Origin of the sequence: uncultured Veillonella sp. (assembly GCF_934230905.1) — a bacterium.
Classification (GTDB): Bacteria; Bacillota; Negativicutes; order Veillonellales; family Veillonellaceae; genus Veillonella.
The window spans coordinates 1-57,671 of record NZ_CAKQFJ010000004.1; the positions used below are offsets into that span (position 1 = coordinate 1).

Below are 57,671 nucleotides of genomic sequence, written 5' to 3' on the forward strand. Positions count from 1 at the left end.
AAGCTATTGGTTGATCATATAAAATCAACTAATAGCTTTTCTAGTGTAAGGGGCTGTTTTGTTACAGCCCCTTTATTTAAACAACTAAAGGAGTAATTTTGCATCTAAAAAATATGCTTTTTCCTTTTGTATCAACAGAAACAATCTGTATATGACAATATTTCATTTTTTGTTGCACAGTGTTAAACCAAGATAAAAAAGACTGACTTGATCCAACTATAGTAATATCTAATATATTATCATGTCGTGAACTACTATTAATAATAAGTGGTTCGTTATTTATACTTTCATATATATCATCTTCCCAATATTCATGAACAAGCAAAGATGATATTAACTTATAGGTATCAGAAGATAAAAATTGTTCTTGAACGGTTGTTTCTAGCTGATAATATTCAATATTTTCTGATACTATTTTACATTGCTCAATATAATATCTATGTATCCATAAAGAAAAAATAGCCACTATAATACTTATACTAGACGTCAGAATTACTTTCTTTAGTTGGGGCGTCATGCTGCTTTGTATGTCCTTCCAAATGGAATGAACAAATTCCCTCTGCTTTTTCCACTTGTTGTTTTCCATCAAATGTCACCTTTTTCATATGAGATTGAACATATTGAATATAAGAGTGGTATACATTTTCATTTGTTGCACTACCATCAACAGAAAATCCCTCATCAGAAAACTCTATATGCCGTATGCTTAAATTTCCTTTTGTAATCATCGCTCCATCTAATAATATGACCAGAGTAGACTGCTCATTAAATTCTTCATGAGATTTTAATAACTGCGATATTTTCTCTTGAATAGTATGATATTGCTGACGTACATCATTTGATCTTTCATCATCTTGTATTTGTTTATATCGTGCCACCTGTTCAATATAAGTTTTATAGGAATAACAGGCTGTACCAAGACAAAAAGCCCCCAATAGTATAAGCATCCCTGCACTAATATAAATATACAACTTATATTTACATAACCAAATATACCACCGTAATGAACGAGGCATAAAATTTAATAACGCATCATTACCATCCTTGTCCAATCCAGTGTAACCCCCGTGTAGCCATACCAATTGCCATATCCCAATCTAGATTACCTAATATGCAACGCGTACGACCTCTACCAAGAAACATCAACGGTATATATTCGGTATTTCCATATACCTCTTGTAAGGCACTAATGTCAATGCGCTGCTCTTCATTCAAATCATGAATATTATAAAAATGAACCCCCTGAATTTCCTCTACCCCAAAACGTTGTAATACTTCTTCCATTTCAATCAATGCAGCACTAATATCTGCGCCATTTACCTTTATAACACATTCCTTTACACAAGTATCTTTCCACCAAGCCCATAAATGCATACCATCTGGTTCTACAATACCAGTAACAGTTCCGCTTCTATGAAGCAACCCGTAAGTAACAGGCAATGGCCAACAATCAATTGTATCAACAGATGCACATGTATCACGTATCCCCTGACGTAGTAATTCAAGTTGATGACGGTCTACAGCAGCCAAAAATAAATAATAATTATGACGTGGGTATTCTCTACGACATGCGTCTAACTCAAACTCGTGTTCTCCAAAAGTAAATGTATCTTCTATATTCCATTTTATAAATTCTTTCACGTCAAAATTATGAGGATCAAAACTAGCCATCTTCATTTCTGTAGGTATGCAAGCAACAATACTATAAGCTCCTTCTTGTAAATCATAAGTTCTAATAAATTCTACGATATCCTCATCAATCGTACTAGTTCGCTTCATTTCCATTGCATCCGTGACAATCATGGTCTTATTTTCTATATGAGCTGTAACAGCAACAATATGATTCTCCGTGATAGAAAGTCCAGTATGAACCTGTTCTTTTTCTTTCATAGAAGTTCCTCCTTAATAAGGTTTTACATTAACAATTTCTAATGTATTATTATTCTTTTCTTTTACGTATATATGAACACGACTTGTTACACCATTAGAAACGGCATAACTCATCAAATGCTTCGGATTTGTAGACATTGAATCTGCCTTAATATACATATGGAGATTATCTTTATTTTCAATATCAAAATCTGATCCAAAATTCCATCGATTGCCACTATTACAATAAGCATAAAACCATCGAGCCCCGCTTTCGGCAGCATAATGAGACACAATAAGACGCATTTCATCCTTTGTATTACTCAACGATAAATCTGCTAACCTATTAATCCCTAATATAAGCATCAAAAGTATAAGCATTATATATATAGCAACATAAGTAACCATCCCAGAGGAATAACTAGAGCTCTTTCTTTTTCTTAAACCAATCAGAATGTGTTGATACTGCCGTCGCAACCTCATAGTTTGCTATACCTCCATAGCCTTTTGCATATTCCGTTCTACTATTAAATCGATTATTAACAACCCATTTAAGACTAAGAAGTTTATTAGTGTTTATAGAAAAAGGTTGTATTCCATCAACTTTACGCTTATCATCAGTACCTATAATACGACTGCCACTAAGTGGTTGTAAGCTACCATCACTTAATTTTCTATATAATGCCCTTCTTACCACTGTAAATGTAGTACGTTTATCATCTTTAATAGATAATATATGTCCATCTTCATTAACAGATGTCATGGCACTATTCCATATAATATGTGCTACAATGGCACGTCTTGTATATCGTCCATCCTCTAACATAGCCAAACTGTCATCTATGCGTTCAGTCAATATAAAACACGTCATGCATATCATGACTAGCATAAGAATAACAAAGGAACTAATTGTAACACTAATGAGCAATGATGGTAATATAAAACCATTTTTCTTTACTATATTTCGTTGTTCAATACCGAGGTGGTCCAAGAAATGTAGATAATTCATAAACAATAGCTCCATTATCAATAGCTTGTACTGTATATTTTAATAAGGTAATTCCTTTTACATTTTCCTCTTCAACATACTTTTTAAATACTATGTTCGATAAATTATGCCCATTAGAAGGTGGAATATCAGTATTACTTGGTATACTACCGGAATCATATTGAGCTTTCCCCTCTTCTATACAGGCCACTGTATCCTGTAATATATAATCATTAATATACGCCGTTTGTACTATTGTTAAGGTATTATTTAATACATAAAGAATTGTTGGCAGAAAAAGTAACACTAACGTTACTGCCATTAGTGCATCTCCATATAAAAACCCTCGTTTACTTTTTAATGATTTAATTTTGTCTATAACTACAGTATTATATGAACACAAATCACGATTATAACGATTCCCAACGAACACGTCCTGTCTGTACAGAAATCCATATGCGATTCGTCGCACCAGTTTGAGTGTCTTGTAATATAAATTCTGTCCCATCATAAGGTAATCCATAAGCAGAGAAATAAACTCTTTTCATTGTATATATACTTTCTATATGCTCCGGTAATTCAATCTCTATGGGATTTTGCATAAAACCTTCTCGTATAGAATACGTATGCTTCTTTAATATAAATTCTCCTTGTGCCATTTGATCATTTCGATGACCTAACATAGACCATAATTGAACCTTTTTAATAGCTAATACAACTTCTTCGGTACTTCTATTCAATTCATGTCGTTGTGGCATGGTAATAATACTACTAGTACCTATACTAATTAACAGCAGTAGTATAGTAATAGCAACAATCCATTCCACTAATATAGAGCCATTACAAAGATTTGTATTTTCTGTACTATTAACCAATATAACGCCTCCCACATAGTAGCAAAATGTAAACTATTCCATGCACCAATACATAAAAAAGGGCCAAAAGGAATATATCGTCTACAAGTATTATGAATACAATATAAGCTAGCGAGATAGAGGATACTAACAAAACAAGCAACATATACCATAATTATAATTTGAATACTTGTTAACCATATAGATATAGCACTTATCCATTTAATATCTCCCCAACCTAGGCCGCCTCGACTCAATTCTCTTAGCATTATACTTATGCATAAAACAACAAGAACATGTAAACAGGTGTCGATAACTGTATACTGTTCACCAATACTATATATAATACCTATAATAGTCAGAGCGATAGCACCTTCATCAGGTAATACATAATATAACTTATCAATGGTAGCACCTATTATGAGAAATAGTGAAAAGAAGCTATAACATATAATTTCAAATATTGTATAATCCCTAAAAATTAAAGGGATCATACTTGCCAATATCCATATAATTAGACCTATATATACCTTTTTCCCTTTCATATTAGAATCCTTATGTTTCCGGTGCTGTAACAACTACAGATTTACCGGTATTACCAGCAACTTGTTCATAAGTAATAACATATTCCTTCCCTTTTGTAGTTTTAACATGTTCCGTTAAATAACCTTCTTTATACAAGGTATCTACTGTAGGAGGCGTATCTAGATTTTTATCAATCATATAAAGCTGTGTTGCATTGCGTATAATCTGCATATCTGCAACTTGTTTTGCATTCTTTGCCTTATCCGCAGCGGACATAAATTGAGGCATTGCAATAGCCGCTAGAATAGCAATAACTGCTACAACCACCATAAGTTCTACCAGTGTAAAACCACCTTGTTTAGAACTCCGTAATCGACAATGACTAATATATCTAAAGATAGATTGTGATAATTTAGTTATATATTCTCTACAATAGATAATCATTTTGTAAGTCTCCTTTTATTGACCACTTAAAGATGAGATAGATGTAAATAAAGGGTACATAACTGATATAACAAGTATCGCGATACCAACCCCCATAATTGTAAGAAGAATTGGTTCCATGAGTCGCTCCATTCTCGCTATATATTGTGTTAATAAAGATTCATAATAATTACTACAATGATTAAGCATAGCCACTAATTCACCACTCTCTTCCCCAACAGAAATCATTTGCCATATAAAAGGATTTCCTATAGAGGCAGTTTTTAAACTTTCACTAAAAGAATGCCCTTTACAAAGCATGTCATACACATGACAACTACAAGTTTCACCATATTGATTTCTCCATATATGCTTTGTTATATGTATCGTATTAATAATCGAAATACCTGAGTCTAACAATAATGCCCAAATATGTAAGATATTTGTATAATATAGGGATGTTAAAAACATATTATGTTGAGCCAATAACCATAATTGTCTATCAAACCTATACTTAATTGCGGATTGTCTACAAGCATATATCAATATTCCAATAATACCTGTATGTATCCCTATATATATAAATGGATGTTCTCGAAGGGAATTTCCTAATACAAATAAACCTTTTGTCATCCAAGGCAATTCTATATGCATAGTTACAAACACACGGGAAAAAGATGGAATAATGAATAATATGGTAACTAAAAAAAATATATTCATTAAGATTAATAGAAATAAAGGATATGAAATAGCACTTAGAATCTTTTGTTGATATTTTCGTTCACGTTCATAATATGAGGCTATATATTGCAAAGATTCACCTACATTGCCTGACATTTCCCCACTTTCAAGTAGTGCTAATGCTATAGGTGGAAATGACTTTTGTCGAAGTACCTCTGATAGAGATTGGCCTCGTTGAATTCCCTCATATAAAGAACGATATAGCATAGTATTAGAACCTTCCATTAAAAGTTCCAATGACCGCCGAAGTGAAATACCCGATTGCAAAAGCAACCCAAGCTGATACGATGTAGCACTTACTTGTTTATGACTCCAGCGTACCGATTTACTAGATGATTTAACTATGCTACAAATAACATATCCTTCTAATTTAAGTTTAGTTCTAACTTCATCTTCTGAATCAGCCCATAATAGGCCCTGTATTTTTTTCTTATCTGTCGTTATTACTGTGTAATCATAAGCATTCATGTATTTCCTCTATGATAACTGTTGTTCCAATAAAGCATGCAGTTGTTGTGCCGATCCATACTGTTTTTTCACATCACGCACAGCCATTTCTAATGTTTTCATAGGTGCCTGTGTTTCCTGAATGGATACAATTTGTGGTTCTTTACGATTTCTAATTAAATTAGCCACGGCATTCGTATTTAACAGTATATCTCGTATTGTTATAAATGATGTCTCCCATCGTAACAATCGTTGGCATATGACAGCACGCAACACTTGTGATACCTGACTGCGGACTTCATCTTGCTGTTCACCTGGAAATAAAGATATCATACGATGCACCGCCATAACAGCACGTTGCGTATGCATAGTAGCTAATACTAAATGTCCTGTCTCAGCAGCATGTAATGCTGCTTCTAAAGTATCTCTATCTCTCAGTTCCCCCACCATAATTACATCAGGATCTTCTCGTAAAGCATCACGTATACCATGAGCCATTGAATCGACATCAATACCGAGCTGACGTTGATGGATAATAGAATGTAATGGTACAAACTCATATTCTACAGGGTCTTCCAGTGTTATTATGTGTTTATTCATAGTTTTATTAATGTATTCTATGCAACAAGCTAAGGTGTATGACTTACCACTTCCTGTAGGTCCTGTAACAAGAACTAATCCATCATGATATTCACATATCGACTTTAATACATCACTATCCTTAGAGGCATCAAGTGATAAATTAGCATGACACAATAGTCTTAACGTACCACAAACTTTATGATTTGCCCTATAAATATGTGCCCGAATACGAATACCATTACTGGTGAAAGCACTATCTACCGATCGCCAACCATCATCTGTAACCTCACACTTTTGTAGTACCTCGCTAAGCATATCTGTACTGCATATACGTGAAATAGATTCTAAGCCTTTTGCTGCACGTATATAAATGGGTTGATCTACTTCAAGATGTATATCGGTAGCACTTAAGTCTAAAGCTAATGAAATTATCTGATCTATAGTTATAGCCTTATCTTTAGTAGTCAACTGTTTACTATTACAATAAGATTCCTGCACGGTGTACCTCCTCTAAGGTTGTGATACCAGATTCTATAGCAACATGAGCAGAATCTTGGAGTGAAAGATACATATATGTATCTACATGATTCCAATCTATATTACTCGGTGGTAATTCTACATATTCAAATAGACCTAATCGCCCTTGATATGAATGCGTAATACTATCAATACGTCTCACTAATCGTTGAGATAACGAACCAATTAAAGTTGCATGTAACAAATAGGGTTCAACCCCCATATCAACAAGTCTACCTATAACACCTAAAGCAGTATTTGTATGAACCGTAGTAATCACTCGATGCCCTGTCAATGCAGCTTTTACAGCAAGCTGTGCGGTTTCATTATCTCGTATTTCACCAATCATAATTGAATCTGGATCTTGCCGTAATACAGTGCGCAAACCTTTAGAGAAAGTAAAGCCTATTTTTTCATTTATACCAATTTGAATGGCTCCATCTATTTTAGCTTCTATAGGATCTTCTAAACATATAAGCTTAGTTTCTTTTAAATTTAGCATGCGAAGCATAGCATATAATGTGGCGGTTTTACCGCTCCCAGTAGGGCCACAAATAGTTATAAGACCATATGGGCGCTTTAATAATGCTATAATTTTCTCTTGTAACTCAACAGACATACCAAGTTCTAGAAGATTTTTGTGCACACCTTCGTTTCCCATCAATCGACAAACTATTGCTTCACCATATAAACTGGGCATACTAGATACTCGCATAACTACAGCATATGATTTTGCATGCCATTCCCAACGACCATCTTGAGGTAACCTCTTTTCACTAATATCCATACCACTAAATACTTTAATACGATTCACAGTCATATCTGCATCTGTAGAATCAATAAGCATATACTCCGTCAATAACCCATCAACTCTTAATCGTACCTGTACACCATTTGGAACTGGATCAAAATGTATATCACTAGCACTAACTGTAATGGCATACGTTATGATTGAATCTAATGCAACATCTACATACAATGTCACCCCCTCCTTTATACTTTGCGGTGTGTTTATACATCACCTTTGCTTATTGCACTATGTAATTCTTCATCTTGATACAAAGTCCTCTTTATTTTAAAAAAATCCACAATGCGTGTATAAGAACAGTAAAAAAAGAGATTCTCTTGAGTTTTTATAACTCAAGAGAATCTCTTTTATAATGTAACAGCGATTTAACTATTCTATTTTTTTAAATTATAAAATACCGCATCACCTTTGTATTGTGCTGTTTCATATAACATTTCTTCGATACGAAGTAATTGATTGTATTTAGCAACACGTTCAGAACGAGCAGGAGCACCTGTTTTGATTTGACCTGCATTAACAGCCACCGCAATATCAGCAATAAATGTATCTTCTGTTTCACCGGAACGATGAGATACTACACAAGTGTAACCAGCGCGTTTTGCTGTTTCCATAGCATCAAAGGCTTCTGTTAATGTGCCAATTTGATTTACTTTTACAAGAATGGAATTAGCTACGCCAAGGCCGATACCCTTTTCAAGACGTTTTGTATTAGTAACGAATAAATCATCACCTACAAGTTGAACGCGCTTGCCAAGACGTTCAGTTAATACTTTCCAACCATCCCAGTCTTCTTCGGCAAGACCATCTTCAATGGATACAATAGGATATTTATTTACCAAATATTCATAGAAATCAACCATTTCATTGGCAGTCAAAACTTTGCCTTCACCAGATAGATGGTATTTACCATCTTCATAGATTTCACTGGAAGCCACATCAAGAGCTAATTTAAAATCTGTACCAAGTTCATAACCTGCACGTTTAATAGCTTCGCAAATTACTTCTAGCGCTTCTTCATTAGAAGCTAAATTCGGTGCAAAACCACCTTCATCACCTACAGCAGTGCTAAGACCTTTATCATGAAGTACAGACTTCAAGGTGTGATATACTTCTGCACAGCTACGCAATGCATCACTGAAAGTTTTTGCACCAACCGGCATAATCATAAATTCTTGAAGGTCTACATTATTATCAGCATGAGCACCACCATTTAGAATGTTCATCATAGGCACTGGGAGCTCTTTAGCATTAAAGCCACCTAAATATAAGAATAAAGGCAAATCTAAAGATTCAGCAGCAGCGCGTGCTACAGCCATAGATACACCTAAAATTGCGTTAGCACCTAAATTAGCTTTGTTATCAGTACCATCAAGTTTTAGCATTAAATTATCAATCGCTACTTGTTCAGTCGCATCATAGCCGATGATAGCAGGACCAATTTTAGCGTTCACATTATCTACAGCTTGTAAAACACCTTTACCACCATAACGTTTTTTATCGCCATCGCGAAGTTCTACAGCTTCAAACATACCTGTAGATGCACCAGATGGAACTGCAGCGGTAGCGATTGTACCATCTTCCAAACAAACTTCTACTTCTACTGTAGGATTACCACGAGAATCCAAAATTTCACGAGCTACAACTTGTTCAATTACTGCCATAATACTACCTCTTATTTATATACTAAATTAATCTAATAATAAACTTTCACCTGTCATATCATTTGGTTTATCAATATGAGCCAAAGCCAACATAGTCGGTGCAATATCACATAATTTACCAGACTTTACATGTTTATAACCATTCTGTGCATCTACTAAAATCAACGGTACCACATTAGTTGTATGAGCAGTATGTGGTTTTCCAGTCTCATGATTAACCATTTGCTCTGCATTACCATGATCCGCTGTAACTAAAAGCTGACCACCAACCTCTAGTATAGCCTTAGTTATTCGTTCTAATCCTGCATCTACAGTTTGAATAGCTTTAACAGCCGCTTTAAAGTCACCTGTATGACCTACCATATCTGGATTGGCATAATTTAAGATAATCATATCGTATTGATGACTATAAATAGCATCAACCACCTTATCTGTCACTTCGGGAGCACTCATCTCAGGTTGTAAATCATATGTAGCAACCGATGGAGATGGGACAAGAATACGGTCTTCACCTTCAAAAGGAACCTCATTACCACCATTAAAGAAATATGTCACATGTGCATATTTCTCTGTTTCAGCAATGCGCAACTGATGATATCCTTTATTAGCCAGAATCTCACCTAATGTGTTACGTAATGTATCCTTTTCATAAACGACATGAACCGGCAATCCATCTTCATACTTAGTCATTGTCGCCATGTAGATAGATATAGGTTCTCGTTTAAAACCATCAAAATCAGATACTGTTAAAGCTTTCGTCAATTCACGGGCTCTATCCGGTCTAAAGTTACAGAAAATAACAGCATCACCATCAGAAATAGTTCCATTTGGATCAATAACTGTAGGTACTACAAATTCATCATTAACACCGTCATTATAAGATTGCGCAACTGCATCACATGAGGAATCAGCCTTATTACCTACACCATTAACGATGGCATTATAAGCTAATTCCTCCCGATCCCATCGATTATCACGATCCATACCATAATATCGACCACTTACAGTAGCAATTTTACCGCAGTCAACATCTACCATAAAGTTTTCGAGATTTTTAAGATAGGTAGTTGCCGATTGTGGCGGTACATCACGACCATCAAGCAGTGCATGAACGTACACTTCTTTAATACCTTCATGTTTAGCACCAGCAATTACAGCCTTAATATGCTCTAACGAACAATGCACATTACCATCAGAAATAAGACCAATAATTTGTAATTTACCATGTTTTGCATGTTTATATAACTCTTGTATTACAGGCTTGTTATAAAACTCGCCACTCTCTACATCCTTTGTGATGCGCGTTAAGTCTTGATATACAATACGTCCTGAACCAAGGTTTAAATGACCGACTTCGGAGTTTCCCATTTGCCCTTTTGGCAAACCAACCGCAAGACCGGAAGCTTCTAATGTTGTATGTGGATACGTTTCCCATAAATAATTAAAATAACTTGGTTTTGCTTGTACTACGGCATTCGTCGTATCTGTTTGATCTCCCATACCAAAACCATCTAAGATAACTAGCATTACGGGAGCCTGTAATTTTGCCATATTTATACCTCTAGTATTTTATTTACTTACATCTTGAGCTGCCATGATGATTTCATTAAATTCATCTACTACCAATGAGGCCCCACCAACAAGGGCACCATCAATATTAGGCTCACTCAAAATTTCAAGAGCATTATTAGCTTTTACACTACCACCATATTGAATTCGTATTGATTCAGCTACAGTAGATGTATATAATTCCGCTATATAATCACGAATTGATTTACACACTTCTTCTGCTTGATCAGCAGTAGCAGTCTTGCCCGTACCAATAGCCCAAATCGGTTCATAAGCGATAATCAACTGTTTCACTTGATTCTCTGGAATATCTTTTAATGCACATTCTAATTGTCTATGAATGAAAGGAATCGTTTCATTTGCCTCTCTCTGAGCAAGACTTTCACCTACACAAACAATAGGTTGTAAATTATGAAGAAAAGCACTCTTAATTTTCTCATTTACCATGCTATCAGTTTCTCCATAATACTCACGACGCTCAGAGTGACCAATAATAACATAGGATACTCCAAGTTCCGTAAGCATAAGAGGCGAAACCTCACCAGTAAATGCACCTGCATCATGATAGTCCATATTTTGAGCTCCTACGCTTACCTGTGTATCTCTCGTTAAAGACACAGCTCTCTCAAGCGCAGTAAAAGGAGGGCATATAACTACCTCACAGTCCAAATCTTTATCACCTAAAAAACTGGTAAATGCTTCGATTAATATGGAACCAGAAGCAATGGTTCCATTCATCTTCCAGTTTCCTGCAATAATTTGTTTTCTCATATTATGCCTCTGTTAAAGCAGCAATACCAGGCAAAACCTTACCTTCCAATAATTCAAGAGATGCACCACCACCCGTTGAAATATGGCTAATTTTATCTGCTAAACCGCTTTTTTCAATAGCAGCTACAGAATCACCACCACCAACAATAGTCATAGCATCAGATTCTGCAACCGCTTTAGCTACAGCATTTGTACCAGCTGCAAATTTTTCCATCTCAAACACACCCATAGGGCCATTCCAAATGATCGTTTTCATATTAGCTAATGCTTCTGTATATAGTTCACGTGTTTTAGGACCAATATCCAAAATCATCCAGCCATCTTCAATTTTATCCACATCAACAATTTTTGTATTAGCATCATTGCTGAAATCATCTGCTACTACAGCATCGATAGGTGTCAATAATCTAGCACCTGCAACGCGTGCTTCCATAACTAAATCTGTAGCGATAGCATCCTGACCTTCTTCATATAAGGAACTGCCAATATTGCAGCCTTGAGCCTTAATGAAAGCATTCGCCATACCGCCACCGATAATCATAACATCTACCTTAGGTAATAAATTGGAAATAACAGAAATTTTATCTGTTACCTTAGCACCACCAATGATAGCTGCCATAGGAGTTTTAGGATGTACAACGGCCGCACTTAATGCATCGATTTCTTTTTTGAGTAAGAAACCTGCCCCCATAGGAATATAGTCAGCAATACCTACTACAGAAGCTGCATTACGATGAGACACCCCAAATGCATCATTAATAGCTACATCCGCAAGAGATGCTAATTGTTTAGCAAACGCTAGATCATTTTTTGTTTCTTCATTGTGATAGCGTAAGTTTTCAAGCATCAATACATCGCCAGGTTGTAATGCCTCAACGGCTTCCTCTACCTTAGGACCAACACAATCATCGACAAATGCAACTGGTTTGTTGATAAGCTCAGATAAACGTTTAGCACAAGGAGCCAATGTCATATCCGGTTTACGTTCCCCTTTTGGACGGCCAAAGTGAGATGCTAATATAACTTTTGCATTATGATCAATTAAGTATTTGATTGTTTCCAAGGCACCACGGATACGGGTGTCATCAGTGATGACACCATCCTTCATAGGCACGTTAAAATCCACACGCACAAAAACGCGTTTATTATCTACATTCATATCTAAAATGGTCAATTTCATCCTAGAATTTCCTCCAATTATAGACCTTTACTAGCTACAAAAGCTGCCATATCAATAAGGCGTTCAGAATAGCCCCATTCGTTATCATACCAAGAAACAACTTTCACCATGTTACCATCCATAACCATTGTCAAATCAGCATCAACAATGGAGCTACGAGGGTCAGAACTAAAATCACAAGATACCAAAGGAACATCAGATACACCAAGGATACCTTTTAATTTACCAGCAGCTGCTTTGCGGAATGCTTCGTTGATTTCTTCTTTAGTAGCAGGTTTTTCAAGTTCGCAAACAAGATCTGTAGCAGATACATCAGGAGTAGGTACACGCAATGCGAAGCCATCAAGTTTACCTTTTAGTTGAGGCAATACTTTTGCTACAGCCTTTGCTGCACCAGTTGTTGTAGGAATAATAGACATTGCAGCTGCACGAGCGCGACGAGGATCTTTATGACGTGCGTCAAGAATTTTTTGGTCATTCGTATAGGAATGGATTGTAGTCATCATACCGCGTTTAATGCCGAATTCATCACACAACACCTTAGCGAATGGAGCCAAACAGTTTGTTGTACAAGATGCATTAGAAATGATGTGATGTTTTGCAGGATCATACATATCTTGGTTAACACCCATAACCATTGTCAAATCTTCATTTTTACCAGGTGCAGAAATCAATACTTTTTTAACAGTAGGTTGATTCAAATGAACCTTTGCTTCCTCTGCATCACGGTATTTACCAGTACATTCCATAACAATTTCAACGCCTTCTTCAGACCAAGGCAATTTAGAAGCATCGCGATCATGGAATACACGAATACGTTTACCATCAACATAAATGTTTTCATCATCAAATGTTACTTCATTAGGGATTGTGCCATGTACGGAATCGTATTTCAATAATAATGCAGTACCTTCATTATCACCAGTTGCATTGATAGCTACTACTTCAACCTCTGGATTGTTAATTGCAGCACGTACTACACATTTACCAATACGACCAAAACCATTAATACCAACTTTAACTGCCATTGTTTTGTCCTCCTCAAAAGAACTATATAAATAAATGAAAACTATAAACTAAATTATAATACAGGAATATCTAGTAATTGGCGCATACCTTCTGCAGCTTGATCATCTATAATAAGGATTCCCTTTTTACAAGACCTCATCACACTGATAATAGCACTAGCTTTATCAAATCCGCCAGCTACAGCCACTACATGCGGTATGTTTACTATATCCCTTAATGAAAGCCCTATGTTGTTCGTTGCGTAGACAATAGAACCATCCATAGAGCAATATTGACCTAATGCCTCACCTACGGCATTACCATCAACTAATTGCCGGCGTACAGCGCCAGGAATATGTCGCACATCAGCCATATGGAGTGCTTGCCCAATACCAAAAACTAATACATCAGTTCTATGAATTAATTCGCTAATCTCCTTAATTTGGGGTTCTAATGTTACAAGCATATCTAGAGAATCTTTAGACAGTCCATCTGGTAAATGAAGCATCTTATACGAGCCATGCCAGCGTTCTGCTAGTACAGAAGCAATCACATTCGCTTGATACTCAACGACTTCACCAACACCACCACGGGCTGGTACAACCACAGGATGCAATACACTACTAGGCATTTCATCAGCCATGGCCGCCATAGTACTACCACCACTAACAGCCACAACAGACTCATTATTTACCATACGTTGAACAACTTTAGCAGCAGTAAAGCCCAAACGTTTTAGCATTAATGAACCTTCACTAGGTGTGATAATAACATCATCAATATGTAATGCTTGTTTCAACTGTTGCTCTAATTCGCCAACACGTTCGTATTCATAAAGAATATCCCTTAATTTAGGAACTAACTCTCGTCCTTCAGCACTTAAACAAATACCAGGTTTAGAAATCTCTACTAGTCCATTACCTCGCAATGCATCAACATGAGATCGCACAGCTCGTTCAGAAATATTTGTAGCTAAGGCTAAACTTCTGCGTCCCAGAGGTTCTTCGTAGGCTAAATGGCTCAATAACTTGTATCGATCCTTTAAGACTGTCATTAATTCCGGGGCTATACGATCGCATACCATTAAAAACTCATTCATAGGGTTCCTCCTTTACCCTGTAACAAGAATAACGATATTCGTCCCACAAAAACGAAATCAGTCCCACCCAGAATAAAAAAATACTTCTACAAGATTATTTTATACCTTATTACAACTTTATTCAAGTAAAAGACGCCCTTTCAGGCGTCTTTTACTTGAATTTATAAAATTATCTCTAAGATATATACGATTATTTAGTACCGAAAATCCGATCCCCTGCATCACCTAAACCAGGCAAGATATATCCATGTTCATTCAATGTTTCATCAAGAGCTGCTACATAAATAGGTACATCAGGATGTTCCTTATTAACAACCTCTACACCTTCAGGAGCTGCAACGAGGCACATCAATTTAATACTCTTAGCACCTTTTTCTTTCAACAACGTAATCGCTGCAGATGCACTACCACCAGTGGCAAGCATTGGATCGGTAACGATGAAATCACGTTCGCCCACATCGCTAGGTAATTTGCAATAATATTCTACTGGTTTTAATGTTTCTGGATCACGATATAAACCGACATGACCAACCTTAGCTGTTGGAATCAAGCTAAGCATGCCATTTACCATGCCAAGACCAGCACGCAAAATTGGAATAATACCTAATTTCTTACCTGCAATACGTTTCCCTGTCATCTTAGTCAATGGTGTTTGCACTTCAACATCTTCTAATGGCAAATTACGTGTAATTTCATAGCCCATCAACAATGTAATTTCATCTAATAATTCGCGGAAATCTTTTGAACCTGTTTGTACATCACGCATCAATGTAACCTTATGATGAATCAATGGATGTGTCATAACATTAACGTTCATGATAATGCCCCCTATAAAAACAATCCGAGTCTGAAGTTACTACTTCAACCTTTTACTTTTCATACCTACTCTATCACATATTTACAATTCTTGCCATATAAATATAACTAGTAAAATACACCAAAAGGGTGAGCAAAAACTCTTGCTCACCCTTAAAAGGTCTTAATATCCCGATAATATCTTATGAATTATAAGTTGGGATATAAAGGATATTTTTCACATAATGCAGCTACACGTTTTGCAGCATCTTGGTGCTTAGCTGTATCTTCTGGATTTTGAAGTACTGTAGCGATGATATCTGCAATTTCTTTCATATCGTCTTCTTTAAGACCACGTGTAGTCAATGCAGGTGTGCCTAAGCGAACACCACTAGTTACAAATGGACTAGCTGGATCGAATGGAATGGTATTTTTATTAGCTGTGATACCAATTTCATCTAAAAGATGTTCTGCTTCTTTACCAGTTAAGCCGGTATTGCGCACATCTACAAGCATAACATGTGTATCGGTACCGCCAGAAACGATAGTCAAACCTTTAGCCATCAATTCAGCAGCCAATACTTTTGCATTTTTAATAACTTGTTCAGCGTATACTTTAAATTCTGGTTGCAATGCTTCACCTAATGCAACAGCTTTTGCAGCGATAACATGCATTAAAGGACCACCTTGAATACCAGGGAATACAGCCTTATCAATAGCTTTTGCATATTCTTCTTTGCACAAAATCATACCGCCACGAGGTCCACGCAATGTTTTATGTGTTGTAGTTGTAACGATATCTGCATATTCTACTGGATTTGGATGTAAACCAGCAGCTACAAGGCCAGCAAAGTGAGCCATATCTACCATGAAAATCGCGCCTACTTCATGAGCTACATCAGCCATTTTCTTAAAGTCGATTTGACGGCTGTAAGCACTCCCCCCAGCAATGATCAATTTAGGTTTTGCTTCTAATACGATTTTGCGGAATTCATCATAGTCGATTTGTTGAGTTTCTGCATTAACACCGTAAGGAACAACATTGAAATATGTACCAGATACGTTTACAGGAGAACCATGTGTTAAGTGACCACCATGAGACAAATTCATACCTACAATGGTGTCACCAGGTTTTAACATAGCAAAATATACAGCAAAATTAGCTTGAGATCCGGAATGTGGTTGTACATTTGCATGTTCTGCACCAAATAAACGTTTAGCACGTTCAATCGCTAATGTTTCTACTACATCCACATGTTCACAGCCACCATAATAACGTTTGCCAGGGTAGCCTTCAGCGTATTTGTTAGTCAATACACTGCCTTGAGCTTCCATAACGGCTTGGGATACGATATTTTCAGAGGCGATCATTTCTAATTTATCGCGTTGACGCATTAATTCTTGATCGATAACTGCTTTAACATTAGGGTCTTGTTTTGCTAAGAAACTCATAGGAATCCTCCTTAAAACATATATAAATAATGTAATAACTAGTTAAGTAAAGATGTATTATTTTTCAAGAGCAGAAATTTTTTCTACACGGCGTGCATGACGACCGCCTTCAAATTCTGTATTAAGCCAAATCGTAACAATATCCTTTGCGAGACCCGGTCCAATAACACGTTCGCCCATTGTAAGAATATTAGCATCATTATGAAGTCGACTATATTTTGCAGAAAAAGAATCATGGCAAAGAGCAGCACGAATACCTTTAATTTTATTAGCACTAATACCAATACCAATACCAGTTCCACAAATCAAAATACCACGATCCGCTTTTCCTTCCGTAACTGCATGCGCTACAGGTTCAGCAATATCTGGATAGTCGCAAGATTCTGTACTATGTGTACCAAAATCTTCTACCTCATGACCTAATGTAGTCACTAATTCTGTAATTTCTTGTTTTAAATGTAATCCACCATGATCACAACCAATAGCAATTTTCATAATTTTCCATCTCCTATCCTTTAGATGATGTCAACCCGGCTTTAACTAATTTATAAATTTGCTTAGCACATTGATTATACACGTCTTGATCTGAACCAAAGGGATCAACCACATCCCCCTCTTCATGGCCCCATTCAGCAAGTGTTTTAATTTTAGATTCCTCAAAAGGGAACTGACGAAATAACACCGATTTATGATCTTGTGTCATACCTATAATTAAATCTGCTGAATTTACAAGCTCCATCGTAAGAGGTCTCGATTCATGACCAGAAATATCAGCGATAGATTGAATCGCAATCACAGCTTGTTCTGTAGGTTTGGCACCATACGCAGCAAATAACCCAGCAGAAACAGTAGTTACATCTAAACCAAGCTCCTTTGCTAAAGTTCGAGTAATTCCCTCTGCCATAGGGCTACGGCAGGTGTTACCAGTACATACATACAAAATATTCATAATTACATCCTTACTGCCACAACATTAGTGGCTATTTATACATTATAGCAAATACATCCAATATGTAAAGACATTTTTCTATTATGAATGGACATAATAAATATTACAAAATTGCTTATAAATGAATAATATTTCCACCACAAGCTTTTTCCATACGATTCATAATGGCTACACCAAGGCCTGAATTTTCAACACCTTCTGCCAAAATATAATCTACACCACATTCATTAAAATAATGTAAGGTTTTATAAAAATCATGGGCTAAAGTAACTGCATCACCACAATGTCCATACACATGAAACTCGCCATGCACATTATTTTTTAACAAATCATACGTTTCTTGACTGACAAGAAATGCACCACGTTTAGTTGTTTGTTTGTCTATAACGTCTGTAAAAGCTTGAGCTACCGCCTTTGGCAATCCAATAAATGCACGCATAGGCGCATCAGGAGCATAATGCTTATACTTCATACCTGGAGCCTTTGGTGCTTCATTTTGAGACGATAAAAATGGATCATAAGATACAGCCTCTACAACTCGTTCTAGCATTTCTTTTGTAATACCACCTGGTCGTAAAATGGTTATACCATCATCCCTAACCTCTACAACAGTTGATTCTACACCAATCGTACAGATTCCAGCATCTACAATATATGGAATACGACCATTCATATCATCATATACGGCTTGCGCTGTAGTCGGACTTGGACGGCCTGAAATATTGGCACTAGGGGCTGCAATTGGCACACCAGCTAAAGCCAATATTTCTCGACAAATAGCATGATCCGGACATCGTAATGCCACTCGATTCAAACCACCTGTAGCACGATTTGGCACTAGGTCAGATTTCGGTAATGTAATCGTTAATGGTCCAGGCCAAAATGCATGAATTAATTTATTGGCCGTTTCAGGAATTTCTTTCACAAGCGGTTTAATGCTTTCCGCATTTGATACGTGTAATATCAATGGGTTATCTGATGGGCGGCCTTTAGCAGCATAAATTTTATCCATTGCTTCCTCATCAAGGCCATTAGCACCAAGACCATATACAGTTTCCGTAGGAATCGCTACCACCTCACCAGAACGCAAAGCATGTGCAACTAATTGAAGATTCTCTTTTGTAAGTTCAGTAATGATTTTAGTATCCACACTCTCACCCCTTCATACGAGCCGTTACAACACGATTAATGCCCGATAAATCAGCTGCAAAGGATATATTTACATAGGAGTCAACAGCCTCCAATAAAGATTTTACAGCTTCAGCCTGATCATATCCTACCTCAAAGGCCACAAGTCCATGAGGTTTAAGATATTTTACGCACTCCATAGCTAACTGACGATAGAAATCAAGGCCATCTTCACCACCAAATAATGCAATATGAGGCTCATTAAGTACATCAGGAGACAGGATTTTCTTATCCTCTAATCGAATATACGGCGGATTAGATACAATCACATCAAACAACTCATTATGATGTTCTAAATAAGAAAACATATCCGATTCGTAAAATTCGCTACGACTTTCTAGATTAAATATTTCCTGATTTCGCACAGCCATAATAAGGGCATCGCGAGAAATATCAAGACCCATCCCCGATGCTGCCGGCAAGTAATGTAAAAGGCTTAGCAAAATAGTACCAGGACCCGTACACATATCAAGAATTCGAATAGAATCTTGTTGATGATACGTATGTAACACATATTCAACTAATGTTTCTGTATCAGGGCGAGGAATGAGAACCTTATCGTTAACAGAAAATGTTAATCCCATAAAATCTTTTGTTCCCGTTAAAGATGCCACAGAATATCCTTTAGCACGTTCAATAACAAGGGGTCTAAATCGATCAAGTTCTTCTTGCTCTAACGGTTGATCATAATTCGTATATAGATATATCCGATTCTTTCCTAAAACGTGATAAAGCAGTACTTCCCCATCAAGTCGAGGTGTATCCATCCCCTTGCTTTGAAAGTACTGCTCTGTCCACTGGAGAATACGACCAATCGTCCAAATCTCCTTATACATTTGTATTAGCCTCCTGCATTTTAGCTGCTTGGTCAGCAGCATTTAAGGCTTGAATGATTTCATCAAGATCGCCATTCAAAATAGCATCTAATTTATACAATGTTAGATTGATACGATGATCTGTTACGCGACCTTGCGGATAGTTATAGGTACGAATACGTTCACTACGATCACCTGTACCAACTTGGCTTTTGCGGTCAGCGGCCATGCTAGCTGTAGCTTCTTGTTCAGCCTTATCTTGCAATTTTGCACGCAATACACGCATCGCTTTTTCTCTGTTTTGTAATTGAGAACGTTGATCTTGACAAGCTACGACAATACCTGTTGGTAAGTGAGTAATACGTACAGCAGATTCTGTTTTATTGATATGCTGACCGCCGGCACCACTAGCGCGATATGTATCGATTTTCAAATCTTTATCATTGATTTCAATATCAACATCTTCCATTTCAGGAAGTACTGCCACAGTAACCGTAGATGTATGTACACGGCCCTGCGTTTCTGTAGCTGGAACCCGTTGTACACGATGTACGCCAGATTCAAATTTCATCTTAGAATATACATTCTCACCATCTACAGAGAATACAACCTCTTTAAAACCCCCTAGTTCAGGTGCATTAGCATCGATAATTTCGCAACGCCAGCCTTGGCTTTCAGCATATTTTGTATACATGCGGAATAAGTCGCCTGCAAATAATGCCGCTTCATCACCACCAGCACCACCACGAATTTCGATGATAATATTTTTATCATCGTTAGGGTCTTTTGGTAATAAGAGGATTTGTAATTTCTCTTCCAATTCCTCTTTTTGAGGTTTTAATTCTTTCAATTCTTCTTGAGCCATTTCACGGAATTCTTCATCCATCGATTTATCTTCAATGACTTCCATAGCTTCATCAATACCAGACAAAACCTTTTTATAGTCTCTAAAGGCCTCTACAGTTTCAGATAATTGCGCATGTTGACGTGTTAATTTACGCCATTCATCTTGACGTGCAATAACTTCAGGGTCACTGATGCGTTGCTCTAAATCCATAAATTTATCTTCAATAACTTGTAATTTATCTACTAACATATGTAACCTCAATCTTAATATGTTTCATCTTCATAAGCATCTTCTTCTGGAGGACGTACCTCTTCTAATGCACGAATCGCAACCTCAATTTGATCCGCTTCTGGTTCACGTGTTGTCATGTATTGCAATGCTAAACCAGGTTTAACAAAAGATTTCACAAAAGAGCTTTCACTACGTCCAGCAAAACGAATACATTCATAAGCAATACCTGCCACAACAGGCATCAATAAAACACGTGAAACAATACGTTCCACTAGGTTAGGCCAACCTAAAAAGGCAAATACAAATATACTAACTACCATTACAATGAGTAAAAAATTTGTTCCACATCTCGGATGTAACCGAGATTGAGCACGTACATTTTCTACTGTTAAAGGTAGATCATTTTCATAAGCATGAATGGTCTTATGCTCTGCTCCATGATATTGGAATACACGTTGTATATCCTTAGTTTGACCAATGCCCCATATGTAAAGCAAAAACAAAGCCAATCGAATAGCACCTTCAACAAGGTTCAAAATAAAATGATTATCTTGAATACCGGGAATAAATTTAACTACAAATGTAGGAAGGGCTACAAATAAAGCAATTGCAAATAGTGTAGAAACAATCATGGTAATCACAATTTCACTATTCGACATTTCTTCCTCTTCATCACCAGCTGCTTTAGCAGAGAAGGACAATGCCTTCATACCGATAACGAGAGATTCATATAAGGCTATACAGCCTCGTAAAAATGGTTTCTTTAATATAGGATAGCGCTCTTGTATGGACGTGGTTGCTTCCTTTTGCACCACGATAGAACCGGAAGGTTCACGTACAGCTGTTGCCGTATATCCTGGTCCACGCATCATAACGCCTTCAATTACAGCTTGTCCACCAACGAACTTCTTAATACGTTCTTTTGCCAAAAGATTTCCTTTCATAAACAAATAGAGGCAGAGCCCAAAGCCCTGCCAATAGTTGTTTCGCTACATAAACTATTATTTACCGTAACGTTTGTTAAATTGTTCGATACGACCACGAGCTTGAGCCGCACGTTGTTGACCAGTGAAGAACGGATGGCATTTGGAGCAAACGTCTACACGAAGGTCTTCTTTTACAGAGCCAGTTTTGAATGTGTTACCACAACCGCAAGTAACTGTAGCTTCTTTATAGTCTGGATGAATACCTTGTTTCATTCTATACACCTCTTTCCAGCAATCAATATTATTCTTATAGATTATAGCACGATAAGACGCACAAATCAAGAAACTACTCTTTGGAAGCCTGTTTTTCTTCAATTGCTTCGGCTAAAATAGTTTCTAAATCGCTTTCATTTAAAAGGTCACGCAAAGCGATCAATTCTTCTAAGGAAAGAGTAATTCCTTTTTTCATGCTTGTATATTCACTATCCCAAGCACGAAGGTCAAATTTTGGATTATATTTTCCCCAGCTTGTGCATGTAAGTTGCTTTTTCCAGCCATCTTTATCTTCCGATAAAGTACCAATAACCTTGAAGATTTCAAAATTAATAACAGCCATATTTTCCTCCCTCCTCATCTAATTATAGCGTTCACTATATGTAAAATATATTTACTTTATTCTAAATGGATACGATATATTGTAAACTAAATTACATATATTGACAATTATTTTTTATAATCGCTGTAATCTTCAATATCAATAGATGTAGTTGGTGGCATCACATCAGCCCCCAACGAATTCATATTTTTCTGCCAAGATTCTCGTGCCGATTTGATAGTTTCTTGATAGGCTTCGTCTATGTTTTTAACAGCATTAACTAGCAACGACTCATCCTTTACATCAAGTACACGACGACGCACACTACTAAGCATATATCCAAAAGACTCTTCCGTTTGAACAAGCATAGAAATCTCTTGTATTAAAGTTTGTCCAATCGTGCTAGAGAAATATGTATACCACATATAAGCCAACTCAGCATCAGGGAACATCCAATATACCCCAGTATTAGGTAATTCTGTTCCCATAGACACATCTACATGATTATTATAACGTATGAAAGTTAAGTAATAAGCACCATTTTCATAAAGTGCATTTCTACCTAATTCTGATACACGACTATCAATGCAATAAATGCCATCTTGACCCAAGGCTACATCAGTTTGACTACCAGGTAACAAAATGGAGCGTAAAGACAATCCATAATTTAGTACAGTAAATACCGGTAATTGAGCAAATACGCCATGAGGTAATGGAATATAATTAATAAATTTCCATTCATCACCTACCTGTTCACGAAGGCCTACACGCATCTTTTTAACATCATATTTGCCATAAATAATTTCATAAGCACCTAATGGAGTCCATTCACGAATAGACTCTACACGTTTTTGATTCAAGAAAAATTGTAATGCCATATTATTCAACCCCAACTGATTTTGTGCCATCGTTGCTGGTAAGAATAATTGAGCCGTCCCTTCCGGAACCAAATTATGTAATCCATTGGCTACCTCTTCTACGATATCCTCAGAAGCTTGAAACATCCCTACTGTACCTGTAAAGATATGATCAAAATAGCTACGATGAGGCCATTGATTAATAATTTGAGCCATTGGATACAATCGAGAAATAATGCTATAACATACAGGCGATGCTGTATAGAGGACAACCTTTTTATCCTCATAAGATTGTAAAATTTCATCTATCATGCCAGCGTATTCTTCTACATACGCATATAAGACGAGCTCTCCTGTTTTACTATGACTTTCTATACTTTCACGAACAGGAGTTTCCCATATAGTTCCTACATCAAGACCATCTAGAATTCCAGTATCACTAATAAAATCAAAGAGTTCTACCGTAAATGAAGGGCCATACAATGCACGAAATGTATTTACATCATATGGAATAGGTCCAAAGGATTCAACTGTAGATTTCTCAGATAATCCATATAGGTCCTCTGGTGTAACACCCCATTCACGAGAATTTGCATTGCTAGAGAGCAATTGATCTAATACTTTAAAACGCATTAATTCGTTAACGATATCAATACCTTCTATGCCATATTGAGCATAAAGGGCAATTAGTTCTTCATTATTCTTTTTCATATTAAACCTTTCCTGCTGACGGACAAAGATGATGTAAAAAACAAGTTTCACATAGAGGCTTACGAGCTTTGCAGACCCGTCGTCCGTGATAAATCAGCCAATGATGAGCTGCAGACCACTTCTCTTTTGGTATAGCCTTTTGTAATTTTTGTTCCATTTCTTCTGGCGTCTTTGCAATACCTAATTTCAATCGGTTTGCTACGCGGAACACATGTGTATCTACCGCAATAGCCGGTGTTCCGAATAATACGGATACCACAACGTTTGCCGTTTTTCGACCTACACCGGGTAATTCGACAAGCTGATCAAATTCACGTGGCACTTCTCCATGATATTGTTCTACCAATATATGACAAGTAGCAATCAAATTCTTTGCCTTTGATTTATACAAACCACAATCCTTAATAAGAGTTTCTAGTTTTGTAACACCAATCTCTAGCATTTTAGCCGGCTGATTTAATGCTGGAAACAATCGTTTTGTAACAATGTTAACCCTTTCATCTGTGCACTGTGCAGATAACACAACAGCCACTAATAATTCAAATTCATTTGTGTATTCAAGAGCAGGTTTAGCATCAATATAATGTTCTTCTAATAATGCCAATTGTTCTGCTTTAATTGCTTTTGTAACACGCACGATAGACTCCTTTCTCACTTGTGAAAGTACAAACTCGTACAATTTATATCTTACCATACGTATTCATTAAGTTCTATGTTATAATAAATCATGTTATTCTGATATAGAATACAGGAGGCAACTATGAGTAATATTAACGATACATTAAAACGGATAAATGAATTGGCTGCGAAGAAAAAATCAGGTCAACAACTAACACCAGAAGAACTGGCCGAAAAAAAAGAATTATATAATATCTACTTAGGGTTTATAAAAGGACAAATCACAGACACCTTAGATCGCGTTGAATTTGTTGATCCTAAAACAGGTGAACGAACAGCACCTAAAAAAGCACTTGAAAACTTAGCCTTAAAGGCAGATAACGATATAAAAGAACATAAAGACATTCACTAATACTAAAAGGCACTTCAAATTTTTGAAGTGCCTTTTTTACGTTTATCAATTTATAATTTTCCTAATCGCTTCATAGCATTATAAATTTTTTCTGCTAATCCCTTCATTTGAAATTTAGGAATACCACATGCAGCAACACGAATTCCATTGCCTAAAGCAATACAATAAATATGCTCTTTCTTTAATTCTTCGCAAATAGCAGTACCAGAATCAGTTGGTATCGTAATAAAGAATCCACCACGATATGGTAACATAGGTAACCCTACTTGTGCAGCTTCTTGTTTAAATATATCTGCACGATCACGAATCAATTGATAATAGCAATTGCGTTCATCCTCATAAGCCTTAAATTTATCAGGATTAGATACGATATTAGCCATAGCACACATTGCAGGACGACAAATATTGGACCATGTTGCACGACTAGTTGATTTATTTACTTCTAAAAATTCATCTGCAATCTCTTCATCTGAAGAAATACCAATCATAGCACCTACACGTTGACCATACATTGTAAAGCCTTTAGATAAGCTATAACATACACAAACTAGAATTTCCTTTGGTAAATGTCCCATCTTTTTAAAGAATGAACGGACTTCTTCTTTCTCACCCGAATAATCTAAATAAGCTACATCAACACCGATGATAACGTTATTACGACCAATAGCAACTAATTCTTTCAAGAAATTAAGAATCGAGTCCCAATCTTTATCCTCCACAGAATAACCAGTAGGATTATTTCCTGGTGTATTAAATAGAATAACAATATTTGTTTGTTTAGCAGCTAATTCTTTAACACGATGTTGAAATGCATCATGATTAAAGTTGTTATGTTCGTCAAATAAAGAATAAGTAACTAATGTGCGACCATTATCACTACAAATAATACGATATGCACCCCAGTACCAATCTGCAGTTAATACTTCATCGCCAGGTTCAGTATAGTTATGCACTAAATGGTGAATACCACCTGTACCACCAGTGGTAGCAATACTTCGGATAAATCCATCAGGACGAGAGTTTCCAAAACATTCTTTTTCAGCACAGTCTAAATATTCTGGAATACCTGCAATAGGAGCATAGCCAATATGTTCTGTATCAGATAAGTTTAAATATTCCTCTTTCACAGTCTTTAAGAATACTAAATTACCATCTTCATCATAAATAGCACCTAGTGTACCATTTATAACATTTTCACGACCAGTTAATTTTGTATCTTCTGCCGCTTGCCCTGCTGTCACAAAGATTACATCTTTTAATTTTTTTCCTCTTGCGTGTTTCGCTGCTACACTTGTCATCGCATACACCATCCTAACTAAAAAGAACTATTACTACATTATCATACCTAAAGTTAAGCATTTAGACAATGAGTATTCATGAAAAATATTGTATACATGAATTTATACAAAAAAACCACTCATCTTAGATGAGTGGTCTCCATTATATGTATAACGATTAGAATGTGTAACCTACACCAGCATGTAAGCCTTTAGAAGTTTTATCATTTTCATTTACGCTATATTTATCGTAACCATAGTAAACATTCAAGTCAATATTAGGTTTTACTTCGTATTGAGCACCCACTTGATATGATTGTTTAATATCATTACCCCAACCAGCTTTTGCATAGCCGTTAACTTTATCAGTCAATGGCACATGGCCAATCACACCAGCTTGAACACCTAAATTAGTATCATGAGTACGGATAGCTGTACCAGCACCATATAGATTAATATTAGGATGTACTTTATAAACATATGCTAATTGATGATCTTTAATATCACCATTTTTAGCATTTACTTTATTATAAGAATATTGAAGAGCAGATTTATTACTTAAATCATGTTCTAAAGATACACCAAAACCATCGTTGTTAGTGCCACCACTATTAGATACACGTTGATTAAACGCATAATCAGCTTGTACTTTTGTGGAATTATCACTGATTTTAGTTACTGGTACAGATGCAGCAAATGCACTACCAGTAATCACTGTTGCAGCTAAAGATAATAATACTAATTTTTTCATTGGTACCTCCTATACACACATATATATGTGTCTTAATAAGTTACTATTTTAACATTATAAGTATATATATATAATATTAGCGTTTCATGAATACAGGAATATCAGGGATACCACTTGTTGGAGCAGATGTACTTGCAGGACGAGCAGCAGTATTTGTTTTACCAAATTCTGGTACATTTTTAGTACTAGAGTTGAAACCAGTTGCAACAACTGTAACTTGAACGCTATCGCCCAAGCTTTCATCAATAACAGAACCAAAGATAATATTTGCATCAGGATCTGCTGCATCAGAAATAATTTCAGCCGCTTCGTTAATTTCAAACAAGCTTAAATTAGTACTACCAGAAATATTGAGCAAAATACCTTTAGCACCATCAATAGAAGTTTCCAACAATGGACTGTTAATAGCCATTTTAGCAGCATCTGCAGCACGGTTTTCACCTGTTGCCAAGCCAATACCCATCAATGCTTCACCTTGTTCAGTCATGATAGTTTTTACGTCTGCAAAGTCAAGATTAATTAAACCAGGAATTTGAATCAAATCAGAAATGCCTTTGATACCTTGGCGAAGAACATCATCAGCTTTGCCAAATGCATCAGATAAGGAACATTTTTTATCAACAACTTGTAACAATTTATCATTAGGGATAACAATAATTGTATCTACTTTTTGAGTTAAAAATTCAATACCTTTTTCTGCAGAAGCACGGCGACGTTTACCTTCAAATGCAAAAGGTTTTGTTACAACACCTACAGTTAATGCACCAACTTCTTTAGCACATTCAGCCACTACAGGAGCAGCACCAGTACCAGTACCACCACCCATACCAGCAGTTACGAATACCATATCAGCACCTTCAAGAGCTTTAATGATATCTTCACGGCTTTCTTGAGCAGCTGCTTCACCAATTTGTGGATTGGCGCCAGCACCTAGACCTTTAGTAACTTTTTCACCGATTTGAATAGTTACATCAGCCTTAGATAATTCAAGCACTTGGCTTTCAGTGTTAACGGCTAAGAACTGAACCCCTTTAAGTTCACTTTCAACCATACGGTTAACAGCGTTGTTACCGCCGCCACCTACACCGATAACTTTAATATTTGCAAAATCAGACATTGAACTTCCTCCTCTTATCGTTATCTATTTTTGTCAATATAAATTCGAATGCGTCTATTTATATACTGAGTTAATTATAACAATTACATTTATTTTACACTAAAAATTAAAAACTTTCCACTACAACTATAATCGAAACATAATAATTAAAATCGTTTAGTCATAATATTTTTTCGAATAGCAGCTAAATTAATAAATACACGTAACCCAAAACCAATTAAGGCAACATAGTACAAATTAATTCCGATTAAATCACCGATATAAACTAATAAGACAGCAAGTATTACATTAGAAAAAAAGCCGGTAATAAAATTACTTAAATCAAAAGTTCTCTCTAATGCGGCACGACTACCACCGAATACAGCATCCAGTGCAGCTAATACAGCTACAGAAGTATAATTAGCATAGCTTGCAGGTATATGTAATGGAGTAACCCAACCTACAACAACACCAACTATGAGTCCCACAACAGCAAAGACATAGATATTCATTCTTTACCTCCTAACTCATTTGATTGTAAATGCTCTTCTCTATACGAACCTGTAAAAGCTGGAATAGCTATTGATTCTTCTTCTTTTATGGTCACCTTAATTCCCCAATGTTTCAAAGAATCTACAATGCCACCACGCATAGTAAGAGCTGAGTTTAATGTTTTAGGATCTCCTATAGCTTTAACTGTAAATGGCGCCCCATACACTTTACCATTAACGGTAATGGTCGGACCAGAACAACGAATTTCAGAAGTGCCTATCAAACGTTGATCATTTATAGCCAAAGCTTCGGCCCCACCAGCACGTAATTCATTAACAATACGTAAAATATCTTCATCATGAATTACATATAAATTAGGATTTTCTCCACCTTGAATCGGTTTAGAACTATCTTCTATCAAAACGGTTACGCCTGGCCCCTTTACATTAGTTAATGCAGCCTTTCGAAGTAATATTTCATCTGCACTTCCTCCTGAACCACTAGCCTTTAATTGCTCAATTTGATTTAGCAAAGCATCTTTTTCATGTTCTGCATCCTTTAATTGAGCTACCAAGTCACCAGTACGTTGTAACCGTATGTTTTCTTCAATATTGTCTTGTGTCATCTTATATTGAGTAATAACCATGAATCCCAATATAAAACTAACAAGACCAATAGCCCATCGCTCATGTTTCACAACATCATCCACCTTTTTTGTGCCTATAATTAATCTTGTTTTGATTTCGACACATTAGTACTTTGTTTTGATGTATCTTTCTTTTCAGATTGGCTAGTGTCTGACTTAGATTTATTAGATTTTGGCTGTATCGTTATCTTATCAGTCTTAATAAAAGGTGATGAAGGATTAACATCTATATATTGAACATTACCTTGACTTTTGGATAAATCTTTTAACATAGATGCTGTTAACTCAGCTTTATTCTTCAAATCTTCGCCATTGCCTAATCGAATCTGTACTCCAGAAACAGTATAGGCCAACATATTATTAGGGTCACCAATATTAATCTCTGCAATTTGCTTAAATGTATCATCATCTAAAGCACGCAAATAATCAAGAGCCTGAACAATCAGCTTATCAGTAACCAAATCACCTAACAGTATATTACCGCCTTTAACACCTGAAATCATCGGTACCGTAGTATCTTCGATAACATTATCAGATGCAATTACTTGCCCATTTTTATCTAGTGTTAAATAACCAAATTGAGCAGGTATGACTGCAATAGCTTTACGCTCAACCACTCGAATAACCATTGTTAATGGCAATTCATAACTTATTTGAGCATCCTCAATTCTAAGATCTTTTGATAATCGATGCCGTAAATTCTCTCTATTAATACGAAGTACATTAACTGGTTCCCCAATATCACCAGCTACCTCTACATCTTGTACCGTGACCTTATCAGAACCCACAATTTTAATAGACCCCAGTGGAATCGGTAGATTAAATAACCCTAACAATACAATGGCTACAACACCACCTATTTTTAGTAACTTTTTTCTAACCTCCGCTTTTTCTCTTTCACGTTTATGAATTAGTTCTCTATTACTATTATGGACTGTATCTTGGTCATCTTTATGAATTACCTCCGATTCATCATGAAGAAATGAAGGCCTAAACTGAGCCGAATCCTTTTTCTTTGAATCGGGTGGATGTTGTTTAAAATCATCCATAACTACACTCCTTACATATTACAGCATTTAAAACTTCCCATAGCCTGCTGTTAATAGAATTTTCTCACATAATTCAGGAAAATCTATGCCCACTTCTCTTGCTGCTTTTGGCACCAAAGATGTAGCTGTCATTCCTGGAATCGTATTATATTCCAATACATACATATTATCTTTATCATCAGTCATAACATCTACACGAATAGCACCACTTGCTTGTACTTCACGGTAAACGAGCTCACCAATAGCTTGCATTTCTTTTGTCATAGTGTCACTAATTGGTGCCGGTACTAAATAATCAGTAGCACCAGCGGTATACTTACTAGTGTAATCATATTCACCAGAATGAGGTCTAATTTCGATAATAGCTAATGCTTTACCATCTAATACAGAAACAGTAAACTCACGACCATTTAAGTATTGTTCAACCACAAGGATTGGGTCATACGTAAGTGCTTCAGTGACAGCCTTAGCCAATTGACCTTGTTCTTTTACGATGGTAACGCCAATACTAGATCCTTGTGTGGCTGGTTTCAAAACAACTGGCAAAGAGAATTTTGCTTCGATATCCTTAATAATATCTTCTTTGGACTGTAAATTCCCATTATATGAAACAGCTTCTGCAGTTGGAATCTGTGCACCTTTAAACACATCTTTACTTACTTTTTTATTCATTCCTACTGAATGTGCCATAATACCAGAACCAGTATATGGAATTTCAGCCATTTCTAACAATCCTTGCAAAGCACCGTCTTCACCATATCGTCCATGAATTGCATTAAATACAACATCACCCTTAAGATTTTCTATATCTTGCAATACAGTTCGAGGATTCAACTCTAATGTAGAAACGTGATATCCTTTAGTAATTAAGGCCTCTGCAATAGCTGCACCAGTTCTACGAGACACTTCAGCCTCAGCAGATGGTCCTCCCATTAATACGATGATATGTTTATCTTTCATTGTAAACCTTCTTCCAATAATGCTAATAATTTTGGACCATACTGATTAATAGACCCCGCTCCCATAGTAATAACCAAATCATTAGGTCGCACTACTTTAGCAAGAACCGCTGGCAAATCATTTACATCTTCTACATAATTTACATGTTGATGAGTTACTTCGCTTATAATATTAGGAATTGTATGTCCATCTATACCGTTAATAGGATCTTCTCCAGAACTATAAATATCTGTCATATAAATTTCATCTGCACTGACGAAAGCAGTGGCAAACTCATCTTTCAACAAAGATGTACGGGAATAACGATGTGGTTGAAATACACAAATAACACGATGTTTTTCAAGTTCTTTAGCAGCTTTTAATGTTGCCTTAATTTCCGTAGGATGATGGGCATAATCATCTACAACCCATACACCAGCTACATGGCCTTTTGTTTCAAAACGACGTTTAGCACCGATAAATTTACCAAGAGCTTTCACAACTGTTGTAGCTGGAACTTGACAACATTCATGCGCCACAATAAAGGATGCTAAAGAATTTAACACATTGTGATTACCTGGCACTCGCAAAGATACACGCCCCAAGTTGGCCCCTTTATGAGTTACATCATACACTAAAGAGCTATCTTCATAATGAATATTCTTCGCTACATAATCATTAGTTTCTTCTAAACCATATGTGATAAATTGACGATTTACTTTACCCATAACATAGCGAATATTGCTATTATCACCACATACAACGGCTTTTCCATCCATTGGTAATGTTTCCACAAATTGGCAAAATGCATTCAATAGATTTTCCATCGTCTTATAGTGATCCATATGATCATCTTCAATATTAGTGATAACAATTGTTTTAGGTCTTAATTTTAAGAAAGAACCATCACTTTCATCAGCTTCTACGACAGAATACTCACCCTTGCCTAAACAACTACTACCTTTTAAGTAATCAACTTCACCACCAATAATAACGGTTGGATCCATTCCTCCCTCTACAAGAATTTGACCAATCATCGATGTAGTAGATGTTTTACCATGAGCACCAGCTACTGCAATACCATTTGTTACATCCAATACGGCTTTTACAATATCAGAACGGTGTAGGATAGTAATACCTTGTTCTTTTGCCGCTACGATTTCTGGATTATCTTCACGAATCGCAGTAGAACGAACTACAGCATCTACACCTTGTACATAATCAGCATTATGCCCTATATGAACAGTAGCTCCCATTTGTCTGAATCGCTCAATCACATCAGATTCTTTTACATCAGAGCCAGATACTTCATATCCTTTTTGAATTAAAATATTCGCAATAGCGCGCATACCAGATCCACCAATACCAATAAGATGGATTTTATGGATACCTTCTAACATAATAACTCTCCTTAACTATTTCGCAATAGACAGTGCTAATTCAGCAATATCATGTGCTGCATTTGGCTTGCCTAAACATAGTGCACTAGCTCCCATTTGAGCCAATAGATCACGATTTGCCATAAACATTTCGATTTCATTAATTAAATCATGACTTGTCAAAACCTTATCCACAATCATATGCGCCGCACCTTCTTGTACAAAAATACGTGCATTATACGTTTGATGATCTTCTGCAGCATATGGATATGGCACCAATATAGACGGGATACCACGTACAGCCAATTCAGCAAGGCCAATAGCCCCCGATCTAAACACAGCTAAATCTGTAGCTGCTAAAGCCTTTGGCATATCATGTAAATACGGCAAAATCAACGATGATTTCCCCAAACCATCTCCATCATCAATACCTAATTGTTGTAATACAGTTTTATATTCACCATTACCAGTAATATGTATAAGTTTAATACCTGGTTTACCCTGAAAGTGTTTATGTACATCAACCATGGCTGTATTAATAGTACGAGCACCGCGCGATCCACCAGCAATAAGAACCGTAAAAATATCATCTGATAATCCAAAATGTTGCCGTCCCTCTTCACGGGAATCTACTAACACATCTGGGCGTACGGGATTTCCCGTATATACAACACGCTTTGCCTTGCCAAATGATTTAGCGGCCTCATTATAACCAACTGCAACAATGTCAACAAAACGACTTAATATCTTGTTCGTAATACCAGCAATAACATTTTGCTCTTGAATTAATGTAGGAATATTCCGTAATGCAGCAGCCATTAAAATAGGCCCACATACATAGCCACCAGTACCAATCACAACATCGGGTTTAAAATCAGAAATGATTGAATTAGCCTTAATAAGTGAAAATGCTGTTTTCCCCATAGTAACCAAAGTTCCTAGAGAAAGTTTTCGTTGTAATCCCTGTACAGGTAATGTCACAAAATCAATATGTTCCTTTGGTACTAAATCAGCTTCTAGCCCATGTTCTGTACCCACATAGAGGACCTGTGCATCAGGTTGCTGCTTCATGATTTCCTTATAAATCGTAATAGCGGGGTAAATATGACCACCCGTGCCACCGCCTGAAATGATGATTCGTTTCACGCCCTTAGCCCCTTTCCTCTAATTCTCTAACACAGTTTTTAAAATCTTCGCCCCGTTCTTCAAAGCAACTATACCAATCAAAGCTAGAACATGCTGGTGAAAGTAATACAATATCTCCAGTCTTTGCTAATTGATACCCTAATGCAACGGCCTCTTTCATAGACTGTGCACGATGAATATTTTGAACGCCCATTTTTACAGCAACAGATTCAAATCGATTTGCTGCTTCCCCCATAAAAATGACCTCTTTAGTATGTGCTTTTACAATATTCATAAAGTCTTCTAAAGGCGTCATCTTATCATGGCCACCAGCCAATAGAATAACGGGTTTATCAAAGGCATCTAAAGCTTTTACTACAGAGTCAGTATTAGTAGCCTTGGAGTCATTATAAAAAGTAACATCATGGAATGTTGTGACCCGTTCCAATCTATGTTCTACACCATGAAACCCTTCAATACTAAGCTTAATATGCTCTACATCTACACCTAAAGCATATGTTAAGGCAATTACAGCCAGTATATTTTCAATATTATGAGAACCCTTAATGTGGATATGTTCTGTATCAATAATAGGAATCGCTTTACCATCTAATACGGCATAGCAAGTATCCCCTTCGAAATAAGCGCCATTTTCTACCTTATGATGCTGACTGATGCTAAGAATTTTACTATGTGCATCATGTTTCATAGCTGCTACAATTGAATCATCATCATTAAGAACAACAAAATTATCACTTTTTTGATTCATAAAAATACGTGCTTTAGCAGCCGCATAATTTTTCATTGTTTTATGCCGTGCCAAATGATCAGGCGTAACATTTAATACAATGGCACCTAATGGACAAAAAGACTTAATCGTTTCCAATTGGTAACTTGATAACTCAGCTACTAAATACCCACCTTTTGGCATATGATAAGCAGCTTCACTTAAAGAATCACCAATGTTTCCACCTACTTTTATAGGAAGGCCAGTAGATTCCATAACTTCAGTTAACAGAGTCGTAGTCGTAGTTTTACCATTGGTACCAGTAACACCTAAAATAGGAGATTTACAAACATCATAAGCAAGTTCCACTTCACTGACTACATCTATCTTACGATGTAATGCCTCTTGTACAATCGGAATAGATAATGCAATGCCCGGAGAAATGATAATACGATCCACACCATCAAGTAAACTATTATCTTGTCGACCCGTAATAATAGTTACACCTGCATCTTCTAATCGTTTACGCGTAGATGGTTCAAGCTCTACTGTTTTATAATCATTTAAAACTACATTTGCATGCAACTGCGCCAATACCCAAGCCGCACCAATTCCACTAGAACCGGCACCAAGAACAAGAATATTTTTCTCTCCATAATCCATTGATATCACCTAAATATACTAAGCACGAAAAATTTTTATCTTATCTTATAAGAATACCATTAAATGCCGTTCAAGTTAAGTATTTTAACGTACTTAACTATTAATTTGTTAAAACAAACAGTTTCAATTAAATAGTTACTGTTGCTAGTATAACGCCTAAAACAGCTAGCACCGCTCCACCAAACCAAAAACGATTAACCACAGTTTGTTCAGTCCAACCAGACAATTCAAAGTGATGATGAATTGGACTCATCTTAAAAACTCGAACACCACGGGTTTTAAAAGAAATTACTTGAATAATAACAGACAAAGCTTCCATTACAAAAATACCACCAATCACAACTAGTAATAATTCTGTTTTAGTCAAAATAGCCATACCTGCAAAAGCACCACCAAGTGCCAAAGAACCTGTATCTCCCATAAAAACTTTTGCCGGATTGATATTGAATACCAAAAATCCCAAACATACAGCAGTTACAATTGCTCCATAGTAAGCTACACTTTCAGCGGCAACAGAGCTTTCAGTAGAATATATCATTAAACCAATTACAGAAAAAGCAATCGATGCTACGGCAGATGTACCAGATGCTAAACCATCAAGGCCATCAGTTAAATTCACGGCATTTGTAGCACCTACAATGATCAAAAACGCCAAAACATAATAAGCAAAACCCAATTGAACATGTGCATCTACAACAGGAATCCATAATGTTGTAGGAATAACCATAATTTCAGTAATAAAATAGCAGAATATCGCAGCTAGGATAAATTGACCCAACAATTTTTGCTTTGCTGTTAAGCCAAGATTACGTTTTTTAACGGCTTTAACAAAGTCATCAAAAAAACCAAGCAAACAATGTCCAAGTGTAAGAAATAATAACATACCTGTAGCCACATTCCATGGTGCAAAAATAGCCACGCCAATTGTAAGTGCGACCATCATAAATGCTCCACCCATTGTTGGTGTTCCAGCCTTAGCTTGATGGCTTTCAGGGCCTTCCTCACGTATACTTTGTTGAGCATGCAACGATTTAAGCATAGGAATACCTATCTTGCCCAATACTAATGTAATTACAAATGTCACTATAAATGCTAATAGAATGTGGTAAATCATATTACTCCCCTATTCTCTAATAACGGCCAATACGGCTAGATGAATCTAGCCGTTATAACCTCATTCACGTTCTTTTAATTCCTCTACTACACGTTCCATTCGAAGACCTCTGGAACCTTTTACCAAAATAACATCACCTTTTTCACGAATATCATTATAGGCATTTGCCATTTCAAGATGACTATTACAACGATGAACTTCTACGCCTGCTAATTTCGCTTCTTTAGCAATAAACCCAGCTGCTTCTCCAAAGGTAAATACAACGCTATAACCTTCTTCAGCTAATAGCCTTCCAACTTGGCGATGACCTTCCTCTGTGAAATCACCTAATTCAAGCATATCGCCGAGCATAGCAATCTTACGTTTACCTTCTAATTGCCCCAATGCTTTGATAGACTCACTCATAGAAGAAGGATTTGCATTATACGCATCATTAAGAATAACAATATCTTCAAAAGCTACAATTTCTTGACGCATAGGTGTACCTGTAAAGTCACTAAGGCCTTTTTTTATTTTACTAGATTTAACACCTAATACTCGCCCTGTAGCGATAGCAGCTAACGCATCATACACATTATGTTCGCCTATCATAGGTAAAAATACATCAAATACTTCATCATAGCATTTACATGTAAACTTAATGCCATCCTTTTTATAGCGTAAATGACTACCTATGACTGTAGCATTGCTATATATACCATAGGTAACAGTTTTTCCTTTTGCAATAGAACTCATAGACTTTACAAAATGGTCGTCTTCATTTAGAATTGCCACACTTTCGGGGCCTAAACATTTAATCAATTCACCCTTTGCTTGTGCAATAGCTTCTTGAGATCCTAGTAATTCAATATGACTAGTTCCTACATTTGTAATAATACCAATAGTTGGTTCTGCAATGAGAGCTAACTCTTCGATTTGACCTAATCCACGCATCCCCATTTCTACGACACAGGCTTCGTGTTCTGGTGAAAGTTGCAATAATGTTTTAGGTAAACCGATTTCATTATTAAAATTCTTTTCTGTTTTTAACACATTAAGCTCTGTGCTAAGAACAGCGGCCACCATTTCTTTTGTTGTTGTCTTCCCTGATGACCCCGTAATAGCTACAACAGGAATTTGAAAACGTCGTCTGTGAAAGTTTGCTAAGTCTTGGTACGCCTTTAGCGTATTCTCCACTTCAATGCAGATGATGCCCTCTACACTGCGTCCTTTTTCAACAATTGCTGCCGTTGCCCCTTTTTCAATGGCCGTCTTAATAAAGTCATGGCCATCAAATGTATCGCCTCGCAAAGCTACAAATACATATCCAGCCTTAATCGTGCGAGTATCAGTAGATATATCTTTAAATTGTAAACTTACATCGCCCTTACATGTGCCACTAGTAGCATCAATTATTTCTTGTAATGTAAATTCTGCCATATTAGATCTCCTTAAGAGCTTTTCGAGCCTCTTCTCGGTCATCAAAATGAATTGTTTCATTTTTTAGTATTTGATAATTTTCATGACCCTTACCAGCAATAATAACAATATCACCGGCTTTTGCATCATGAATTGCATGATTAATTGCCTCTCTACGGTCGACAATCACCTCATAAGAAGTACCATCACGAAGCGCTTCTTTTACCCCTGCTTCAACATCTTTCACGATTTGTATCGGATCTTCGGTACGCGGATTATCAGATGTTACATAAATTTTATCCCCGTACTCTGCAGCAATACGCCCCATAATTGGTCGTTTTGTAGCATCCCGATCACCACCACAACCAAATACAAGTATGATACGGTTTTCTTTAATCGCTTTTGCCGTTTTTAAAATATTTTCTAAACCATCCGGTGTATGGGCATAGTCAACAACAACAGCAAAATCTTGACCTGCCTCAATTAATTCAAAACGTCCAGGAACGGAACTAAAAGTTTTTAATGCCGTATCAATCGCTTTCATGGAGATACCTTCTTGTAAACAAGCTCCAATAGCGGCCAATGTATTATACACATTAAATAAGCCAGTTGTATTCATCGATACAGGATAGCTTTCACCATTATAGGTCACAGTATACTGACTCATTTTAGTAGACATATGAACATCCGATGCATTTAATGTACCCTTACCTAAGGTACTATAGGTAATTGTTGATACCGTAGTTTTTTCTATAACACGGTGACCATAAGTATCATCAATATTGATAACTGCACCCTTATTAGCTTTAACTTGATCAGGTGCACTAACTTGTTCAAATAGTTTACATTTAGCAGCCAAATAGTTTTCAAATGTTTTGTGGAAATCCAAGTGATCTTGAGTCAAATTCGTAAATACTGCCGTATCAAATTCAACACCACTAACACGGCCGAGTGCCAACGCATGAGAAGACACTTCCATCACACAGTATTCCACATTTTCTTGAACCATTTGATGCAAAATATGCTGTAAATCAACAACATCTGGTGTCGTATTATGAATTGGGTAACTAGTATCACCAATCATAATATGGACCGTACCAATTACGCCCACCTTAAAGCCTTGTGCTTTAAGAATATGACGAATCATATGTGTCGTGGTCGTCTTACCATTTGTTCCCGTAACACCAACCATGCGCATGCGATTAGCTGGGTAATCAAAGAAATATGGCACACACGCCATCATAGCTTGACGTGTATCAGTAACGGTAATCACACATACACCATTAGATACAGTTACAGGCTTCGAAACAATTACCGCAACAGCGCCAGCAGCAATCGCTTTATCAATATAATTATGACCATCAACTGTAGCCCCATCAAGAGCAATAAATAAACTATTAGGTTTTACCGTTCTAGAATCAGCTGTAATATCTTGAATAGATACATTTTGATTTCCTTCTATTTTTTGTACATTTATTGTACTAATAATATCTTTTAAGGTTTTCATACCATATTCTCCTCTATATACGCAAATTAAAGCAGCCCATAAGAGCTGCTTTTGCCTGTTAATCTATAATTTGCTGTTTCGATTGTACATTGCGTTCTGAAGTCGTACTTTTAGTGCTATACACAAAAGAATCAGGCAAAACCATCCCCAATTGTTCTTCCGCAATTTTTTGAATGCGTACTGGAGATTTTAAAGATGCCACCTCTACATCAAGTGTATCATTATCCTTTGCTAATTGTACTACAGTTTGTTGTGTTTTAACTACCTCATAGCCTAATTTTGTTGTATATGCATTCATAGCCATTATAATCATCAAAAAACCAGCAAGAATTGCTATCCCTTGAATAATTTGTTTCATTAACGGACTAATATCAAAAACAACACTAGCTTTCGCCTTTTTTGCTTGTACACCTATCAACACATCACGTTTAACTTGGCCCACAACAGCCTTTCTCGCTAACATTAAAATAACCCCTTCCAATACTACAATTTAATCCCTACTCTAAGTTTTGCACTCCTAGAACGAGGATTTGATTCTACTTCCCCTGCACTAGGCTCAATCGCCTTATTTTTAGCCTTAATAATAGCCTTATGATGACACACACAAACTGGTAATTCAGGTGGACATATACAAGATGTACTTAGCTCTTTAAAAGTTTGTTTTGTGATGCGGTCCTCTAAGGAATGGAATGTAATGACACCAATTCTCCCCTTTGGCTTCAACATACTCACAGCATCTACAAAACTATCATGCAAAATAGCAAGTTCTCGATTTACTTCAATGCGTATTGCTTGAAATGTACGTTTTGCAGGATGTGGACCATCTTGTCTCGCTTTTGCCGGTATAGCTTTCTTTATAATTGACACCAATTCACCAGTAGTGGTAATTCTCTTCTCATTACGGGCAGTCACGATAAATTCAACAATACGTTTAGCCCATCGTTCTTCACCGTAATCGCGAATAATTTGTAACAATGTATCAGGTTTATATTCGTTTACGACGATTTCTGCAGTGATAGGTGCCTCTTTATTCATACGCATATCGAGAGGTCCATCATTCATATATGAAAAACCGCGTTCAGGAGTGTCTAATTGGTAGCTAGAAACCCCCAAGTCAAATATAAATCCATCTACTTTATAAATACCATGCTCTTCTAAAGCACATTTTAAATTCGAAAAATTTGTAGGTATTGTCATAACATGACAAGTTAAATCAGATAAACGCTGTCTTGCTACAGCTAACGCATCTTCATCTTGATCTAAACCAATAATCATACCTTTTGAACTCAATCGTTCACCAACGGCATGAGCATGGCCCGCACCCCCTAAGGTGCAATCCACATATATACCATCAGGATTGGTAACAACAGAATCTACCGTTTCATTCAACAGCACACTGACATGATTAAATTCCACGATAGCCTCCTACAATACAATACCCTCTAATCCTTCGGCTAAGGACTCTACACTGTCAGCCACTTCCGCATCATATGCATCAAAGCGTTCGCGACTCCAAATTTCAACCTTATCCCCAGTACCAATAATAACCGCATCTTTTTGTAGCTCAGCATGCTCTCGAAGGGCACTTGGCACCAAAATGCGGCCTTGTTTATCAAATTCAAGTTCTGCAGCACTACCAAAATAAAAGCGTTTAATAGCACGAGCATTTGCTTTATTTGACGGTAATGATTGTAACGTTTTTGAAAGTTGTTCCCAACTTTCAGCAGTATAAATAGCGATGCAATTATCTAAACCTTTTGAAAGTACGCAATGATCACCTAGTTGTTCACGTATTTTAGCTGGTATAATCAACCGCCCTTTTGCATCTATAGTGTGATTATATTCACCCATGAACATCTAAAATCACCGCCTTACAATCCCTATTCACCACTATATGGTAAATTTTACCACAATCCCCCACCTGATACAATAAATAAAACATAAAAAATGACAAAATCATGAATTTTTCTTCATCTTCCACTATTTTTCATCATTTTTCTTTAATTTTCACAAATATATGTTCGTGTTTATATAGTTGTTTTAATAATCCTTCGCCATATATGTACCACTATCCACCACTAGTTATACACATTCACCACCTGATGTAAGTTTCAGAAACAACGAAAAAGAAAACCGCGTAGTATGAATGCACTACGCGGTTATACATACCTTAGGTAAACAGGTATTCGTCGTTTACCTATTGGGAGGTACCCTATTTAGTTGTTTTTTTAGCTGCTTGAGGGTTAGCTGCCAATACTTTTTCAAGCACTTGTTTAATTTCTTTATTTTGTGCTTCTAAGTTAGCAACTTTATCTTCAAGAACTTTTACAGTTGCAGGAGATGCAGGTTTGGAAGGTGCTGTAGGAGCAGAACCGATACCAATAGTTACACCAGCATTTGCCATTACACCATTGTCACCATCATACGCTGCACCAGCATGAATTAACAAATCAGGATTTGCATAATGAGCAACACCCAATGCAGTTGCTGTTTTACCTTTGTATGTACCTACAGCAGCCATGATTTGAGCTTTTTGGCCTTCATGATATTCAATAGGTTTCAATGCTGCCAATGCGGCTGCAGATGCACCTACAGTTTTAACTTCACGTTCTACACTACTAATGCGACGAGAGTTATCTTGAATTTGTGCGGTATGTTGTTCAATAGTTTCATGATCTTGAAGCGTTACTGCACTTGCACGCAAGCTGTAATTTGCAGCTTCAGCTAATGTACTAATATCTTCAGTATTCTTGTTAACTTGTAAGCCCATTACATTGATACGTTCATTGTTTTCCAATGCAATCGCGCCAACAGCTTTAGTTAATTTAGTATTGTCATTAACTTGATTTGTTACAGTAGCAATACTTTGAGTATTTGTATTAACTTGTTTAGATACATCTGTTACACGGTTATTAACAGCATTAATATTAGTAGCATTTGCTTTCACAGATTCAGTAATACCAACAATAGCATTTGCATTAGTTGTTACACGGCTATCAATGTTTTTAATATTTTCTGTATTCACGCTAATATTTTTAGCATTTACATTAATATTATTGATATTCGTATTAACTTGATTGGATACTGTAGCAATGTTAGTAGTATTTGCTGTTACTTGGTTATTTACTTTTGTAATATTGTTTGTATTTTCAATAACGGATGCATTGATAGTCGCAATATTATTAGTATTTTTATTAACTTGAGCAGATACATTATTAATTGCTGTAGTATGTTCATCAACCTTGTTGATTACTTTTTGTACTGTTACGTTAGTATTTTGAATTGCTTGTGCATTTTGTTTGATAGCAGCTTTGTTAATATTGATATTTTCAGTATTATGTTTAATCTTATCAGTATTAACTTCTACTTGGCTTTGAACATTTTTAATGCGTTCTTCGTTAGCATTAGCTTTGATAGTATTTGCACTAACTTGTTCTTTCACCTTGGATACATCAGCACTTACATTTTGCAAGTCTTTAATTGCTTGTGTATTTTTGCCAACTTGATCTTTTAAGCCAGATACATCTGTTTGGATGCCGTTGATAATCTTAATATTATTTTCAACTTTTGCATTCACATTTGTTACATCGGCTTTAATATTTGTTACATCAGATTTAATGTTCGTTACATCATTCTTCACATTAGTTACATCAGACTTGATATTTGTAACTTGTGCATTAATGTTCTTCACATCATTCTTAATATCTGTAACATTGTTATTCACAATATTAATCTTCGCATCAACTTTTGCATTAATGTTTGTAATATCATTCTTCACGATAGTTACATCAGCTTTGATATTGTTAACATTCTTTTCAACGTTTACTACATTAGCTTTAATATTGTTAATGTTAGAAGTGTTGTTTTGAATATTTACAGTATTAGCATTGATTACACTATTTTGAGCTTTAATGTTGTTTGTAATGTTTTCAACTTTCTTTTCAACATTAACAATTGTAGTGTTGCCTTTACCTACTTGACCTTTCAAGGATTCAATAGCTTTCGCATTAGAATCAACTTTGCCATTCAAGTTACCAATAGCTGCTACATTTGCATCGATACGAGTGGAGTTAGCATTTACCTTAGCAGAAACATTTGCAATGTTTGCTGTGTTACCTGCTACTTGTTTAGATACACTAGCAATAGCTGTTGTATTATTAGTTACATCAGTGCGAATTGCTTTAATATCTGCTGCATTCACATCAACTTTACTATTAATATTAGCTACATTATTTTGAATAGCTGTAATAGATTTGCTATTGTTTTCAATAGCTTTTGCATTAGCATCAACTTTTACATTTACATTGTTGATCTTACTATCAATCTTCGTATTGTTTTCTACAATCTTCGCATCGATATTTTTATCAACCTTGTTAATAATAGTTGTGTTGTTGTTATTAATAGCAGTTTCAATGTTCTTGTTGATTACTGTGTTGTTATTAGAAATTGCGGTATTGATATCGTTTCTAATCACAGTGTTGTTTGCTTCAATCTTAGTATTGATTGTATTTTCTACATTTGTGATAGTTGTACCAATTTTACCATTCAATTTCTTGATAGCATCTTCATTAGCAGTAATACGTGTAGAGTTATCTACAATATTATCTTGCAAGTAATCCAAACGTTGATCATGGCGATCTACGCGTGCTTTAAGGCCAGATACATCGCCTTTCACACCATCAATCTTAACATTTACTTCACCAATCTTAGTATTAACTGTGTTGTTGATTTGTTTATTATTTTCATTGATTTTTACATCAATATTCTTATCAACCTTGTTAAGAATTGTGGTATTGTTTGCATCAATCTTAGTATCGATAGACTTATTAATAACTACATTATTTTCATTAATTTTGTTAGTAATAGTATTTTCGATATTTGTAATTTGAGTACCAATATGGCCTTTCAAATCATTGATCGCTTTTGTATTAGCATTAATATCAGTGCGGTTAGCTGCAATGTTTGTAGCATTAACTTTTACACCATCTTCTACAACACTAATGCGTGTAGAGTTATCTGCAATATTATCTTGTAAGTAATCTAAACGTTGGTCATGACGATCTACACGATCTTTAAGACCTGCTACATCACCTTTAACACCATCCACTTTAACATTTACGTTATTAATAGCTGTTGTATTATTTGCAATATTAGTTGTATTAGCATCGACTTTTACATTCGTTGCATCAATACGTTTGCTATTATCTACGATAGCTTGTGCATTAACAGCGATATTCTTAGTATTATTTGCAATGTTAGTAGTATTATTTTCTACCTTACCATTAATATTAGTAATTTGAGTTTTAATATCGTTGATAACTGTAGAGGATTTACCTACTTGACCTTTCAATTCATCAATAGCTTTTTGATTTTTACCAATTAATGTACGATTTTCAATAGCAATTGTGCCTGCTACATTAATATCTTTTGTATTTTGATCAATACGTTTACTATTTTCTGCAATTGCTTTTGTATTGTTTGCAATATTTGTTGTGTTATTAGTAATGTTTGTAGCATTAACTTTTACACTATCTTCTACAACACTAATGCGTGTAGAGTTATCTACAATATTATCTTGTAAGTAATCCAAACGTTGATCATGACGATCTACGCGAGCTTTAAGGCCATCTAAATCACCTTTAACGCCATCTACTTTAATATTTACATTGTTAATAGCTGTTGTATTAGCATCTACTTTAACGTTTGTTTCATTAATACGTTTGCTATTATCTACAATAGCTTGTGCATTAACAGCAATATTCTTAGTATTGTTTACAATGTTAGTAGTATTATTTTCTACCTTAACATTCGTTTCGTTGATACGTTTACTATTATCTACGATAGCTGTTTGGTTTTTACCAATTAATGTACGGTTTTCAATAGCAATTGTACCTGCTACATTAATATCTTTTGTATTTTGGTCTACACGTTTAGTTAAGCCATCCAAATCACCTTTAACACCATCAATTTTAACATTCACTTCACCAATCTTAGTATTGATTGTGTTGTTGATTTGTTTGTTATTTTCATTGATTTTTACATCGATGTTTTTATCAACTTTATTAAGAATCGTTGTATTGTTTTCATTAATTTTTACATCGATATTTTTATCAACCTTATTAAGGATGGTTGTGTTGTTGTTAGTAATAGCAGTCTCAATATTTTTATTGATTACTGTATTGTTATTATTGATAGCAGTTTCAATATTCTTATTAATTACTGTGTTGTTATTAGAAATTGCAGTATTGATATCATTTCTAATCACTGTGTTATTTTCTTCAATCTTAGCATTGATTTTATTTTCTACATTAGTGATTGATGTACCAATTTGGCCTTTCAATTTATTAATAGCATCTTCATTAGCAGTAATACGTGTAGAGTTATCTACAATATTATCTTGTAAGTAATCCAAACGTTGGTCATGACGATCAACACGACCTTTAAGGCCATCTAAATCACCTTTAACACCATCTACGCGTACGTTAACATTATTGATTGCGGTACTGTTAGCATCAATTTTCTTATTAACATTAACAATATTAGCATCAATTTTTTTACTCAAATCAATAACATTATTATCAATCTTAGTATTAATTTCGTTAACCTTATTATCAATGTTCGCATTGATTTCAGTTACTTTATTATCAACTTTTTTGTTAATAGCAATATCATTATTATCAATTTTTGTATTAATAACATTTACATTGTTATCGATTTTCTTGTTAATAATATTTACATTGTTATCAATATTTGCATTAATTTCAGCTACTTTATTATCAATTTTTTGATCAATAGTTGTTACTTTATTATCAATCTTAGTATTGATTTCGTTAACTTTATTGTCAATTTTAGTATTGATTTCATTAACTTTATTATCTACTTTTGTATTGATAGCAATGTCGTTTTTATCAATCTTAGTATTGATGTTTGTAATATCGTTTTTAATACTGTTAATCTCTACTTGAACATTACCAATATTTTGACCAACTTTGCCTTTCAAATCAGCAATGTCTTTAGTATTGATATTTACTTGATTTGTTGTATTGCTCAAATCAGTCTTAATATTCTTAACATCATTTTCTACAGCTTGTAAACGACCTTCATGGTCACCCATAGCTTGAAGAACATAATTGATACGAGTTTTTGTATACTCATGATTGTTATTAACCGTATTCGTCAAGTTTGTAATAGCTGTCGCATTTTTATTAATGTTTGTAGTATTATTCGCAATATTCACTTCATTAACAGCAATGCGTTTACTATTATCTACTATTTTCGTTGTATTACCATCAACCTTAGTATTTACATTGTTAATTGTAGTGTTGATATGATTAATGTCAGTTTTAACATTATTAATCTTAGCATCAACATCTGCATTTACTTTATTGATAATAGTTGTGTTATTAGCATTAATTTCATTTTTGATTGTCTTATTAATTTCAACATTATTTTGTTTAATGCTATTATCGATATTAGCGTTAATAACTGTGTTATTAGCATTAATTTCATTTTTTATAGTCTTATTGATTTCGACATTGTTTTGTTTAATGCTATTATCGATATTAGCGTTAATAACTGTGTTATTAGCGTTAATTTCATTCTTAATAGTCTTATTAATTTCGACATTATTTTGTTTAATGCTATTATCAATGTTAGCGTTAATAACGGTATTATTAGCGTTGATTTTATTATCAATGTTAGTGTTTACTGTATTGATAATATTGGTTTTACTATTATCAATTTTAACGTCTACATCTTTATTGATTTGATTAATAATCTTAGTGTTGTTTTCATTAATCTTATTATCAATTGTTGTGTTGATGTTGTTGATAGTAGTACCAACTTTACCTTTCAACTCTTCGATAGCTTTTTTATTATCATTGATGTCTTTTTTGTTATCGTCGATAAGTTTGCGGTTTTCTATCGCAATGGTATTGTTGAAAGTAATATTTTTAGTGTTTTCGTTAACTTGTTTAGACAAATCAACAATAGATTTGCTGTTGTTATTAACATTAACTGTCAAGTTATTGATTGCTTTATTATTAGCATCAACTTTAACGTCTACCTTGTTAATATTTGCTTGTAATTCATTCTTAACATTAGCAATATTTTGATTAATGTTTACATTGTTTGCATCAATCTTATTAACGATAGTTTTGTTAATCTCAACATTATTAGCCTCAATGCTATTTTTGATATTATTGTTAATAACAGTATTATTAGCATTAATCTCATTTTTAATAGTCTTATTAACTTCTACATTATTAGCATTAATTTCATTTTTGATGTTTTTATTAATGACAGTGTTATTATTTTGGATACTTTCATTAATTGTTTTGTTGACTGTATTAATAATAGCTGTATTATTATTTTCAATTTTAGCGTCAACTTTTGCATCAATGTTTGTATTTATGTTGTTAATAACATTAGTTTCGATATTGCTAACCTTGTTATTGATTTCTGTGAATTTTGCGTTAACAGTGTTAAATTGTTCATTCACTTCATTTTTAAGATTAGTTACAGCAACATTAATTTTTGTACCTACTTGACCTTTAAGATCTTCAATAGCTTTGCTGTTGCTATCAATCTTAATAGTATTTTCGTTAACTTTTTTGTTAACTGCAGTAAGGTCATTAGAAATTCCAGTTACCTTTGTAGTCAAGCTAGCTATATTGGTTTTATTTACATTAATATTAGCCGTATTGTTGTTAATTTTTTTATTATCAGCAACATAAGTAATATATTGATTATTAATAATCGTTTGATTTACAACACCATTTTTTTGACCAGTTTTAACAGGAGGTTTTCTTTTTTGTTCTTGTTGCCCCCATTGTTGTTGATCTTGTTGTTGAGACCATTGTTGTTGGTCTTGTTGTTGCCATTGTTGACCTTGTTGTTGGTCTTGTTGTTGTACATCAATTGGTTGTTGTTCTACCGCTTGACTACCTTGACCTGGTGTTAACCATTTTTGACTACCAGCCAAATCAGTTCTATACCAATCTGCAGGTGTGGATGCAGAAGCAATGCCTCCACCCAAACTGGCACTTAATAAAATTGCAGCTACAACTGTAGTAGCTGTTTTTTGATGCGACTTAGCCAACTCAGATGTAACAACATATGCGTTTTTCGTCGCACTCCATACTACTTTGAATACCTTATTCATATTGTAAGTTCCCTCCCAACTTATGCGGCTCTCACCCCACATAGATGAAATAAATGAAAAATATCGGAATATACTTCACTAAATATTCACAATATCTAACTAAATAGTACCACAAGATATTTTAAATTTAAAGCGTTTTTTTAATAAGTTAAACTTATGCTTCATATTTTACTCATTCTTGCACATGGTATAAATTATGAAAAAGCCTAGCTAATCAACTTTTTCCGATATAGAAATATCATTCTTCATTTTATATTTTTTTAATATTTTTTAGTTCTATTTTTATTTACATAGATAAAAAGGCCTATTAACGTATATGTATACATTAATAGGCCTTATATATTATATATTGTAACTTATATCAATCTAATTAAAATTTAGATTCAATAGCACCTTGTAAGTCACCTTTTGGTAAGAAACCAATTTTACGATCTACTACTTCGCCATCTTTCAAGATAACAAATGTAGGTAATACTTCTACTTGTAAATCACGAGCTAAGCTTGGTTCTTCATCAGCATTAACTTTTACAAAGTTAGCTTTACCTTCTAATTCACCAGCGATTTCTTCGATAACTGGCATCATACGTACACAGTATCCACACCATGGTGCCCAGAAATCAATAACTGTTACGCCACCTTGATTAACAAGATCTTGATATTCTGCTGTTTTTAACTCTTTTAATTCGCTCATTATTTCCTCCTAAGGTAATTGAACTAATACACAATCTTGAATATAATCCACCCCTGCCTCTTTAGCCTTAGCTAAAACTGCTGGCTTATCCGCACCAGGTTGTAACCAGATGGTCTTAATGCCCAATTGTTTACATTCATCAATTGCTGCAAGCCCTGCTGCTTCAGGTACTACAAAATCAACAATGCTAGGAACAACTGGCAATGCAGATAGACTTGGATAACAAGTATCTCCATCGATACTCATTACATTTGGATTAACCGGATAGACTTCATATCCATGTTCTTTCAAACACTTATAAATCTTATACCCAAACTTATCGGTTTTATGAGTGGCACCTATTACAGCCCAAACTTTTTCAGCTAACGCAGTTTTAATAGTCATTCTTACCACCTCTTATATACTATTATATATTAATATCGAAAATTGTCAATATATTATATCGATTTTTTTAAAACAACATGTTCACAACATAAGGCTTTAGTATATGCTGTATGCGTTACTAACGATTTTAAAGATATACTTGGCTTATCGCATTTAGATATAAATCCTGCCAATACGGCCAATTCACCTAAAATACGCTGTGGTGTCCAACCTGTAGCCCTCAGTTCTTTTATAGTTATACTTTTCTGACGTTTTGAAAGTCGATGTCCATCGCTATCAATAAGCAATGGTGCATGGCCATAAGAGGGAGGATTAGCATTTAAAATATAATACAAATAAATCTGTTGAGCCGTAATCTCGAGTAAATCATGGCCTCTAATAACTTCTGTAATCCCCATAGATATATCATCTAATACAACGGCCAAGTTATATGCATACATACCATCACCGCGACGCAACACAAAATCATCAAGCCCTTCTTGTAGTACAAATACCTGTGGCCCTTGATATGTGTCCATAAATTCTACAGTTGAGTCTACAACCTTAATACGTAAAGATGGATTTTTTTCAAACTTCTTCTGTGCTACCGTAACACTATCTAAATTACGACAATGCCCATCATAATGATGAACGACTTCACCACGATGAGGGGCAGAAGCAATTGATTGTAAACGAGTACGATTACAAAAACAAGGATATACAAGATGATCTCGTTCTAGCCGCTGCAAAATAGTGTCATACATCTGCAACCGTTCACTTTGCCAATAAGAGGATTCGGGGCCTCCTACACGAGGGCCTTCATCCCATTCGAATCCTAACCACTCCAAATCATCTAATAAAGATTCACCTAAAGCACGTTTGGATCGTTGTAAATCTATATCTTCCATGCGTACTACATAAGTACCATGCTGATTACGAGTTGATATATATGACAAAAGGGCGATCCACACATTCCCTAAATGGATATCCCCCGTTGGGCTAGGTGCAAATCGTCCTTTCATACTTAAATCTCCTTATAGAATGTACTACTACACAATAAAATTAATACAGCATAATAACACTCTTACATTACAACACGCACATTAACCAAGTGATACGAGACTATCAAATACACCAGCCTCTTTAATTTTTTGTTCATTCCCCATAGAACAAATATGATGATCCTTTAATACAGGTTCTACAACATCTGCAAGAGCTACAATATCTTCTGGCCTACAAGCAATAACTTGCTTCCTAAATGCTATCTTATCCTCAATAGTAGCACCACTAAAATATAGTCCCATCGCACGAGGGCCACGTAAAGCAGGTGTCATAGGCACATCAAGCCCACTCATAGTTCCTATAATATATTTACGCATTTCTCGATCTGTCAATGTAAATTGACGTAAATACTTAGGTAATTCTTTATATACATTAAACGTTTCTACAAGATTTGGATCGCGATAACTACAGAAAATCATATTACCATCATCATAAAAGTTAGCAAATGCACCATACGCTCCACCTTGTACGCGAATACGAATCCAAAGGTACTCGTAACGCAAAATAGTTTCCAATACACTCATGGCGCCAACATGGGAAAAACCATGATCAATAAAATTACCACCTTGTGCCACGTATTGAACCTTACCAGCAGTAATAATTCCATCATTACTATTAGTATGCTCAATAATTAACTTATTATTAGGTAAAACGTCTGCATTCCAACCACTAACCAAAGGTTCCATTAATTTAGTAAACAATGCCAATTCTTGTTCTTCACCAACAAATAATATTTCCACATTATTAGAGCGGAAAATTTTGCGAGCTACATCAACTAATTTTTCAGGTAATAATGGCAAAGCAGCCGGATTCGTTGCTAATTCACTAATTTTTTGATAATACCCTAAATTACCATCATCGCGGAATTTACCAACCTTTGAAACTTTAGCCATAACACGTTGGCTAACAATAGTATTTCCTCTACGGAATAACTCATTATCCCAAATAGCTTTACCTTCTTGTACAAGTTCTGTTAAACGAGTTACATCTGTATATTGTGCATCTTGAATGACTTCATTAACAATATGACATAATTCAGGTAATTTAGCACGTAACGCCTTACTTCGTACAACCATAAGTGGTACAAAATCATCACGTTTACCCACTTTACTAATGCCAGTAATATCAGAACTTAATCCACCAAGATTTAAATTGATTAATTTAGCTAAATCCCCATAGGTATGTTTAGATGTATCCACACGACCAATAATATCACTTAAAATATCTGCATAGAATAATTCATCTTCAGTGAGACAATCTAGCTTAAAATAGTAGGCCACATAGTTAATGCCCTTTGTAAAAGTAGGTACAAAATGAAGTTTTGTATTGCCTATCAAACTTTCACGACGTTCTACATCTTCAACATCTGGACTTAAATCAGATAATTCTAATAAAGGAATCGATGCAAGAGCATCTTCACTATCTGGTGTTTCTTGACGAAGTTTAAGACGTTTTGTTTGCTCTACAATTGCCTCTAATTCCGCTTGTGTCATTGAGGCTTTAATCTCTGCTAATTGAGCTTTAACTTCTGCATCTTTTTTATCTTGTAACCCTTGTTCAGGATATAAAGATATAAGAACCTTATGATTATTATCCAATATAGAGTGTCGAATTAAATCTTCAAAATAAGTTCCTTGTAAACCGTTTCGAATATTAACTAATGCTTTTTCATAGTGTAATAACTCTAATGGATCCTTACCATATAACCAATTATCCATCATACGAATAATATAAGCTAAACCGATAGGGCGACCGCCAAAATCACTTTCACGAAGTGTAAATTCTATACTATTAAGCGACGCTTCTAATAACTCTTTATCAATACCATCGTTACACAATTCGCATAAAGTCGACTCTACAATCATTTGTAACTGACTTTGTTTATCTATATTAGAACCACTAGCCTGTACAACCCAAATTGGTTGTCGGATACTATCTAGATAGTATCCCGATACATCTGAACCAATACCAGATTTCACTAAAGCCTGTTTTAATGGTGCAGCAGGAGATGTCAGCAAAGCATGAGTTAATACCTCAAAAGCAAGACTTTGTTCTGCTGTCAAAGATGGTAAAACATAAGAAAATGCATGTAATGTGCGATTATCTATGCTTTCATCAGAACCAACACTATATGGATACGTAATGACTTTACCTTCTTTAAATGGAGCTTGCTCTGTTACATCAGTATCAATTTCAATGCGGTCAAAATGGCTCAAATATTCATCATTGATAAAGCGTAATTGTTCTTCAATATCCATAGTGCCATAGAGAAAAATATAGCTGTTAGATGGATGATAATGAACATTGTAAAATGCCTTAAAGTTATCATACGTTAAATCTGTAATAGTATCAGGATTACCACCAGAATCAACACCATACGTCGTATTAGGGAACAAAGAATGCATTAATTCTCGTTCAAGCACAGAATCTGGGGATGAGTAAACCCCTTTCATTTCATTAAATACAACACCCTTGTAAGTTAATTCATCTTCAACTGAATCTAATTCATAATGCCAACCTTCTTGCATCATAATTTCTGGATCATTTGCAGCACGTGGATAGAACACTGCATCGAGGTATACATCCATCAAATTATGGAAATCCTTATCATTTTTACTAGCTACAGGATACATCGTCTTATCAGGATATGTCATAGCATTTAAAAATGTATTCAAAGAACCTTTTACTAACTCTACAAATGGCTCTTTTAGAGGAAATTTACGAGATCCACATAATACAGAATGCTCCATAATATGGGCAACACCAGTGCTATCCTGAGGCGTTGTTCTAAACGCAATATTAAAAACTTTATTAGTATCAGGTGAATCAATATATATAAGACGAGCCCCAGATTTTTCATGCTCCATTTCATAGGCTGTACCATTGATTTCATCAATACGTTCTATACGATCAATGCGAAAACCAGAATATATTTTATGCAACTCCATAACTAACCTTCTTTCTATTTATTCCATATGTGTACATATTTTACTCTATTATTAACTATTAATTATATCATATCCACAACATTTGCACGAATTTTCAATAATTATTATCAAATTACATCTATAACACTATATAGTTTACAGATAATACAATATATATACAACAAGTAAGGGCACTCTAATGTTGAGTGCCCTTACTGTTTATATTATTTATCTTGATTCATTTGCCATTTTTTATTGCGCCGACTCGTCAATAACCCTTCGAGAACGACTTCAAATTGGCGAAAACTCAATGTATAGGGAGCATACATATCCGGTACTACCTTATACGATATAATCACTTCTGATGCATCATAATTATAAAATATACCATGTAGATTGCTCACTGTTGTATAGCCCGTTTGTGCTTGCTCTAATGTAGGGATAGGTTGTGTTTTTAAATTAGCCAACAAATCACTAATAAAACCTTCTTTGCGCCCTTGATCATCGAGCATTTCGTCCATAAATGTACGTAGACTATCCATCATGCTATATTAGCCTCTTTCATTTAGTAACAGACCATTATGAATAACACGAACTGCCTCTTTTACACGATTTTCAGCAACTAAACAGGAAATACTAATTTCAGAAGTACTAATAATTTCAATATTAATGCCTTCTTTACTAAGAATATCAAACATTTGTGCAGCTACACCAGGTTGACCTAACATACCAGCACCAATAATGGATACTTTTGCCATATTTTCATCAATATTGACAGCTTCAATATCAACTGTTTTTTGTAATTCTGACAATACCTCTCTTGCTAAAACCACGTCATCAAGAGCTACTGTAAAAATTAAATCTGTTTTAGGTTCGCCTACAGAACGAATAGATTGAACAATCATATCTACATCAACATTTTTTTCTGCTAAAGCTTTAAATACTTTCGCTGCAATACCAGGTTTATTTTCAACACCTACAAGAGCTACTTTTGCTGTATTTGTATCATCGGCTACGCCTGTAATTACATGTTTATTAGATTCCACGGTATAATCCTCCCGAATAATTGTGCCTGTATTATTACTGAATGTAGAGCGAACATGAATAGGTACACCATAACGGAAACCCATTTCAACAGCGCGTGGTTGCATTACACCAGCACCTAATCGCGCCATTTCAAGCATTTCACCATATGTAACTTCTTCTAATTTGAAAGCTTCTTTTGCTACACGAGGATCTGTAGAATATACGCCTTCTACATCAGTAAAGATTTCACATACGTCAGCCTTCATAGCACCTGCTAAAGCTACGGCAGTCGTATCTGAACCACCACGGCCCAAAGTTACCATATCGCCATATTCGGTAATACCTTGGAAACCTGCAACAACAACGATATTGCCAGCATCCAATGCTTCAAATACACGGTTAGGATCAACACCTAAAATACGACCTTTATTAAAGTTATCACTACTTGTAATACCTGCTTGATCACCAGTCAAAGAAACGGCCTTTTGACCGCGTTCATTAAATGCCATAGCCATCAAGGCAATGGTTACTTGTTCACCAGTAGATAACAAGCGGTCCATTTCACGACCATATGGTTTAGATGTTACTTGTTTTGCCAAAGCAACCAAGTCATCTGTTGTATCCCCCATAGCAGATACAACTATTACAATGCGATCGTCCTCTTTCTTTTCATGAAGGACACGATCAACGATATTAAATATTTTTTCAGGTGTTGCAACAGAACTGCCACCAAACTTTTTGACGATTAATGCCACTATTATCCCTCATTTATCAATGTACTAAAAATTAACATGCATATACTTTACCATAAAACAAACTGCACTGTAAAGGGATATACTGGTATCTTTCCACTACAAAAGAACAAAACTCTTTTTATCGCGGACACATCCTATTTACAATCAATAGTGAATCTTCGTCATGTATTATACTATCCATACAAAAAAGACCAACCCTAAGGCTGGTCTTTTTCAGTCAAATACATTCTATTATTCAACTACGATAGCTTTTTCAGATTCCCACAAACCATGGATATTGCAGTAAGATACAGCAATTAATTTACCAGATTTTTTCAAGGATACTGCTAATGTACCTTCAGAAACTGCTACTACAGGACCTTCATTTGCTGTTGCACCATCACCATGTACGTTGAAGGATACTTCACCAACTTCGAAAGGCAATTGAGTGCCTTCAGCTACAAAGTACAATTTAATCCAATTAATGTGATGTTCTACAGTATTTGGATGAGCAATATCTTTACCAACGGACAAGTTTACGTGGAAAGTTTCACCAGCTTTAACTTTGTCAGCAGCTTCAATAACAGGAACGTGTTTTTCAGTAGCGAAATCGCCAGATTTAATGTAATCATGTACAGCCATAATTAACCTCCTGATTATAGTTATATACATACTTAATGTCTAATAATGTTAGCACCTTGTGCTTATATCTATATTATACATTTTCGATATAGTTTAGGCAAGGACTTTTTCGAAAATTTTCTATTTATTTGTAAAGGGATGGCTGCTGTGGCTCCATCGGCCGGGTCTTCCTATAGGAAGGGCCAAAAGTCGCCTCAGCAGCCATCCCTTTACAGCACTCTAGAAAATTTTCGGAAAACTCCATGGTGAGAGGGAAAAACCGGCCAGGTCTGTCCCTTCGGGACAGGGCCAAAATCGCATCCATCCATCTATAGGTCATTGGCTTCGCCTCGACCTACTAAAACTCAATTCCTTTTGCCGCTTTTATGCCTTTTTCGTAAGCGTGTTTTACTACGTTCATTTCGGTCACTGTATCAGCGATGTTGATGATTTCAGGTTTTGCATAGCGGCCTGTTAGGATGACATGTAGTCGCTCTGGTTTGTGTTTAAGCATATCTACAACGGAGTTAACGTCAATGAGTTCATAGTTAATAGCATTGTTGATTTCGTCCATAACAATGAGATCCCATTTGTCGGAATTAACCTCTTCTACTAAGGTTCTCCACGCTTCTTGAGCTGCTGCTTTATGTTTTTCTAGTTCATCTACAGTCACCTTATCTCGATTGTAGTAGATAAATCCTTTGCCCATGGATTTAATGGTAACCGCATCCCCCAGTTTTTTCAGGCCTTCTAGTTCACCGTAACCATGACCGCTTTTGATGAATTGTAGAATCAAAACTTTCAAACCTTGTCCTACAGCACGTAAAACCACACCTAGTGCCGCTGTTGTCTTTCCTTTACCATTGCCAGTGTTGACAAGAATTAAACCACGTTCACTCATTTTCTACTCCTATTATGTCATACTATTATATAGCGCTGCAATCTATTATTATGATGATGATTTGAATACTACTACAACAAATCTATTTAACATGACTGAAAGCTTCGCACATATCTACAAAATGCTTAGCCCCTTCAAGAGAACCAGCAAAGTTAAGATGTAGATAGGATGCCAACACATTATCGGTAGCATAGCCTCCATCATAGGACTGAGGTTTTCTACCACCTTCTAAATGAAAGGCCCACGGAAATTCTTCTATGGTAGGTTCCATGGTTGAGAAATGGAATTCATGCCCATGCAAAGATGTTCCTGTATTGCCAAGTAATGTGTCGCGTTTAGCTGTTGCCGTTACATATCCTACCTTTTGCAGTTTTTGTTGCATTACACAATTAGCAGGCACAACGCCAACTGTATCAAACACATTTCCATCAAAATCGTGAATATGTTCACAAAGGTACATAAGGCCACCACATTCAGCATAGATAGGCATATGATATTGATTAGCTTTACGGATTGATTCCTTCATAGCCGTATTTACGGATAAAGCCTGCAAGAACATTTCAGGAAAACCACCGCCAAATAC

The 57,671-nt window shown here is 35.5% G+C and carries 57 protein-coding genes (1 of these 57 running past the window's edge); 1 reads left to right on the plus strand and 56 read right to left on the minus strand.

Translation table 11 applies throughout. The annotated features are described in order from the left end of the window. Positions 1-76: 76 nt before the first annotated feature. The 30 genes from Q0E20_RS01445 to nth all read right to left on the minus strand — a co-directional run bounded on the left by Q0E20_RS01445 (position 77) and on the right by nth (position 25,044). Positions 77-466: a hypothetical protein gene (locus Q0E20_RS01445; protein WP_295995226.1), complete on the minus strand. Its 390-nt coding sequence runs from the start codon at positions 464-466 to the stop codon at positions 77-79. Positions 467-479: 13 nt separating this feature from the next. Next, a complete protein-coding gene (locus Q0E20_RS01450; RefSeq protein ID WP_295995229.1) occupies positions 480-1,052 on the minus strand; it encodes a hypothetical protein in 573 nt (190 codons plus the stop codon). Further along, a complete protein-coding gene (locus Q0E20_RS01455) occupies positions 1,036-1,890 on the minus strand; it encodes a hypothetical protein (RefSeq protein WP_295995232.1) in 855 nt (284 codons plus the stop codon). The genes Q0E20_RS01450 and Q0E20_RS01455 overlap by 17 nt, the downstream gene beginning before the upstream one ends. Before the next feature lie 12 nt (positions 1,891-1,902). Further along, the gene (locus tag Q0E20_RS01460; RefSeq protein ID WP_295995236.1) at positions 1,903-2,250 is read right to left on the minus strand and encodes a hypothetical protein; all 348 of its coding nucleotides are present in this window, start codon (positions 2,248-2,250) and stop codon (positions 1,903-1,905) included. Positions 2,251-2,290: 40 nt separating this feature from the next. Continuing rightward, positions 2,291-2,878 carry a hypothetical protein gene (locus Q0E20_RS01465; RefSeq protein WP_295995239.1) on the minus strand — a complete coding sequence of 196 codons (588 nt, stop codon included), beginning with the start codon at positions 2,876-2,878 and terminating at the stop codon, positions 2,291-2,293. After that, positions 2,841-3,179, minus strand: coding sequence for a hypothetical protein (locus Q0E20_RS01470; RefSeq protein ID WP_295995242.1), 339 nt, complete (start codon positions 3,177-3,179; stop codon positions 2,841-2,843). Before Q0E20_RS01470 ends, Q0E20_RS01465 begins: the two co-directional genes overlap by 38 nt. 88 nt (positions 3,180-3,267) lie before the next feature. Continuing rightward, positions 3,268-3,732, minus strand: a complete 465-nt coding sequence (locus Q0E20_RS01475) for a hypothetical protein (RefSeq protein ID WP_295995245.1) — start codon at positions 3,730-3,732, stop codon at positions 3,268-3,270. Beyond that, a complete protein-coding gene (locus Q0E20_RS01480; RefSeq protein ID WP_366509618.1) occupies positions 3,684-4,256 on the minus strand; it encodes a prepilin peptidase in 573 nt (190 codons plus the stop codon). Before Q0E20_RS01480 ends, Q0E20_RS01475 begins: the two co-directional genes overlap by 49 nt. Positions 4,257-4,266: 10 nt before the next feature. Beyond that, positions 4,267-4,680, minus strand: a complete 414-nt coding sequence (locus tag Q0E20_RS01485) for a competence type IV pilus major pilin ComGC (RefSeq protein WP_295995248.1) — start codon at positions 4,678-4,680, stop codon at positions 4,267-4,269. Positions 4,681-4,695: 15 nt separating this feature from the next. Next, a complete protein-coding gene (locus Q0E20_RS01490; RefSeq protein WP_295995250.1) occupies positions 4,696-5,868 on the minus strand; it encodes a type II secretion system F family protein in 1,173 nt (390 codons plus the stop codon). A 9-nt stretch (positions 5,869-5,877) separates the two neighbouring features. Beyond that, entirely contained in the window at positions 5,878-6,927 is a 1,050-nt protein-coding gene (locus Q0E20_RS01495) for a type IV pilus twitching motility protein PilT (RefSeq protein ID WP_295995253.1), read from the minus strand. Beyond that, a complete protein-coding gene (locus tag Q0E20_RS01500) occupies positions 6,908-7,924 on the minus strand; it encodes a GspE/PulE family protein (RefSeq protein ID WP_295995255.1) in 1,017 nt (338 codons plus the stop codon). The genes Q0E20_RS01495 and Q0E20_RS01500 overlap by 20 nt, the downstream gene beginning before the upstream one ends. A 203-nt stretch (positions 7,925-8,127) precedes the next feature. After that, positions 8,128-9,414: a phosphopyruvate hydratase gene (gene eno / locus Q0E20_RS01505; protein ID WP_295995258.1), complete on the minus strand. Its 1,287-nt coding sequence runs from the start codon at positions 9,412-9,414 to the stop codon at positions 8,128-8,130. 27 nt (positions 9,415-9,441) lie between these two features. After that, on the minus strand, positions 9,442-10,965 hold the full coding sequence (gene gpmI / locus Q0E20_RS01510; protein ID WP_295995261.1) for a 2,3-bisphosphoglycerate-independent phosphoglycerate mutase: 1,524 nt from the start codon (positions 10,963-10,965) through the stop codon (positions 9,442-9,444). A gap of 18 nt (positions 10,966-10,983) precedes the next feature. After that, a complete protein-coding gene (gene tpiA / locus Q0E20_RS01515) occupies positions 10,984-11,754 on the minus strand; it encodes a triose-phosphate isomerase (RefSeq protein ID WP_295995264.1) in 771 nt (256 codons plus the stop codon). A gap of 1 nt (position 11,755) precedes the next feature. Next, a complete protein-coding gene (pgk, locus tag Q0E20_RS01520) occupies positions 11,756-12,934 on the minus strand; it encodes a phosphoglycerate kinase (RefSeq protein WP_295995267.1) in 1,179 nt (392 codons plus the stop codon). Positions 12,935-12,951: 17 nt separating this feature from the next. Beyond that, on the minus strand, positions 12,952-13,962 hold the full coding sequence (gap, locus tag Q0E20_RS01525) for a type I glyceraldehyde-3-phosphate dehydrogenase (RefSeq protein ID WP_295995270.1): 1,011 nt from the start codon (positions 13,960-13,962) through the stop codon (positions 12,952-12,954). A gap of 53 nt (positions 13,963-14,015) precedes the next feature. Beyond that, positions 14,016-15,041 (minus strand): sugar-binding transcriptional regulator, encoded by a 1,026-nt coding sequence (locus tag Q0E20_RS01530; RefSeq protein ID WP_295995272.1) that lies wholly within the window; start codon positions 15,039-15,041, stop codon positions 14,016-14,018. A gap of 190 nt (positions 15,042-15,231) precedes the next feature. Next, on the minus strand, positions 15,232-15,858 hold the full coding sequence (gene upp / locus Q0E20_RS01535) for a uracil phosphoribosyltransferase (protein ID WP_005376354.1): 627 nt from the start codon (positions 15,856-15,858) through the stop codon (positions 15,232-15,234). Positions 15,859-16,046: 188 nt separating this feature from the next. After that, complete coding sequence (glyA, locus tag Q0E20_RS01540) at positions 16,047-17,288, minus strand: serine hydroxymethyltransferase (RefSeq protein ID WP_295995276.1); 1,242 nt, start codon at positions 17,286-17,288, stop codon at positions 16,047-16,049. Between the two features lie 57 nt (positions 17,289-17,345). Continuing rightward, positions 17,346-17,783, minus strand: a complete 438-nt coding sequence (gene rpiB / locus Q0E20_RS01545) for a ribose 5-phosphate isomerase B (RefSeq protein ID WP_295995278.1) — start codon at positions 17,781-17,783, stop codon at positions 17,346-17,348. A 13-nt stretch (positions 17,784-17,796) separates the two neighbouring features. Continuing rightward, positions 17,797-18,237 (minus strand): low molecular weight protein arginine phosphatase, encoded by a 441-nt coding sequence (locus Q0E20_RS01550; RefSeq protein ID WP_295995281.1) that lies wholly within the window; start codon positions 18,235-18,237, stop codon positions 17,797-17,799. A gap of 115 nt (positions 18,238-18,352) precedes the next feature. Further along, positions 18,353-19,387: an L-threonylcarbamoyladenylate synthase gene (locus Q0E20_RS01555; protein ID WP_295995284.1), complete on the minus strand. Its 1,035-nt coding sequence runs from the start codon at positions 19,385-19,387 to the stop codon at positions 18,353-18,355. A 4-nt stretch (positions 19,388-19,391) separates the two neighbouring features. After that, entirely contained in the window at positions 19,392-20,261 is an 870-nt protein-coding gene (gene prmC, locus Q0E20_RS01560) for a peptide chain release factor N(5)-glutamine methyltransferase (RefSeq protein ID WP_295995287.1), read from the minus strand. After that, on the minus strand, positions 20,254-21,336 hold the full coding sequence (prfA, locus tag Q0E20_RS01565) for a peptide chain release factor 1 (protein ID WP_295995290.1): 1,083 nt from the start codon (positions 21,334-21,336) through the stop codon (positions 20,254-20,256). The genes prmC and prfA overlap by 8 nt, the downstream gene beginning before the upstream one ends. Positions 21,337-21,350: 14 nt before the next feature. Continuing rightward, positions 21,351-22,262: a DUF1385 domain-containing protein gene (locus tag Q0E20_RS01570; protein WP_295995293.1), complete on the minus strand. Its 912-nt coding sequence runs from the start codon at positions 22,260-22,262 to the stop codon at positions 21,351-21,353. Positions 22,263-22,319: 57 nt separating this feature from the next. After that, positions 22,320-22,517 carry a 50S ribosomal protein L31 gene (gene rpmE / locus Q0E20_RS01575; protein ID WP_004696185.1) on the minus strand — a complete coding sequence of 66 codons (198 nt, stop codon included), beginning with the start codon at positions 22,515-22,517 and terminating at the stop codon, positions 22,320-22,322. A 73-nt stretch (positions 22,518-22,590) separates the two neighbouring features. Beyond that, the gene (locus Q0E20_RS01580; protein WP_005376370.1) at positions 22,591-22,860 is read right to left on the minus strand and encodes a YdbC family protein; all 270 of its coding nucleotides are present in this window, start codon (positions 22,858-22,860) and stop codon (positions 22,591-22,593) included. A 107-nt stretch (positions 22,861-22,967) separates the two neighbouring features. After that, positions 22,968-24,407, minus strand: coding sequence for a hypothetical protein (locus tag Q0E20_RS01585; protein ID WP_295995296.1), 1,440 nt, complete (start codon positions 24,405-24,407; stop codon positions 22,968-22,970). Position 24,408: 1 nt separating this feature from the next. Beyond that, positions 24,409-25,044 carry an endonuclease III gene (nth, locus tag Q0E20_RS01590; protein WP_295995299.1) on the minus strand — a complete coding sequence of 212 codons (636 nt, stop codon included), beginning with the start codon at positions 25,042-25,044 and terminating at the stop codon, positions 24,409-24,411. 123 nt (positions 25,045-25,167) lie between these two features. Between nth and Q0E20_RS01595 the strand changes: the two genes are divergently transcribed. Next, entirely contained in the window at positions 25,168-25,437 is a 270-nt protein-coding gene (locus Q0E20_RS01595) for a DUF896 domain-containing protein (protein WP_295995302.1), read from the plus strand. Between the two features lie 50 nt (positions 25,438-25,487). Here Q0E20_RS01595 and Q0E20_RS01600 read toward each other — a convergent pair whose 3' ends face one another. From Q0E20_RS01600 to Q0E20_RS01725, 26 genes are all read right to left on the minus strand, one after another. Further along, positions 25,488-26,735, minus strand: a complete 1,248-nt coding sequence (locus tag Q0E20_RS01600) for an aminotransferase class I/II-fold pyridoxal phosphate-dependent enzyme (protein ID WP_295995303.1) — start codon at positions 26,733-26,735, stop codon at positions 25,488-25,490. Between the two features lie 157 nt (positions 26,736-26,892). After that, a complete protein-coding gene (locus Q0E20_RS01605) occupies positions 26,893-27,465 on the minus strand; it encodes a porin family protein (protein ID WP_295995306.1) in 573 nt (190 codons plus the stop codon). Between the two features lie 76 nt (positions 27,466-27,541). Beyond that, on the minus strand, positions 27,542-28,582 hold the full coding sequence (ftsZ, locus tag Q0E20_RS01610; protein WP_295995309.1) for a cell division protein FtsZ: 1,041 nt from the start codon (positions 28,580-28,582) through the stop codon (positions 27,542-27,544). 146 nt (positions 28,583-28,728) lie between these two features. Beyond that, positions 28,729-29,073 (minus strand): small basic family protein, encoded by a 345-nt coding sequence (locus Q0E20_RS01615; RefSeq protein WP_295995311.1) that lies wholly within the window; start codon positions 29,071-29,073, stop codon positions 28,729-28,731. Next, positions 29,070-29,750: a DUF881 domain-containing protein gene (locus Q0E20_RS01620; protein WP_295995312.1), complete on the minus strand. Its 681-nt coding sequence runs from the start codon at positions 29,748-29,750 to the stop codon at positions 29,070-29,072. Before Q0E20_RS01620 ends, Q0E20_RS01615 begins: the two co-directional genes overlap by 4 nt. A gap of 29 nt (positions 29,751-29,779) precedes the next feature. After that, positions 29,780-30,748 carry a cell division protein FtsQ/DivIB gene (locus Q0E20_RS01625; protein WP_295995315.1) on the minus strand — a complete coding sequence of 323 codons (969 nt, stop codon included), beginning with the start codon at positions 30,746-30,748 and terminating at the stop codon, positions 29,780-29,782. Positions 30,749-30,775: 27 nt separating this feature from the next. Beyond that, positions 30,776-31,708, minus strand: coding sequence for a D-alanine--D-alanine ligase (locus tag Q0E20_RS01630; RefSeq protein WP_295995318.1), 933 nt, complete (start codon positions 31,706-31,708; stop codon positions 30,776-30,778). Continuing rightward, positions 31,705-33,087, minus strand: a complete 1,383-nt coding sequence (gene murC, locus Q0E20_RS01635) for a UDP-N-acetylmuramate--L-alanine ligase (protein ID WP_295995320.1) — start codon at positions 33,085-33,087, stop codon at positions 31,705-31,707. The genes Q0E20_RS01630 and murC overlap by 4 nt, the downstream gene beginning before the upstream one ends. 15 nt (positions 33,088-33,102) lie before the next feature. Beyond that, positions 33,103-34,212 carry an undecaprenyldiphospho-muramoylpentapeptide beta-N-acetylglucosaminyltransferase gene (murG, locus tag Q0E20_RS01640; RefSeq protein WP_295995323.1) on the minus strand — a complete coding sequence of 370 codons (1,110 nt, stop codon included), beginning with the start codon at positions 34,210-34,212 and terminating at the stop codon, positions 33,103-33,105. 4 nt (positions 34,213-34,216) lie between these two features. After that, a complete protein-coding gene (gene murD / locus Q0E20_RS01645; protein ID WP_295995325.1) occupies positions 34,217-35,581 on the minus strand; it encodes a UDP-N-acetylmuramoyl-L-alanine--D-glutamate ligase in 1,365 nt (454 codons plus the stop codon). Positions 35,582-35,708: 127 nt separating this feature from the next. After that, on the minus strand, positions 35,709-36,695 hold the full coding sequence (gene mraY, locus Q0E20_RS01650; RefSeq protein ID WP_295995327.1) for a phospho-N-acetylmuramoyl-pentapeptide-transferase: 987 nt from the start codon (positions 36,693-36,695) through the stop codon (positions 35,709-35,711). A 60-nt stretch (positions 36,696-36,755) separates the two neighbouring features. Further along, complete coding sequence (gene murF / locus Q0E20_RS01655; protein WP_295995329.1) at positions 36,756-38,114, minus strand: UDP-N-acetylmuramoyl-tripeptide--D-alanyl-D-alanine ligase; 1,359 nt, start codon at positions 38,112-38,114, stop codon at positions 36,756-36,758. Position 38,115: 1 nt separating this feature from the next. Beyond that, complete coding sequence (locus Q0E20_RS01660; protein ID WP_295995332.1) at positions 38,116-39,600, minus strand: UDP-N-acetylmuramoyl-L-alanyl-D-glutamate--2,6-diaminopimelate ligase; 1,485 nt, start codon at positions 39,598-39,600, stop codon at positions 38,116-38,118. A 58-nt stretch (positions 39,601-39,658) separates the two neighbouring features. Beyond that, positions 39,659-40,063 carry a cell division protein FtsL gene (gene ftsL / locus Q0E20_RS01665; protein ID WP_295995335.1) on the minus strand — a complete coding sequence of 135 codons (405 nt, stop codon included), beginning with the start codon at positions 40,061-40,063 and terminating at the stop codon, positions 39,659-39,661. A gap of 20 nt (positions 40,064-40,083) precedes the next feature. Beyond that, positions 40,084-41,016, minus strand: a complete 933-nt coding sequence (rsmH, locus tag Q0E20_RS01670; RefSeq protein WP_295995338.1) for a 16S rRNA (cytosine(1402)-N(4))-methyltransferase RsmH — start codon at positions 41,014-41,016, stop codon at positions 40,084-40,086. A 9-nt stretch (positions 41,017-41,025) separates the two neighbouring features. Beyond that, positions 41,026-41,457, minus strand: coding sequence for a division/cell wall cluster transcriptional repressor MraZ (gene mraZ, locus Q0E20_RS01675; protein WP_005376259.1), 432 nt, complete (start codon positions 41,455-41,457; stop codon positions 41,026-41,028). A 355-nt stretch (positions 41,458-41,812) separates the two neighbouring features. Beyond that, complete coding sequence (locus Q0E20_RS01680; protein ID WP_295995342.1) at positions 41,813-48,763, minus strand: ESPR-type extended signal peptide-containing protein; 6,951 nt, start codon at positions 48,761-48,763, stop codon at positions 41,813-41,815. A gap of 370 nt (positions 48,764-49,133) precedes the next feature. Further along, entirely contained in the window at positions 49,134-49,454 is a 321-nt protein-coding gene (gene trxA / locus Q0E20_RS01685; protein WP_295995345.1) for a thioredoxin, read from the minus strand. Positions 49,455-49,463: 9 nt separating this feature from the next. Continuing rightward, positions 49,464-49,838: a CoA-binding protein gene (locus Q0E20_RS01690; RefSeq protein WP_295995349.1), complete on the minus strand. Its 375-nt coding sequence runs from the start codon at positions 49,836-49,838 to the stop codon at positions 49,464-49,466. Positions 49,839-49,891: 53 nt separating this feature from the next. Next, positions 49,892-50,839 (minus strand): tRNA glutamyl-Q(34) synthetase GluQRS, encoded by a 948-nt coding sequence (gene gluQRS / locus Q0E20_RS01695; protein ID WP_295995351.1) that lies wholly within the window; start codon positions 50,837-50,839, stop codon positions 49,892-49,894. An 81-nt stretch (positions 50,840-50,920) separates the two neighbouring features. Continuing rightward, on the minus strand, positions 50,921-53,827 hold the full coding sequence (locus tag Q0E20_RS01700; RefSeq protein ID WP_295995354.1) for an insulinase family protein: 2,907 nt from the start codon (positions 53,825-53,827) through the stop codon (positions 50,921-50,923). 203 nt (positions 53,828-54,030) lie between these two features. Further along, positions 54,031-54,348, minus strand: coding sequence for a hypothetical protein (locus Q0E20_RS01705; protein WP_366509619.1), 318 nt, complete (start codon positions 54,346-54,348; stop codon positions 54,031-54,033). A 9-nt stretch (positions 54,349-54,357) separates the two neighbouring features. After that, positions 54,358-55,587, minus strand: coding sequence for an aspartate kinase (locus Q0E20_RS01710; protein ID WP_295995359.1), 1,230 nt, complete (start codon positions 55,585-55,587; stop codon positions 54,358-54,360). A gap of 231 nt (positions 55,588-55,818) precedes the next feature. Next, positions 55,819-56,208, minus strand: a complete 390-nt coding sequence (locus Q0E20_RS01715) for a class II SORL domain-containing protein (RefSeq protein ID WP_295995364.1) — start codon at positions 56,206-56,208, stop codon at positions 55,819-55,821. Positions 56,209-56,545: 337 nt separating this feature from the next. Further along, entirely contained in the window at positions 56,546-57,088 is a 543-nt protein-coding gene (gene cobO / locus Q0E20_RS01720; protein WP_295995366.1) for a cob(I)yrinic acid a,c-diamide adenosyltransferase, read from the minus strand. 82 nt (positions 57,089-57,170) lie between these two features. Continuing rightward, on the minus strand, positions 57,171-57,671 hold the final stretch of the coding sequence (locus tag Q0E20_RS01725; RefSeq protein WP_295995369.1) for a cobyrinate a,c-diamide synthase. The gene runs 873 nt beyond the window's last position; the window shows 501 of its 1,374 coding nt (coding positions 874-1,374); the start codon falls outside the window, past its right edge; it ends in the stop codon at positions 57,171-57,173.

Excerpts from the sequence above, each read along its gene's own strand:
- prmC (WP_295995287.1), bottom strand. The coding sequence starts at position 20,261 with ATGTATAAGGAGATTTGGACGATTGGTCGTATTCTCCAGTGGACAGAG.
- upp (WP_005376354.1), bottom strand. The coding sequence starts at position 15,858 with ATGAACGTTAATGTTATGACACATCCATTGATTCATCATAAGGTTACA.
- Q0E20_RS01490 (WP_295995250.1), bottom strand. The coding sequence starts at position 5,868 with ATGAATGCTTATGATTACACAGTAATAACGACAGATAAGAAAAAAATA.
- Q0E20_RS01570 (WP_295995293.1), bottom strand. The coding sequence starts at position 22,262 with ATGAAAGGAAATCTTTTGGCAAAAGAACGTATTAAGAAGTTCGTTGGT.
- Q0E20_RS01660 (WP_295995332.1), bottom strand. The coding sequence starts at position 39,600 with ATGAAAACCTTAAAAGATATTATTAGTACAATAAATGTACAAAAAATA.
- Q0E20_RS01715 (WP_295995364.1), bottom strand. The coding sequence starts at position 56,208 with ATGGCTGTACATGATTACATTAAATCTGGCGATTTCGCTACTGAAAAA.
- pgk (WP_295995267.1), bottom strand. The coding sequence starts at position 12,934 with ATGAAATTGACCATTTTAGATATGAATGTAGATAATAAACGCGTTTTT.
- Q0E20_RS01700 (WP_295995354.1), bottom strand. The coding sequence starts at position 53,827 with ATGGAGTTGCATAAAATATATTCTGGTTTTCGCATTGATCGTATAGAA.
- Q0E20_RS01530 (WP_295995272.1), bottom strand. The coding sequence starts at position 15,041 with ATGAATGAGTTTTTAATGGTATGCGATCGTATAGCCCCGGAATTAATG.
- murD (WP_295995325.1), bottom strand. The coding sequence starts at position 35,581 with ATGGATTATGGAGAGAAAAATATTCTTGTTCTTGGTGCCGGTTCTAGT.
- murF (WP_295995329.1), bottom strand. The coding sequence starts at position 38,114 with ATGGCAGAATTTACATTACAAGAAATAATTGATGCTACTAGTGGCACA.
- mraY (WP_295995327.1), bottom strand. The coding sequence starts at position 36,695 with ATGATTTACCACATTCTATTAGCATTTATAGTGACATTTGTAATTACA.
- trxA (WP_295995345.1), bottom strand. The coding sequence starts at position 49,454 with ATGAGCGAATTAAAAGAGTTAAAAACAGCAGAATATCAAGATCTTGTT.
- Q0E20_RS01600 (WP_295995303.1), bottom strand. The coding sequence starts at position 26,735 with ATGACAAGTGTAGCAGCGAAACACGCAAGAGGAAAAAAATTAAAAGAT.
- Q0E20_RS01465 (WP_295995239.1), bottom strand. The coding sequence starts at position 2,878 with ATGAATTATCTACATTTCTTGGACCACCTCGGTATTGAACAACGAAAT.
- cobO (WP_295995366.1), bottom strand. The coding sequence starts at position 57,088 with ATGAGTGAACGTGGTTTAATTCTTGTCAACACTGGCAATGGTAAAGGA.
- Q0E20_RS01480 (WP_366509618.1), bottom strand. The coding sequence starts at position 4,256 with ATGAAAGGGAAAAAGGTATATATAGGTCTAATTATATGGATATTGGCA.
- Q0E20_RS01605 (WP_295995306.1), bottom strand. The coding sequence starts at position 27,465 with ATGAAAAAATTAGTATTATTATCTTTAGCTGCAACAGTGATTACTGGT.
- Q0E20_RS01460 (WP_295995236.1), bottom strand. The coding sequence starts at position 2,250 with ATGCTTATACTTTTGATGCTTATATTAGGGATTAATAGGTTAGCAGAT.
- gpmI (WP_295995261.1), bottom strand. The coding sequence starts at position 10,965 with ATGGCAAAATTACAGGCTCCCGTAATGCTAGTTATCTTAGATGGTTTT.
- Q0E20_RS01485 (WP_295995248.1), bottom strand. The coding sequence starts at position 4,680 with ATGATTATCTATTGTAGAGAATATATAACTAAATTATCACAATCTATC.
- Q0E20_RS01630 (WP_295995318.1), bottom strand. The coding sequence starts at position 31,708 with ATGAAAGATAAACATATCATCGTATTAATGGGAGGACCATCTGCTGAG.
- Q0E20_RS01470 (WP_295995242.1), bottom strand. The coding sequence starts at position 3,179 with ATGGCAGTAACGTTAGTGTTACTTTTTCTGCCAACAATTCTTTATGTA.
- Q0E20_RS01455 (WP_295995232.1), bottom strand. The coding sequence starts at position 1,890 with ATGAAAGAAAAAGAACAGGTTCATACTGGACTTTCTATCACGGAGAAT.
- Q0E20_RS01615 (WP_295995311.1), bottom strand. The coding sequence starts at position 29,073 with ATGAATATCTATGTCTTTGCTGTTGTGGGACTCATAGTTGGTGTTGTT.
- Q0E20_RS01690 (WP_295995349.1), bottom strand. The coding sequence starts at position 49,838 with ATGACTATTAAAACTGCGTTAGCTGAAAAAGTTTGGGCTGTAATAGGT.
- ftsL (WP_295995335.1), bottom strand. The coding sequence starts at position 40,063 with ATGTTAGCGAGAAAGGCTGTTGTGGGCCAAGTTAAACGTGATGTGTTG.
- Q0E20_RS01625 (WP_295995315.1), bottom strand. The coding sequence starts at position 30,748 with ATGGATGATTTTAAACAACATCCACCCGATTCAAAGAAAAAGGATTCG.
- Q0E20_RS01550 (WP_295995281.1), bottom strand. The coding sequence starts at position 18,237 with ATGAATATTTTGTATGTATGTACTGGTAACACCTGCCGTAGCCCTATG.
- gap (WP_295995270.1), bottom strand. The coding sequence starts at position 13,962 with ATGGCAGTTAAAGTTGGTATTAATGGTTTTGGTCGTATTGGTAAATGT.
- murC (WP_295995320.1), bottom strand. The coding sequence starts at position 33,087 with ATGTTAGAAGGTATCCATAAAATCCATCTTATTGGTATTGGTGGATCT.
- Q0E20_RS01585 (WP_295995296.1), bottom strand. The coding sequence starts at position 24,407 with ATGAAAAAGAATAATGAAGAACTAATTGCCCTTTATGCTCAATATGGC.
- Q0E20_RS01595 (WP_295995302.1), top strand. The coding sequence starts at position 25,168 with ATGAGTAATATTAACGATACATTAAAACGGATAAATGAATTGGCTGCG.
- gluQRS (WP_295995351.1), bottom strand. The coding sequence starts at position 50,839 with ATGAAAGGACGATTTGCACCTAGCCCAACGGGGGATATCCATTTAGGG.
- ftsZ (WP_295995309.1), bottom strand. The coding sequence starts at position 28,582 with ATGTCTGATTTTGCAAATATTAAAGTTATCGGTGTAGGTGGCGGCGGT.
- glyA (WP_295995276.1), bottom strand. The coding sequence starts at position 17,288 with ATGAGTTTCTTAGCAAAACAAGACCCTAATGTTAAAGCAGTTATCGAT.
- Q0E20_RS01705 (WP_366509619.1), bottom strand. The coding sequence starts at position 54,348 with ATGGATAGTCTACGTACATTTATGGACGAAATGCTCGATGATCAAGGG.
- mraZ (WP_005376259.1), bottom strand. The coding sequence starts at position 41,457 with ATGTTCATGGGTGAATATAATCACACTATAGATGCAAAAGGGCGGTTG.
- prfA (WP_295995290.1), bottom strand. The coding sequence starts at position 21,336 with ATGTTAGTAGATAAATTACAAGTTATTGAAGATAAATTTATGGATTTA.
- tpiA (WP_295995264.1), bottom strand. The coding sequence starts at position 11,754 with ATGAGAAAACAAATTATTGCAGGAAACTGGAAGATGAATGGAACCATT.
- rpiB (WP_295995278.1), bottom strand. The coding sequence starts at position 17,783 with ATGAAAATTGCTATTGGTTGTGATCATGGTGGATTACATTTAAAACAA.
- Q0E20_RS01680 (WP_295995342.1), bottom strand. The coding sequence starts at position 48,763 with ATGAATAAGGTATTCAAAGTAGTATGGAGTGCGACGAAAAACGCATAT.
- rpmE (WP_004696185.1), bottom strand. The coding sequence starts at position 22,517 with ATGAAACAAGGTATTCATCCAGACTATAAAGAAGCTACAGTTACTTGC.
- eno (WP_295995258.1), bottom strand. The coding sequence starts at position 9,414 with ATGGCAGTAATTGAACAAGTTGTAGCTCGTGAAATTTTGGATTCTCGT.
- Q0E20_RS01580 (WP_005376370.1), bottom strand. The coding sequence starts at position 22,860 with ATGGCTGTTATTAATTTTGAAATCTTCAAGGTTATTGGTACTTTATCG.